The following is a 57,671-nucleotide window of genomic DNA, read 5'->3' on the forward strand; positions in this document are numbered from 1 at the left end:
TACTGGCTTGTTGCAGGATCTGCGCCTGAGTCAACTTAGCGGTTTCCGCGGCAAAGTCGGCGTCTTTAATACGCGAGTTGGCTGCTTCTAAGTTTTCCGCGACGTTCGACTGGTTACGGATAGTCGACTGGAAGCGGTTTTGCACGGCACCCAGCTCGGCACGCTTTTTATCAACCACGGCAATCAGTGAGTCCATACCCGCCAATACCGCTTGCGCATTGTCCTGTGTCGATACCGAGATAGTACTCGCGACATAACGACCAGCGAATGTTAACGCACCCGAAGCCGTGCCCGCCAAGCCGCTCAAGGTATTACCGGTCACACCTGAGGCGACGCTAGCGATGCCTGATAAGGTAAAACCGCCATCGGTCGCTACCGAGTTAGTGGTCGCACCAACTGTCGCCATACTAAAGCTGATGGTTTGGTTAGCGTCAGCACCGACCTGGAAGCTGGCTTCATAAGTACCATCTAACAAGTTCTGACCACCGAAAGTGGTGTCAGAGGCGATGCGGTTAACTTCTTCCATCATCACGCGGATTTCTTCTTGGATCGCTAAGCGGTCTTCATCGGTGTTAGAACCGTTAGCCGCTTGTTGTGCCAAGGTACGAACACGTTGGAAAGTATTGGTGATTTCGTCTAACGCACCCTCAGCGGTTTGCGCCAAAGAAATACCGTCGTTAGCGTTACGGTTACCTTGGTTCAAACCCATCACCTGAGAAGAAACCCGGTTAGAAATTTGCAGGCCAGCAGCATCATCAGCCGCGCTGTTAATGCGGAAACCTGATGATAAACGTTGAAACGCCTGATCTAATTTGTTGCCTGAGCCCATTAATTGACGCTGTGCATTTAATGAACTGACGTTGGTGTTTACGTATAAAGCCATGTTGCTGACCTCCAAACAAGTAATCGTAGCTTGAGACTTGAGCAAACCCAGCTCAAGCGCTGACATCGTTAATGTCTCTTGATTACGTTATCGGATAGCGAAGCGGAAGCTTTAGACGTTTTTTAAACTTTTTTGAGGGCTTTTCCGTCGCCCTAGGAGAGTTTTACAGAAAGCCCGTCAACGCAATGCTGACGGGCATTTAACCGCACATAAATCGCTTATAAATAGTCGAATAGTGACAAGCTAGTAACGCGAGTAAAGGTCGCTTGAATACTTTGCAGGCTAGTTTCGGTTTGGATCAGGCGTGAAATACCCTCCGCCATGTCCAAGCCAGCAACGCTTTCGATGGTTTCCTTATCGGCAATATCCTGTTCGCCTAAGGCATCCTTAACCGACTGCGCTAGGTTCATTCGCGAACCAATTTTTGAGCGGTTACCGTCAATACTATCCATGGCATTCTCGGCATGTACGTCAAAGTCGACGTTAGCCTGCTGACGCTCGGTTAGCGTTGAGGTTTGCGACAACATTTGCTGCGATAAATTACGCAAACTGGTTAAAATGTTGCCTTTAGGCTGTTGGAACGAAAACTCCACCGTACTACCAACGGCATTATCGAGGGTGATAGCAGCACCATTAAAGTCTATAGCTTCACCATCGGTATAATTACCCGTTTGAATAACGGTACCGTTTTGGCTAATTTCATAGGTATCCGGTGCTCCCGCTATCACGCTGATTTCGAAGTCATTGCTGCCGTCATTCGCGGCACGATAATTACTCGCGTAAAAACTATCGAAGGCTTGCTGGTCGGTGATTTCCACCCGGGTAACGTCGGCGGTACCGGCACTGACTTGTGGTGGGGTAATATTGGCCCGCCGTTCGGCGCTTTCAAAAATCGCTGCACCGCTACTCGATACCTGCAAACTCAGGCTATTAGAAACCTGTAACTCACGATGGCCAGAGTCGCCGTTGTAGCTGTAGGAACCAAATGGAAACTCGGCACTTGCAGGCTCTAACCCAACCGGCTTTTGGTCCCCCTGAAAGCCCGAGAACAAATAATTACCAAATTCATCTTTGGTATTCATCAGGTCCAGGATTTCCTGCTCAATACCGGCCAGTTCGGTGCCGACGGCCACCCGATCTTCATACGCTAAAGCGCCGTTACCCGCTTGTACCGACAGCGTTTGAGCACGTTGTAACGCTTTAGTAATGCCATCTAACACCGACTCTTGTCGCGATAAGCTGTTGGCAACCTTATCGGTATTTTCCATGTACTGTGCATTCAGTGCGACGCGCTCGTTCAGCCGCAACACCGTAGCGGCACCGGCAGGATCATCACCCGGTGTTAAAATGCGGGTTTGTTCCTGCAACATATTTTCATCACGCACTAGCTTCGCTTGCGTATTCAATAAGCGCTGCAAGTTGTTGTTAAAAATCTGATTGGTACTGACTCGCATAACTAACGTGCCGCCTGTAATAAGGTGTCAAAAATGGTTCGCGCCGATGCGATAATTTGCGCCGACGCCGCATAAGCTTGCTGATACTGTAGCAAGTTCGCCGCTTCTTCGTCACGGCTCACGCCCGATACCGATTCGCGCCAATTGGTTGACTGCTGCAACAGATTGCCAGAGGCCTCGGCGTTAACCCGCGCCCGAGAAGTTTTTTGCCCAACGAGGCTAACTAAATCTGAATAGGCTGCGGTAAAGCTTTTACCGTTACCATCACCGGCGGCAACAGTACCGCTGCGACGCACGGTGGGGTCGGTCTGTAACTGCGCGAGAGCCAGCCCGTTTTTGTTATCAGAAAAGCCATTAGTATTATAGCCAATAGTAAATTCGTCACCGGCATTGGGCCGCCCGCCGATGTTAAAGTCGTAGCCTGGATCGGTAGCAATCACACCCGGCACTGCTTGCGAAACGATATTATCCAAATCGTCAGTGACGAAGGTACCTAAATCGGTGCCATCTTGCTGATAGACGCGGATAGTGTATTCGCCAGTAGTGTCATCATAAGCATCAATCACAAAACGTCCCGGCGCATTAGCGTCGAAACCATCCGCAGTCGGGTTGATAGCGCTAGTAGCCGGATCGGTATTGGTCATCAGCAAGCCATCGATGACACCACCACCGGTGTTATTACTATTGGCTTCACCGCGAACCGGCGAGGCATAGGCTAAATCCTCAGGACGGATGTCTAACAAAGTGATTTTAGCCGTCGCTTCTTTAGCTGGACGCAACACAAAGCTATCGCCGTCGGCATAGTTAGCCGCCGCATCGCTCAAATCTAGCGTGACGCCAAAATCATCACCAAAATCTACCGCGCCATCAGGCAAGGTGGTGGTTTGCGTGGCGCTAGCGATAGGGTTACCCGCTGCATCTTTGCGAGCATAGCTACCATCAGCATTGAGCAGATAAATATTAACGTTGTACTCGTTTGGATTACCGGTAGCCTCAAGCTCAACGCGTAGGTCCTGCTCCACCACATTTGCTGCCTGACCATCGTTAATCGAATAGTTGAGTGTGCCGGTACCATTATTACTTTCGTAGTCGTAACCGCTAAACTCAAACGCACTAAAATCAAAAATATCACCACCGATTTCGCCGTCTAAATCCATGCCCAAACGATTTTGTTGGTTCATGCTATCGGCCATCGCAATCATGATCTGGCCAAGTTTGGCTTGTGATGGTTCAAGCACTTCATCGCGAAACGCCAATAAACCACCCAACTTGCCGCCTAAACGGCCATTGTCCGGTGACATCACCAATTCTCTACCGCCCGGCGCGGTGAGCTTTAATTTTAACTGGTTGAGTTGGTTAACCGGGTTGCCATCGGTGGAAAACACATTAAACGCACCGCCTTTCATCACTAGCGCTTCGCCAGTTTGGGTATAAACCAACGACTCGCCCGACTCCGATTGCACCACGTTGACACCCATCAATTCGGATAGCTGACGAATCTTTTCTTCGCGTTGGTCTAGTAAAGTCAGCGGCTCTTCACCGGCACCGGTATTAGATTTTGAGGCGATAGCTTTGTTCAGGTCGGCGATACCCTCAATCAAGCTATTGGCTTGTTCAGAGTAAATCTTCAATTGCTCGTTGATCGACTGAGTTTGATCCAGCACTAAACTGGATAACGTCGAGGCTCGGTCAACCACACCGCCAAGTTCCGATAGCACCAGATCACGATTAGATTCTGAAGTCGGGTTATTAATCGATTCCTGCAGCTGGTTAAAAAACGAACTCAAGGCTGTCGATAAGCTATTCGCGTTCTCGCTCAGGAGGCGGTCAATGACATTCGCTTGCTCCAAATAGGTACTGTCATAAGACGCATTGGAGGTATCACGCAAAACCATTTTACGAGCGAATTCGTTAGTGATGCGCACCGTCTCGACACGCCCGACACCACCTTGCAACTGGGTAAAAATGTCGTTGCGCTGGCGGGTGTAGCCCGGCGTATTGATATTGGCAATGTTATTACTGGTAGTCAGCAAGTTCTTGCTCTGCGCAAGCAATCCCGACACACCTACTTGAAATAAATCGCTCGACATACGGTCGCCCTTTATCCTTTACTCACCCTGTTATCGGCAGCCATGCGGCAATATTTAGCCGCTTTTGGTCTGTCGTCCTATAACCCTTTAACGGCACTATCATTAACCCTATCGGTAACCCCATCATTAACCGTGTTTTGCAACCACTGGCTTTGCATTAAGCGCTGCAGCTTATTGGCATACGCCGGGTCGGTCGCGTAGCCGGCTTGTTGCAAAGCCTGCGCAAATTGTTGCGGATCAGCGGCTACCGCTAATGCTTGCTGATAACGCGGTTGCTGCTGCAAAAACTCAGCGTAGTCATGAAAACTGTCGGCAATCGAATCATAAGCGCGGAACGCCGCTTTTTCGCGTTTAGCCACCTGGCCGTCATATTCCAGCGTGCTGATATGTGATTTATCACCTTGCCAACGGGTATCGGCTTTAATGTTAAAGAGGTTATTACTGCTGCCGCCCTTCTCACCGGGAATGATACGCTTGCCCCAGCCCGTCTCCAGTGCCGCTTGAGCCACCATCACCAGTGCTGATAAACCGGTTTTCTCGGCCACTTTTCGCGCATAAGGCATGAGCGTGTCGACAAACTCCTGAGGCGACTCAAAACGCTGAGTTCCTTCAGCGGTATGGGCCTGATTGACGCGCTGACTACCATAATAATAACCAGCCGGCACACCACCCGTATCGCTTACCGGCGGCGTCACCAGCGGCTCGGATTGGGTTGCCGCATGCTGCTCAAATTGCTGTTTAGCTTGCGCGCGAGCTGACACCAAATCGCCGTCGTTACGTAACAATGAAGCCGGCGTAAACCCCTCAGCGCCACCCAATTGCTGAACGATCAAATCGGATAAGCCCAGACTACCGGTACGCGATAACTCAGCACTGAGTTGTTGGTCGTACATATCGCGATACATGCCACCATAACGGCTGTGCAAAGGGTTATCTTGTTCGAATACGGCGTTGGCATCGCGCATACTTTTCAGCAACATGCCCATAAATATCGACTCGAATTGCTGCGCCGCCTCGCGCAATGCCCCTTGTTCATTGCGTAAGCCACGCTGACGCAGGCCATCCAAGCTTTGCGTGTCTAACGCCAACTGTGCCTGTTGCAATTGCTGCCAATTAGCGCCTGCGCGGTCCATGGTTAAATCACCACCAACTCACCGGTGATGGCACCAGCTTGCTTTAATGCTTCAAGAATAGCGATAACATCTGAGGGTGCAGCACCAATTTGATTAATCGCACGCACCAAGTCATTCAAAGTGACGCCCGGGTCAAACACGAAAGCGCGCGCATCGTCTTGTTGGACGTCGACAATCGACTGCGGGGTGACTACGGTTTCACCATCGCCAAACGGGTTCGGCTGACTAACATTGACATTCTCGGCAATGGTCACCTGCATGTTACCGTGGGCAACGGCGGCAGGCCGTAATTCGACATTCTGGCCGATAACCACGGTACCGGAGCGGCTATTAATAATAATTTTAGCGGCGCCGTCGGCCTCCTCGACACGCAGGTTTTCCAGCGTTGATAAATAACTGACGCGTTGGCCGCTATCGCGTGGCGCCATGACCCGTACCGAAGCAGCATCTAAAGCCGTGGCCGTGCCCTGTCCTACCAGTTCGTTAATGGTCCCCGCCAAGCGTTTGGCGGTGGTGAAGTCGGGCTTATGTAGGTTAAAGGTCAAGTAGTCGTTGGCGGTGAACGAGGTTTTCACTTCGCGTTCAACCGTAGCACCGCCTGGAATGCGACCTACTGTCGGAGTATTGACGACGATACGTGAGCCATCGGCCCCCTCAGCACCTAAGCCACCGACCACCAAGCTACCTTGTGCCACGGCATAAATTTCGCCATTAACGCCGCGTAAAAAGGTTTGTAACAAGGTGCCGCCGGTTAAACCATTGGCGCTACCCACCGACGATACGGTGACGTCAATCAATTGTCCGGGTTTAGCGAAGGCCGGTAAATCGGCATGCACGGCCACCGCTGCCACGTTTTTAATTTTCGGACGCTCATTGGCGGGGATATTGATACCAAAGTTGCGCAGCATGGTACGGAAGGTTTGGTCGGTAAACGGCGTTTGTTCACCCGTGCCCGGCAAACCCACCACTAGCCCATAACCGATCAATTGGTTAGAGCGAATGCCAGCAACCGAAGCGATATCTTTGATCCGCGCAGCCAACACTGGCTGCGCGGTAAAGCTACATATCACCCACACCAGAATACTTCGTTGCCAGACTCTCATGCGTTAATCTCCCAAACCATCATAGCCACCTAAAACGGCCACCAACTACTGTTAAAAAAGCGCGTTAACCAGCCCGGCTCTTGCACCTGTGCGAGCGCACCGGTGCCACTGTATTCAATGCGCGCGTTGGCTACCCGAGTCGACGGAATGACGTTATCAGACGAAATATCTTGCGGCCGGATTATGCCCGTTAAACGCAAAAACTCGTCGCCGGTATTCAGCTTCATCCACTTCTCGCCGCGCACAATCAAGTTACCGTTAGGCATCACCCGGATCACCGATACGGTAATGTCACCCACTAACCGATTACTCTGGTCAGCGCCACCATCGCCCTGAAACTGGCGATCTCCGCTTAAGCTTGCCGATAACGGGTTACCGCCAATCGTGATAGGGCGACCAAAGGCCGTCGGTGCCGCTAACTCGGCACTACTACTTTTGCTGGTATTAGTCGCTGCCGATTTAGATGCGGTGGTTTGCTCTTGCAAACGCACGGTAATGATGTCGCCCAAACGCCGTGCCTTAATATCCGAGTATAACTCGTCGGCATACCGCGTCTGGAACAAGGAACCATCGGCAATCACCGGCTCGACCCGCTGTTCCGGCTGTACCGGCGCATAAAACGGGTCATCCGGCATGGGTTGGTGCGGACTACTAGCGCACGCGGTCAACAGCAGACTCAAGGTCAGCAGTGCCAGACGTGAGGTTAATGAAGACAGTTGCCGAGTCATAATCTCACCTATAACTGCTGGCTAATGTAGCCCAGCATTTGGTCGACGCTAGAAATGACTTTCGAGTTCATTTCGTAAGCACGTTGACTCTCAATCAAGTTCACCAGCTCCTCGGTTACATTAACGTTCGAGGTTTCTAACGAACCCTGGATAGTGGTTCCCATACCATCGACACCCGGCACCGCCTCCAGCGGAGCACCGCTGACGGCCGTTTCACGATAAAGATTCTGGCCAATCGGCTCTAGGCCCGATGGATTGATAAAATCAGCGAGGTTGATCTGACCGACCACCACATTATCGGCATTACCGGGTTGTTTAACCGAGACTTCACCCTCTTGCGAAATCGAAATCGCGGTCGCATCTTCCGGCACTACAATCGCGGGTTCAAGCGGGAATCCTGCACCCGGCGTGACCATGCGGCCTTCTTCATCAAGCGTAAATTGGCCGTTTCGGCTATACGATAACGTGCCGTCTGGCATCAAAATCTGGAAAAAACCTTTGCCGTTGATCATGATATCCAGCGAGTTATCGGTGCTCTGCACATTGCCTTGGCTAAAGTTCTTTTGCGTGGCAACCACTTTGGTACCGGCGCCCAACATCAAACCATTGGGTAACTCGGTATCTTGTGAAGACTGACCGCCCGGTTGGTTGATGTTCTGGTACAACAAATCTTCAAAAATCGCCCGGCTCTTTTTAAAGCCAATAGTACTGGCATTCGCCAAGTTATTAGAAATCACCGAAATATCGCGTTGCTGTGCGTCTAGACCGGTTTTACTTATCCATAATGCGGGGTTCATAATCTTTCTCCCAGACTTAAATAGGTTTAACCGACGCGCATCAGCGATTCTGAGCGCTGAGCGTTTTCTTCGGCGGTTTTCATGACTTTAACGTTCATATCAAACTGACGTTGTAAGGCAATTAAATGCGTCATTTCTTCGACGGCATTGACGTTACTCATCTCTAACGCGCCGCTTTCTAGTTGCACATTGGCCGACGCCAATGCTTGATCGCCGGTTTTCAGACTAAACAAACCGTCCTCACCTTTTTCCATATTGCCGTTAGGCGGATTGACGAGTTTGATGCGGTCTACGATTTCAACAGCGTTAGCCGGGGCGCCTTGCGGCCGAATCACGATTGAGCCGTCATTACCTACCTCAACTTTGGCTACCGGTATCGGCAGAAAGATAGGGCCAGCGTCACCGACAACGGGCTGTCCGCTAGAGGTCTGCAACATGCCCTCACTGGACAGTTGTAGGTTGCCATTGCGGGTATAACGCTCGGCACCATTAGCGTCTAAAACGCTGATCCAGCCTTGCCCTTTAATGGCAACATCCAGATCACGTCCGGTGGTACTCAGCGCGCCGCTGGCAAAATTTTGACCAGGTCGCTCGGTTAACGAGAACACCCGCGTCGGTAAACCGTCACCAAAAGCCTGCATTGACCGTGCTTGCTGCAAGTCAGCTTTAAAGCCTGTGGTTTTGGCATTGGCCAGGTTGTTCGCCCGCAGCGCCACGCCAGTCATGTTTTCTTTGGCGCCGCTCATGGCGACATACAACATTTTGTCCATACCGATCCTCCAGCCAGAATTTTGTCGGTGAAACGTCTATAGCAGAGTTATACAAGATATGTGCCAAACCACTCGATTTGGGTGCAGAAGACGATTAAATCTGAACCAACAAAAAGCCCGCCGAAGCGGGCTTGAATCATCACAGTAAAAGCGGCAAGCGCTTGCCGTTTAGCGGATCTGTAAGACAGTCTGCTGCAGCGTACTGTTCACTTCTAACGAGCGTGAATTAGCTTGGAAATTACGCTGTGCCGAAATCAAATCAACCAACTCTTGGGTCAAGTTGACGTTCGCATTTTCTAGCGCCGACGCTTCAATCGCACCGTAAGTACCGGTGTTAGGTTCACCAGCCAACGGTTCACCCGATGAAATGCTTTGTCGCCAAGCAGTATTACCCACTTGTGTTAAGCCCTGCTCGTTTGCAAAACGTACCAACGCCACCTGACCTAGATATTGCACATCACCGTTCGAATAGGTCGCAGCCACTAAACCCGACGAGTCAATCTCAACGTTGGTTAAACGCCCTACCGTGGTACCGTCCTGATCCAACGACTCTTGTGTGAAATCGTCAGCAAACTGTGACGGCACTTGCGTACCCGTTTGATCTTGGAAGTTCAGATTAATGGTCTGAGTATTGTCGGCACCGTTAGTTAAATAGGGGTCGCCGTTCGGGTCGGTACCGCTGAGGTCTAATTGCACCGGCGGGAACGATACATCAGGTGGGGTAATGTTAGGCGTACCATCGGCATTAAAGGTAATGCGAGTACTCGTTGCACCAGCCGCTGAGGTAGCACCCGCTTGCGCACCGCCAGTCAGGTCCATGTCGATTTCTTTACCGTCAAAAGTACCGTAGATATCCCAAGTATTTGGACCACGTTTAACGTAATAAGTGGTCACCACATGCGATTCACCTAACGAATCATAAACCGTTGCCGAGGTCGAATTACTGTATGAAGATGCGGTCGCCGGATCAAAGTTAGACGCTGGCGGTGTCGCACCATCGTCTGGAATTGAGGTCAAGCGGGCATCGACGTTAAAGGTGGTGTAGATATTACTAGTGGCTTGCGGCGCACCGGCAGTATCTGGGATTCGAATCGGCTGCGTAGTGGCCAAACTGGTTGACGAGGTATTACCACTATTGCGATCGACTTGATAGCCCTGCAAATAATTACCCTGATTATCGGTGATAAAGCTGTCTTTGTTCAGCTTAAAAGCACCAGCACGGGTATAACTGAAGTCACGCGAACCTAAGTTATCGCTGGTAACAAAAAAGCCGTTACCGCTAATCGCCATATCCAACGAGTTGTTGGTAAAGCTTAGGGTACCTTGACTAAACTGCTGGGCAACCTGCGACGTTAACACACCATCACCCACTTTAGTTTTGCCGGAGTTAAAAATACTGGTTGCATAGACGTCGGCAAATTCTGCGCGCGACTCTTTAAAACCCGTAGTTTTTACGTTGGCAATATTGTTAGCTGTCACGTCTAAGTCTTTCTGTGAAGCCGCTAAACCGCTCAAAGCAATATTAAATGACATAAGTCACCTCATTTATTCAGGCTACCCGACAAACGGGTAACTGCGTCATTAACTAATTTCGGAAATATCGCTTAACGCGACACCGCCTAACCCTTTCAGATTCAAAATGATGCCTTGCTGACTACCCATGCTGACACTGGCCACTTTAGCGCCCATTTGAATCGGTAATTCTTCGTTACTGTCACCAATGCGAGCGTTAGCGGAAATGGTGTATTTGCCTTCCGGCAATAATTCGCCGCTTTCATCTTTGCCGTCCCAGGTGAAGTCTTTTACACCTTTTGGTAAATCACCAAGCTGAATGGTGCGTACCACGGCACCCTTCTCGTCTTTAATGGTTAATTTAGCGTTGCTAGCATCTAACGGTGCAGCAATCATGCCAGATGCTTGTGCACCCTCTTCCAAATAAACGTCACCAGACGGGATCATGACATTACGTCCAACCAGGGTAGATGCCTGCAAAGCTTGGTTAGACGCCATACTCTGCGCAAACTCGTCAAACTTTTGCGACATGTTGGTGATGCCTTCGGCCATACTAAAGCTGGTCATCTGTGCGATCATTTGATCGTTATCAACCGGCTTAGTGGGGTCTTGCATATTCAACTGCTGTGTTAACAACTGGAAAAAATCTTCCTGTTCTAACTGTTGTTGACCGGTCGCATCTTTAGGTTGGGTGCGAGTTTCTTCGTCCCAACGATACTTATCCAGTATCGAGTTGTTATTAACCGTAGTCACCGTTTAGTCTCCCGCTTAACTGCCCTGGCCCATGCGAATTAAACGCATGACCATGGACTTGGCTGTGTCGGCTACTTGCACATTGGATTGATAAGAACGTGATGCCGAAATCATGTCTGCCATTTCTTCCATGACGTTAACGTTAGGCCGATAAATATAGCCCTCGGCGTCCGCCATCGGGTGATTAGGCGCGTATTCAACTTGCAATGGCTTTTGGTCCTCGACCACTCCCATTACGCGTACGCCTGCGCTTTGTCCCAGCTGGCTTTGGCTACCATTATATTTAGCGTTGGCCTGCTCTAATGCCGTCGCAAATACCGGATGCCGGGCACGATAAGTTTCATCGACGCTACTACTCACCGAATTGGCGTTCGCCAAATTACTGGCGGTGGTGTTCAAACGAACCGACTGGGCGCTCATGGCCGAGCCACTCACGTCAAAAATCTTAAATAAACTCATAGTTAACCTCCGGACGATCCCAGTGCTTTTTTGACGCCACTGATGCGACCATCAAGAAAATTCATGGTCATTTGGTATTCCAGTGCATTTTGCATATACAAGTTTTGTTCCAACTGCGCATCGACGGTATTACCATCACCGGTATCGGGTTGCGTGGGAACGCGAAACTGTTCGCTGCCTTGCGGTTTTATTTCGACGGCAAAATGCTTTTCGTGGGTGCGGCTCAGGTGATAGCTTTGCTGACCTCGCTGCGCCTGTTGTAAGGCTTGCTGAAAGTCTAAGCCTTTCGCTTTAAAGCCGGGGGTATCGGCATTCGCTAAGTTGTTGGCAATCATTTCTGCACGCTGAGTGCGCACCCCAAGGGTGTATTGATGAATGCCCAACAACTTATCCATGGTGATTGCCATAAATTTGTCTCCACAATGCAATTGCAGAGAAATCATGCAAAACCAATGCCAAGGTTGGTCAATAAACTAGCAAATGATGAAAGGAATCATTATTTCTTGCGATAGATAATGCCAGGACTGCAACGGATCATCTCGAAGTCTTCGCTTAAACCAGAAATTGACTCTGATGCACCAAGAAATAAATAACCACGTGGGTTCAGTACTTGCCGGAACTGGGCCAAAATTTTCCGCTTTACGTCAGGGGCAAAGTAAATCAGTACGTTACGGCAAAAAACAATATCGAATTTACCCAATAACGCGTAGCTATCTAGCAGGTTCAAATGGCGAAATTGTACCAGCCGCTTAACGTCGGTCTTGATGGCCATGTGGCCGTTATCGCGAGCCTCAAAAAAGCGTTGCCGACGTTCTTGTGATAAGCCTCGTCCCAACGACAAGTTGTCGTATTCAGCAACGCGGCATTGCTCTAATACTTTATTAGAAATATCGGTACCAACGATTTGAATACCGCCAGGTAAGTGCCCCGGATTCTTCAGCTTGTACTCCAAATAAGTCATCGCTATCGAGTAAGGCTCTTGCCCACTGGAGCTGGCTGCTGACCATATTTTTAACGGCGTACGCTGGTCTTTAAACTCGGGAAACATCCGTTGCGTCAATAATTCGAACGGGTAGCTATCTCGAAACCATAGGGTCTCGTTAGTCGTCATGGCGTCAATCACGGCCGAACGCAGGGCGCGCTCAGAGAACTCCATTGACCGCTTGACCAACTCCGACAGTGATTTGATGTCAAACTTCGCCATCAGTGGCGTCAGTCGACTTTTCACCAGATACAGTTTACTCTCACCCAGCACAATACCGCACTGGCGTTCCAAAAACTCTCGGAAAGTATGATATTCCGCTGGGGCTAACTCTCGTTCAGTCACAGTAATGCTGCTACGTCCTGTTTAAGCAATATCGTTCAGCCATTTTTTCACGGCTGACGCTAGTTCGTCCGGATGAAATTTAGCAATAAAGTCATCGGCACCGACTTTTTTAACCATTGCCTGATTAAAAACACCGCTTAACGAGGTGTGTAAGATCACGTGTAGTTTACTCAAACGTGGGTCGGCTTTCACCTCTGCCGTTAAGGTATAGCCATCCATCACCGGCATTTCAACGTCTGATACCATGACTGGCACGAGACTATGCACCGACCCATCCAATTCGTCAGCTTTCTGACGCAACCAGTCTAATGCCTCTTTGCCATTTTTCATCAATTCCATTTTGATGCCTAACGGCTCTAATGCACGCTTGATCTGATTACGAGCAACCGCCGAGTCGTCGGCGATCAATAAGGTAATCGCTTCTTTATCGATAGTCACCGGTTGATTAGCAACTTCTTCGCTGATATCGGTACTCAGCGGCGTGATGTCGGCTAAAATGCGTTCGACATCGATAATTTCAACCAACTCTTTCTCAATTTCGGTAACCGCTGTCAAATAACTGTCACGCCCCGTGCCTTTTGGCGGCGGCATGATGTTTTCCCAGTTAATATTGATAATGCGCTCGACGCCGTGTACCAGAAAGCCCTGCACCGTACGGTTGTACTCAGCGATAATAATGAAGCGATTGTTAATATCGTCAATCGGCGGACCACCAATTGCCATACTTAAATCGATGACCGAAATAGGTTGGCCACGAATATGTGCAACACCACGCACCACACGATTGCGCTTCGGCATCGCCGTTAACCGCGGGCACTGCAACACTTCGCGCACTTTAAAGACGTTAATGCCGAACCGTTGGCGACCGCTGAGGCGAAACATCAACAGCTCTAGGCGGTTTTGTCCAACCAGCTGTGTGCGTTGATTAACCGAATCCAGAACACCTGGCATAACTGACTCCCGCGCTTGCATCACTTGACGGCACACTCTTTGCATCATTCCGCATTAAACGGTTAAGACAGCGCTGAAAGCGTGTTCAAGTGTCGATGAATTGACACAATTTCTATTGTTATAACGCTTTTTTCGGCATTAGCCCAGCGAACATTAGCATTATTTAGGTGAATATTATGACAGTAAAATCGATGGCTCAAATGCTTATTTGTTTAATAAGTCTGAATTTTCTTGCGCCAGCGCAGGCAAACGCGCAAGCCGATGCCCCCTCGATGAAGAATGCTGATGGCAATTTCCGTTATGACCATAAGGCTTTGCAGCAAATCGCCGAACAATTTATTCGGCAACAAGTCAGCGCCCCAGAAAATGGCGAAGTGCGCATTGAAGCTAGTGCCCTAGACCCACGTTTAGTGCCTAAAGTCTGCCAACAATCCGCCGATATTAGTCTGGCTAATAATGCGCGTTTAGACCGTTACACCACGGTAGAAATTCGCTGTGAGCTGCCGACACAGTGGCGTGCCTATGTGCCAGTGCGTATTTTTATGATGGCGCCGGTGGTGGTCGCAGCTCAGCCGCTGACGCCCGGCACGCTGTTAAACGCCAGTGATTTGAGTATCGCAATGGTCGATACGCAAGCCATACGAGCGGGCTTGTATCACGACATTGAATCGTTGGTCGGTGCGCGCGTCAAACGCCGTATTAGTGCACAAGAGCCAATTAAAGCGTCGTCGACCTGTCTTGTTTGCGAGGGCGAACGCGTTACAATAGTGGCTGGACAAAAAGGTATGCGCATTACCGCGACGGGCATCGCGTTAGCGGATGGCCTACAAGGCGAGTCGGTGGTCGTTAGAAACCAGCGTTCGAACCGTGAGGTACACGCAACCGTTGCCGGACTGAACGAAGTCACGGTAGAATAACTGATTACAAATCAATCGATTGCTTACTTTTTCAGCATTTTTAGCGTTTTTTCACAAAAACCGCTAAAGTTTTATAGCCTATGGGCCGATAGAAAGCTGCAATACCTTTATTTTGGCGGGAAATAAACATGAGTATCAATGTGAATAATAACGGCGTGAAGAACACCGCCGTGGACAGTAAGCAAAGCGACACACAGTTACGTGCACGCTCGGAAAATACAGCACAAGCGCAAGCCAGCAATCCAGCGCCGGCTAAAGATGCCGTTTCGATCACACCGCAGGCACAACAATTGAACCAGTTACAACGTAAAGCGGCGAACAGCAGCGGCGTCGACCAAGAGAAAGTCAATAGCATCAAAGCGGCCATCGAAAATGGCTCGTATAAAGTGGATGTTGAGCGTTTAGCGGCCAAATTAGCGCAATTTGAAAGCGACTTTTTTGGTACTGAGGACGCTTAATGAGCGAAACAGCGCCAAAACTTAGCGTCTTACTGCAGCAATTAGCGCAGCAGTTAGTCGATCTTGACGCTGTGCAACAACAAGAATTACAGGCTATCGCCAATCGCTCACACCGCCATGTAGCCGAATTGGCCGCCGCCAAACAGCAACTGCTGGACGCAATTCAAAGCACCGACCAGCAGTTAGCCGCTCACCCCGATAAGCAGCAATTAAACGACGATACAGAATTGCGTCAACAACGCCAGCATATCGAACAGTTACTGCAAGACTGCCAACAACGCAACGATGTTAATGAGCGCATGGTCGCCTCGACCTTGAACGACATCGAGCAATTACGCCAAGCGATCTTAACTTCGGTAAAAAGTGACCAAGTGACCTATAACCAAAAAGGCAAAATTCGCTAAAGATTTTGCTGTTAACGCCGTTAATAAATTAACTCAGTTTTTGGCGTTACAGGTGACTTCGCATGAGCAAATCACGTTTTTTCAATCATTCCGTCGGTAAGTGCGTCAGCAGCCTACTGCTGGCATTTTCGTTGAGCGCTTGCAGCGTGGTTTACGACCAACAATATGTGGAGTGGGAAACGGTTAAGCCGAAACAGTTCCCAGTGCTGTCTGCGGTCGGCTATGCACCGATTGCGAAGCAGCCTGGAGCCAGTAACGAAGAGCAAATGCTGGCCGCCATGCGCGCGTCAAAACTCGCGGCCTATCGCGAACTTGCCGAACAAGTGTATGGACAACGCATTAGCGGCAACAGTGCCGTAGCCGATTGGGCTTTGCAAAGCGACAGTTACCAAACCTCGGTCGATGGTGTTATCCGCGGTGCTGAAGTAGTACGCACCTATAGCGCTGGCGAATTTTATGCCACCGAATTACGGCTCGACTTCGAGCGCGTACATAACCTCTATCAAAGCATTAACCGCCCGCAACGCGTGAAAAATGTGGTGTACTATTAAGTAGTGTACGACTCAGTGGAGTACGACTACTAATAGGTAACCCAGAGTAGTGGGTTTCAGCATACCGCGAAACACTGGCTCGATTCTGCAGTGGGCAGCACATCAACCGCGTCCGTATGGCGCGGTTTTTGCATTGTTTATCGCCAGTAAACCCATTAGCCTCAACAACGACGGCTTTCTGACGACTTAAGCAACTGGGATGATGCCATGCGAGTAGTGACTCTAGCGTTTTTTATTAGCTTAGCGGCCATCGGCCTGCCAGCTCAAGCACGTTGGATAGAGGCTCAGGGGCAGGCTCCGATCATTAACGGTAACGTCAGTGACGCGCGCGCCAAAGCGATAGAAAACGCCATTCAGCAAAGCTTAATGGCCGCTGGTGGTGAGGTATCCAGTGTGCAACAGATTGTCGATGGCGTACTGCAAAATACGCAAGTGCAATGGCGCGGCCAAGGCAATGTCGATCAGGTCGATATTGTTAGCGAAGAAGTCCGCGATAACCGCATTTATATCACTGTACGGGCCGATATATGGCAACGCGATAAGCAATGTCAGGCGAGTGAATATCGTAAGAGCGTAACCGTTGCGCCATTCGAACTGGCGCGCCGCGAGCAAGCTAATTACGGCGATATCTATGCCATCGGCGAAGTTGCAGCAGAGCGCTTTGCGCGGGATTTGTCCTCGGGTAATAGTCACTTATTGGTGAAGCATACCTTGCAACGACCGGTGGGGTTAGACGAAGCATTACAACAGCTGAGTCTGCAACAACTGGGAGAAATCGCCCGTCGAGTCGGCGAACATAACGATAGCCAATACGTCATCACCGCTATTTTTGACGACTTATCGGTTGCGAGCGAACGTGGTTGGCTATCCACTTGGAGTAATCCGCAACGTCACTTCGCCCTCACCTTCTACTTACTGGATGCCTACAGCGGCGAAACCATCACGCGAGCCCGTATTAGCGAAAATGCCGAGTGGACCTATGCCCGTAACGCGAAAGTTGACGTTGCTGCCGATCAGTTTTGGCGCGAGCCATTCGGTGCGGTGCTGGCGCAGAACATGCAGGACGTGGTACAGGGTTTTGACGCTAAGCTGCGCTGCCAGGAAACCCGTGGCCGCATTGTGCAAGTCGATGCGCAAACTATTCAAATCAATATTGGTCGCGTTAACGGCGTGAAAACCGGCGATCAATTAAAAGTGGTGCAAGAGGCCAACTTTATCGATCAGCAAGGCCACTATCGTCAAAAGTGGCACGTCAGTGACTATACTGCCGTGGTGCAGCAAGTTAACGATACAACTGCGGTAGCCACCATCGGTAATGCCGGTTTCTTGGGCAACGTGCAAATCGACGATTGGGTCGTGCCGGTCATCAAACGCTAACTCAACGCGTAAAAATCCACCAAACAGTCTTAAAGACTTAACGCTTTAATCGTTAAGTTATGACAACGCCCGCATTTTTTACTATTATCGACTGCCCTCAGCCCCCGTAGCTCAGCTGGATAGAGCAGCCCCCTCCTAAGGGGCAGGTCGCAGGTTCGACTCCTGCCGGGGGCGCCAGTATTGAAACGCCAAACGGATAAGCGGGCAAGTTAGCGTGTTATAGAAAACGCTCGAAAATATTTCGAAGAAAATCGGAATGTAAGCCCTGCGCGATGATGCCAGTTGCCCAAGTATAAGCACGTTGCATCGGATAGCCACGGAATATCCAGCGCTTTCTGACATGATTGAAACGTTTTAAATAGGTTTCTTTACTGGGTGGCAACGACTGTTCTGAAAGTTTGCTCCAGGCTTTATAGACCCCAGAAATATCAGAGCGACGCATAAAGCGCTGCAGCCACTTAGGAAAACGTGCATAACTCATCGACGACTGGAAATCTATTATGTACGGCTTACCATCGGCACTACATAGAATGTTACCTAAATTACGTAGATCTAAATGCACAACGCCGCGGCGATGCATAGCACTGACCATTCGTTCTAACTCAGAAAAAAAAGCTTTAGGTAATGACGCTTGCTGGTTCACCAGGGTTCGTAACGACTCGCCATCAATATAATCATAAGCTAGCGCTACCGGCGACAAACGGCAAAAGCGCGCCGCCACACCAGACACCCCAGCTAGACGACTTAAACCTTTATACTCTTGATTAACCGATAAACGAGCAAAACTGCGGCGAACCCACCACGGACTATGCTGAAAGTCTTTGATAATGAGATCGAACTGCTCATCGTGATAACGAAACACAATAGCATTAGCAAAACGACCTTTATGAACCACCGTCAGGTTCTCTGCACTGAACTGGTGCTGAGGAAACTGACTATTGAGTTGCTGCAATAATGTGGTTGTCGCCATGATAAACCAATGCCTGCCAATAAGTGCCTAGGCAACTATATTAGCAAACTTGGCTTCCTGTCGGCAATCACCGCACCTATTTTAAGTTATGAATAGCGCGGAATAATAGCTCTACAAACTGTTGTTGCTCGGTCTCGGTAAAGCCCGTCAGCGCTTGCTGATAAATCTGATTAACCATAGGTAAGATTTCTGGGTGAAGCTGTCGCCCTTTTGCGGTCAGATAAAGCAGAGTTGAGCGTCTATCTTGCACCGACTGCTGCTTGGTAACTAAGCCTTTGTCTTCAAGTCGAGAAAGTAATCGACTCATTGCTCCGCGATCATAAACCATGTGGTCACACAGTTCGGCCAAGGTTTTCACCTTGCCTCGCGCTAGCAGCACCACCACAATATACTGTGCAGCGGTTAAATCCATTGGTGCTAAAGCCGCATCAAGATGGCTTACCAAGCTCGAACGCAAATATGAAACTAAACGCCCTAAGTCTTGAACGGCATCGAGATCTTCAATACGACATTGCTGAAGTGTGGCAGCTTCTTTCATAATTCCTCATACATCAACTAACTCATTCAATTGTGTAGGTTTCACTGTAGCGTCGGTAAAAGCTTAACAATAGCATTACACAATAAAATTTTGATAAAGCACAGCTAGCCAGACTAAGCAAAGAATAAGAATAGTGATAAAAACGCCAGCAGAGGCTAGATCTTTTGCCAAACCGGAGAGCTGGTGGAGCTCTAAACCAATGCGGTCAATCGCTGCCTCAATCGCCGTGTTAGTGATTTCGGCAAACATAACAAGCAAAGTCGCACAAATAATAGCAAGCTGTTCATACAAGCTAAACCCCAGCAATGACACGATTACGACCGTAACAACGAGCAGCAACAACTCTTGTCTAAACGCCGATTCGTGCGATATCAGCCAACGTAACGCGCGAAACGAGTGGCCCATGGCACGCGCTAGGCGGATAAATCCTTTCGGTTTATTTAAGTTATCAAACTGCATGCTAGTCTCCGTGACATCAAGTACGTCATTAAGGCGCTGTTAAGCTTGCTGACAGACGCCTAAAAAATCTTGTTCAGGTTGGTAGGTACGGCTTTTCACACCAGTCATACCCAGCAACGTATCATACAAATTATCGTGTGATAGTGGCCGTGCTAGCTGTTTATCAATGCACTCACTATAGGCGCTATTCGTTAATTGTTTACTCCAATAGATCAAGGGCACATGAGTTTGTTGTGACGGCGCCAACTGATAAGGAAAGCCGTGTAGATATAAACCATTTTCACCCAACGATTCGCCATGATCAGAAAGGTAGAGCAGATTAACTTGCTGACGTTCGCTTTGCTGTAACAGTTCGATGATTTTACTCAGCACGTAATCGGTATAGACCAAGGTATTGTCGTAACTGTTCAGCAGTTGTTGTGCGGAACAGTTTTGAATGTCGCTACGCGGACAGTCAGGCATAAATTGCTGTTGCGCCTGCGGATAACGCCGATAATAAGTGGGTCCGTGGGAGCCGATTAAATGCAGTACAATTAACTGCGGTTGGTTAGCATCGGCACGACTTAACTGTTCACTTAGCGGTTTAAGCAGCACTTCGTCAAAACAAAACTCTCCGTCACATAGCGCTTGTTTTGCATCGGTATCGATGGTCATTTGCGCGACACGCTCACAAACACCTTTGCAGCTGCTATTGTTATCAAGCCACAGCACTTCGACGCCGGCTCGATGAATAATGTCTAAAACATTTTCTTGGCTCTGGGCAACGCGCGCGTTGTAGTCATCGTGCTTGAGTCGCGAGAACATGCACGGCACCGAGACAGCCGTGGCCGTACCGCAAGCACTCACCTGACTAAAATATTTAACCCCCAAAACACTGGTATAAGGATTAGTTACGCGACCATAACCACCCAAGGAGAAGTTCTCGGCACGAGCCGTTTCGCCCACTACTAAGACGGTCAAACGGTTATTGTTCGGATTGATTAACTGCGGCTGTCTATCCAATAACTTAAATGGCAGGGGAGGATAGAAGTATTGATCGCGCAGTTGCTTAAAGGCCGAAATATAAAACGAAAAAGGCGTAATATAGCGAGTTAACTCACGGTGATTACGCCCAGTTGCCGCATAGTTTTGATAAAAACTAGCGGCAATGGCAACGATAACGACCGCCATTCCAACGTTAATCACCACGAACTGCTTTACTCGCCGACGTAGCGGTTCTTTATGCTTATCACGAATCAACCACCAACCAGGCAAGACGCCGAATAACAACACGAACACAACTAACGATAGGCTAAAGTACGATGACGCCTCACCACTATTAGTTTCAAAAATATTTTGCAGCATGTTTTTATCAAACATAACGCCGTAATTGACACTGGCATACAGCAGAACACTGGACAGTACGACACTGACGAAAATCACCGGACGGATAAATATAACTAACGACAACCAACTCAATAACAACGCACTGAAAGCAAATAATAGTAACGGAACAGTTAACAGAAAAAGCACACTTTTTGCGCCTTGAACATCCACGACGGAATAGACTTTCATCAAAAAGAACGCGTTGCTAACCAGCGTTAAATATAAGGTCGCAAACAGTAATCGTTGTGAGTATGTTTGTGGTGTTTTAATCTTGCTCAACAAGCGAAAAAATAAGTGCTTCATAACGCCTCGACAAATAACAAAGTCGAGGCCAGATTACTATTCAAGTCTTAGGATCAGCTTAAGTTAAACTGAAAATTATCATTTATTGCGCAACTAAGTGATAACGCTGTTGTTGATAAGCTAAAACGCTAAATAACGCATGCGCTAAGGCTTTCTGTGCTAACTGTTGGCGCACCTCTGTGATGGCGCTATCGGCAGATAACGGGGTTTGGACGCGTGCCGTTTTATCATACTGCCAATAGCTGACCTTATCGCCGGGTTGCAAAATCGCGACCCGGTCATTTTCGATATAGGCATAATTATCGTAATACTGCATCATGGCTCGCTCATTCGGATACTGTTTGGTTAGATCGCGGCCAACCATCGGCGTGGCGGCCTCTATGCCCATCAGCGATAACAATGTTACCGGCAGATCAATTTGGCTACTCAGCCGTGCATCACGTCGCGGAGCAATATCGGCATTGAGTATCAGCGCCGGAATATGAAATGACTTGATTGGCACCGGCTCAGATCCGTAAACGCGAACGTCGTGGTCGGCTACCACCAGGAAAATAGTGTTTTTCCAATAATCGCTCTGTTGTGCAGTGCTGATAAATTTACCTAGCGCAAAGTCGGCATAACTGATCGCTAAATCTCGGGCCGCATTATCGGTCTGATAGCCATCAGGCAGGCGCACTTTATCGACAGGAATATCAAATGGATCGTGGTTACTAGAAGTAAAAATCAACGAAAAAAACGGTTGCTGACGTTGCGCCAGTTGATTTAGCTCCTGATCAGCTTGCATAAATAAGTCTTCATCGCTAGCCCCCCAAGACGCAACAAACTGCGGTGATTTAATGTCGTTAGCGTCAACAATATCGTGAAAACCGTTGCCTAAAAAAAAGCTCTTCATATTGTCAAAATGGCTCTCACCACCGTAAATAAATTGCGTGCTATAACCCTCACGCTGCAGTAACTCCGCTAGCGTAAAAAACTGCTTTTGTGACTTAGACAACTTGACGACCGAACGCGATGGCGATGGCAAATAACCGCTAATCACCGCCTCAATACCTCTTACCGAACGGGTGCCAGTGGCATATAAATTGTCAAACCCCCAACCTTGCTGATAGAGCGCATCTAACGCCGGTGTAATACTGTCATGTTCAGCCTGCGGATTGAGTGCGCCAACAAAGCGAGCGCCTAAACTTTCTTCGAGCACAATCACTAAGTTCTTTTTCGGGCCGCGATAATAAGGCGGGTTACTCGCCAACGTGGGCACATCATCATTGATAAATTGCTCACGAAAAGCTTGCTCACGTACCGTCGCGATGACTTGCGCCTCAGGCAAATCGCCATAAAGCGCTTTTGCGCTACGCTCGTTAGTCATATTCTTAATGGCAAAGGCAACGCTATAAGGCGAATTCAGCGCCAGCGAGTTGACTAGCGCATCGTCAGAAAAATACACTAGCGCCGGGTTTAACGGCCGATGCTCTAAGGTCCCCCGAGCCAATCCGGCTAAGCCGATCAGCAAAACCAGCGCGACCGCCGTAGCAGTGGTACGCGACCCGACAGGCGCAACACTCGAGCGAGGCCAAAAACGTAGCAACAAGCAAAAACAAATAACGCTTAACAACAGGCTCGATAAGGTCGTCAGTAAGTGTCCCGAGAGTAACATTGAGGTCACTTCCCGTGGATAAGTTAAGTACTCAATGAACAAACGGTTGGGGCGTACGTCATATTGTTGAATGAAAGCCGGTGTCGCTAGCTCCATCAGCACCGCCAGCGTGACCACTAGCACCGCGTACGCTTTCACTAGATATGCGACTAATCGTGCACAGCGTTGTGGTAGCAATCCTTGTAATAGCATCAGCAGTAACAGTGGCAGACTTAAATAAGCGCAGGTACTCAGATCGATACGGACACCGCCGGCTACGATGCTGGCAAAATCATTAGCCGCTATACGCGGCATTAACCAGCCCATCAGCGCCAGCCGACTGACAAGGAAAACGCCGAATAGCGTAAGAAAAAATAAACCTAATGGACGGTAAAAGCGAAAGACTAAAAGACGCATAACCCCAGATCCGTCAAAAAAATTTTTTCAACGCTAGCGTCTGAAACTTAAGGTTAACTTAGGGAAAACTGAATAACGGCGTAATGTCATCTATATTCAGTCAATCTAAAGCAAATCTTAAGTTTCATTAGGTAGGCTATGCTGGATGTAAAAGTAATGGCTGTTAAAGGATTCGAAAATTAACTCATGAATGTGTTGCTAATAGAAGACTCGGCATCATTACGTCGTAGTTTGTCGGTGGGATTGAATAACCTAGGCTTCACCGTCGACGATACGGGTGACGGCTCACAAGGATTGAGCATGGCGCTGATGGGTGATTATGACGTTATCGTGCTTGATTTAATGTTACCGAATCTAGACGGACTCACCTTATTAAAAACATTACGCCGAGAAAACAAGGATACGAGAGTATTAATTTTATCGGCGAAATCTCAGCCAGAAGAACGCGTGCAAGGTCTGTTATCTGGCGCAGATGACTATATGAGTAAACCATTTTCTTTTGATGAACTGCATGCGCGTTTACTCTGTTTAAGCCGTCGCGGTACGTTAAAGTTAACTAGCGATGTAGTTTATTACGATAATTTCGCCCTAGACTTGCAACTCAAAACGTTCAACGCCAACAATCGTCAGATAGAACTAACCCCTAACGAATATAAAATCATCGAGTGCCTATTTACACACCAAAATAAAGTGATTACGCCGGAAAAACTCAGTACCTATATTAGCGGCAACTACGACAGCATATCGAAAAATGCTATCGAAGCGCACTTATCGGCTGCCCGAAAAAAAGTCAAAAAGCTGGGCTTCGAGCTGCCGATTAAAACTAAACGCGGTTTTGGTTACTGGATTGAGAGCCGTACATGAAGTCGATTCAAGGACGCTTAGTTCGCATACTGTCATATACCATTACGGCGGTTGTCGTCTTTATTTTGTTAACCGTTGATATTGCCGTCGACTCGTGGATAGACAGTCAATTCAATCGAGCCATGAAAAGTAAAGCGCGTATGCTGATGACACTAGTGGAAGACAATTCTGATGGTGTAAAGCTAGATTTTTCAGACAAATTCATGCCCGAGTTTGAGGGAAAAACCGAACCGGAATATTTCCAATTTTGGCTTAACGGTGAGCTCTATAAGCGGTCGGACAGTTTAGACTTATTCTCGGTCAAACAGCTGCCCTACCAAGACGTTGAATTGGATCAGTTTGTCATCCTAGAACACAAATTACCCGGCGGTCAGGATGGCCGCATTTTGTATACCAAGTTTGTGCCTGAGCGCGGCTCGGCATTAAACTCATCCCATCAGCACGCCGAGCAAACGTTAGTGGTCGCCTACGCTACCTCCGCCGAAGGACTGAACTTTATCCTTTGGCTGATCGATATTGCGTCGATCGTAACGGTCATTTCAGTGATTGTATTTATCCGTATTTTTGTGCGTAAGTCGGTCAGTTCGGGTTTATCGCCACTTAACCGTCTGAATGAACAGATTCAACGCCTGAGTCTGGCCAACAATAGTGCTCCGGTCACGCTAGATGAGCCGATAGCCGAGTTATTGCCCATCAAAGACAGTTTGAATCGTTTTATCGAAGAAAACCGACGACTTTATCAACGCGAAAAACGCTTAACCTCAGACATTTCGCATGAATTGAAAACGCCCATCACCGAGTTAATTAATTTGGCTGAAGTGGTCCTGCGTTTTCCCGACAAAAACACCTTAGCTGATGATCTAGCCCCCGAGGTCTTACGCATCAGTAATCGCTTGCGCCACATTGTGGCGAATGTCATGCTGCTACATAAATATGATAACGTTGCACTGCCACAAGATGACTCTGTAGCACTCGCGCAACTGCTATCTCAACTCGTCACTAACACACAGCATGCGACGCGTTTTGAGCTGCAACTCGACGACTCACAGCAAGTTCGTCGAACAAACCAATTTGCGTTAGAAACGATACTGACTAACTTACTAAACAATGCGTTAGTACACGGTAACGATAGCCGCCCGATTGTGATCAAAACCACCACCAATGTTGCTGGGAAAGCCGAAATCAGCGTTAGCAACGTCATCGACGAACCGTTGAGTGCGGTAGAATTGGCGCAGTTATTCGAGCCGCTTTGGCAAAAAGATGCTGCTCGTACCTCAAGTGAAAACTATGGCTTAGGATTAGCCATCGCCATGACCTTTGCTAACGCTATCGACGCGCAACTCAGCGTTACTCAGTCCCATCAGCATATACACTTCCGTTTGAGCTTATAGTCCGTGTGTCAGCGCGAAAGCGACAATATCCACCCACACTTTGCCCGAGGTTTTCATGATGAATAATACGCTGATCGTTGTCAGCGGCGGCCCGGGTGCCGGTAAAACCACCCTGATCGAGGCTTTGGCAGCTAGCGGTTATGCAACCCAGCCAGAAATAGCACGTGCGCTGATAGAGCAACAACTGCAGCAAGAGGGTGACGCCCTGCCCTGGCGCAACCGCTTGGCTTTTCGCGACGCGATGCTGACTCAAGAGATTGCTCGCTATCAACAGCTCGACGGGCAAGCACTTTGTTTTATCGATCGCAGTGTTATCGACGTCGCAGCTTATAGCGCTTTAGTCAACTTACCCAACAGCCAGCAACTTATCCATGCCTGCCAGCATTACCGCTACAACCCAACCGCTTTTCTACTGCCACCGTGGCGAGCCATCTATCAACAAGATCACGCCCGTAAACAAGATTTTGCTGAGGCCGAACGCACCTATCTACAGCTACAACAAAGCTATGCCGAGTATGGCTACCGCACCATCGCGGTGCCACCGGCACCGGTGGCGCGGCGCGTCGAATTTGTGTTAAGTCAGCTCAACCAACTGACAGCTAGTTAAAGCGATTCAAACCAAGGCTGAACATTTAAAAAGCTAGTGAGTTGCTGGTCGAATGCGCCAACGACGAGCTAATAAGACTTAGCCCCCTAACCATCAAGCATCACTTAACAGTGACTATGTAAACGCTAACTAGGCAAGCCCAGAACGGTCGTCTACCATAGGCAGTTGATAATGATTCCTATTTAAGTGGCTAGCCTAGGCTGCTAGCCCGTGACCAGCGAGGTAGTTATGTTCAAGCCGTCTGTCCGTTGTTTAGCTTGGTTGTTCGTTGCCGTCACCAGCGTCACGCTGGCAGCTTGTGATAACACCGCTCCTCCAGCAGCCAACGAGAGCGGCCGCACATTACAGCATGCGCAAGGACAGACCGTGTTACCCGAGCAGCCACAACGGGTCGCGGTGATGGATATGGCCGCATTAGACACGCTGACATTGCTAGACTTTGACATTGCGGCGGTACCGCAAAGCGGTGTCCCCTATCCCGATTTTATGCAGGGCTACAGCGAGCCGCGCTACACTGACGCGGGCACATTATTTGAACCCAACTTTGAACAGCTCAGCGCGCTCGATGCAGACGTCATTATCGTCGGTGGCCGTTCGCGAGAAGCTTATGCAGCACTGGCTGAATTGGCGCCCACAGTCGATTTATCGATTGATTTTGCTAATGTCTTCGACAGTCTGAAACGACAAACTCAACAGCTCGGCGAAGTTTTTCAACAACAACAAGCCGCCAGCGACTTGATCAGCCGCTTTGAGCAACGTGTTGCCGCAGTAAAAGCGCAAGTCCCCGAGCAACAAACAGCGTTGGTGGTGATGGTTGTCGGTGGTCGATTAGTCGCTTATGGGCCCGGTTCACGTTTTGGTTTTGTGTTTGACGCCCTAGGTTTTAATCCGGCAACCGCACTAGAAAGCCAGGGTTTACACGGCAACCCAATGTCGCCAGAGCTGATCCTGAACGCCAATCCCGATTGGTTGTTCGTCATCAGCCGCGATGTGGCTATTGGTGAGTCCGGTGCGAAAAGTGCTAAGCAGGTTTTAGACAACCAGCTGGTCGCGCAAAGCGAGGCCTGGCAAAAACAGCAAGTGCTGTATTTAAATTCAGGCGAAGTTTACTTGGCCGGTGGTATGCAAACCTACCTCAATGTGCTGGATGACATCGAACAAGCATTGCAACAATAGCTCCCGTTAACCAGCGATTACGTTGTTCGCGATGACCCGATCACGGCGTTTGGCCTATGCCGCCTTGGCCTTGCTATTACCGCTGTTAGTGCTGCTCAGTTTAGCCGCTGGCGGCCAGTGGCTAAATCCGCTTGGCTACTGGCAGCATGACGCCAGCGCCCAGCAGGTATTGCTGATCAGTCGTCTGCCGCGCACCCTTAGCCTACTTATCGCAGGCGCCGCAATGAGCATCGCTGGCGTGCTCATGCAGCTGCTGACGCAAAACCGTTATGTTGAACCAGCCACCGCTGGCACCATCGCATCAGCTAGCTTAGGCCTGCTGCTAACAGCGTTATTCTGGCCCAGTTCACCGCTATTGTTAAAGATGCTGATTGCCAGCTTATTTGCACTGCTTGGCAGCGCATTGTTTATTGCCATTATTCAACGCCTAAAATTGTTGTCGCCGTTATTGGTGCCAGTCATCGGCTTGATGTTGAGTGCAGTCATTGGTGCTTTGACTACCTTTATTGCGGTGCGTTTTGAATTGCTACAGGCGTTAAACGCATGGCTTAACGGCGATTTTTCCAGTGTCTTGCAGGGGCGTTATGAACTGCTCTGGTTAACCGCCGCTATCGCCTTGGTGATCTTCGTTGTCGCAGAGCGCTTTGCCGTTGCCGGTATGGGTTACGACGTTGCCACCAACTTAGGTTTAAACTATCACGCCACGCAAACGTTGGGCTTAGCGTTAGTCTCGGTCACCACCGCGGTGGTCGTTGTCGTCGTTGGCGCGCTGCCGTTTTTAGGCTTGATCGTACCTAACTTGATCAGCTTGGCCTATGGCGACCAGCTGCGCGCCAATCTGCCACTGATAGCGCTAACCGGGGCCGCCCTAACCATGGCTTGTGACATTCTTGGACGAGTCCTTATCGCGCCCTTCGAAATACCGGTTGGCACGTTACTGGGCGTTATCGGCGCCTTATTATTTTTGTGGGTGTTACGACAAACCCGAGAGGTCGCTCGCTGATGTCAACGCCTACGCAGCCGTTACCGCATCGTTGGAATCGACAGCTACTACTTTTACTGGCGCTATTGTTGCTCGGCGCCGCAGCTTTTATGAGTTGGCAACTACAAGGTAATTTAAGCTACGCGCTAAGCCGTCGCGGCTGGATGCTACTGACCATGCTACTGGTAGGTTGCGCCGCCGGACTATCGACGGTCATTTTTCAAACCATCAGTGCCAACCGCATATTAACGCCCACGGTGATGGGCTTTGATGCACTTTATGTGTTAATACAAACGCTCATCATGTTTACCGTTGGCGCCAACCATAGTCTAAGTCAGTCGCCGCTCATGCGCTTTAGCATCAGCGGCTCGCTGATGTGTTTGTTTGCCTGGTTGCTGTATCGGCGTCTGCTCGGCGGGCGTCAAGATTTACACCGATTATTATTAGTCGGGCTGGTGTTTGGCATGCTCTTCGCTAGCCTTTCGCAACTGCTACAACGAGTTATCGACCCCGGCGAATTTGATGTTTTGCAAAGTCGTTTGTTTGCACGGATAACGCTACCGGATAGTCGCTTGATAATACTCAGCAGCATGTTAATCGGCACCATTTCTATCTACTTATGGCGCCAACGTCACTGTTTAGATGCGCTAGCCCTTGGCCGTGAAGCAGCCATTAACCTTGGTATCAATTATCAACAGCAAGTCAGTCGAATGCTTATTGCGGTGTCGGTGCTGGTTGCCATCTCGACCGCACTCATTGGTCCGCTAACCTTTTTAGGATTTGTTGCGGCAACCTTGTCCTATCAATTAATGGCAAAACAAACGCACGCCCATTTACTTTTATCAGCCGCATTGATTGCTTGCTTAATGCTGGTGATTGGACAGTGGCTACTGACATACGGGCTGAATATGGCTGGCGTGTTGACGGTGGTGATTGAACTGCTCGGTGGCGGGCTATTTTTACTGACCTTATGGCGACGAGGACGGTTATGATTGAAGTACAACAATTACATAAACGCTACGCTGACGATGCGGTGCTGACAGATATCAACTTACGTATCGACAGCACCGGTGTGGTCGCCATTATAGGTCCTAACGGTGCCGGTAAATCGACGCTGTTAACGATCATGAGCCGCTTGCAGCAGCCTAGTCATGGTCGTGTGCGGTTAGATGGCGAAGACATCCATCAAATGCCGACTCGCCAGTTAGCACAACGATTAGCTATCTTGCGGCAAGAGAATCACTTTGTCAGTCGTTTGACTGTGCGCGAGTTAGTCAGTTTTGGACGCTATCCGCACAGTCAGGGCAAACTGCGACAGCGCGATTGGCAAAGCATTGAGCAAGCGCTTAGCTTTTTAGATTTATTACCGCTACAGCACCGTTACTTAGATCAATTATCCGGTGGCCAGCGGCAACGCGCTTACGTTGCCATGGTGTTATGCCAAGAAACTGACTACGTGCTGTTGGATGAACCTTTAAATAACTTAGACATTCATCACGCAGTATCAATGATGAAATTGATTCGCCGTGCCGCCGACGAACTCAAGCGCACCATCATCATCGTGATCCATGATATTAACTTTGCCGCCGCTTATGCCGACCAGATCATTGCCCTAAAAGATGGCCAAATTGCCTGTCAGGGCACGCCAACAGAGATCATGCGAACCTCGGTATTGTCACCCATTTTTAACCTGCCGATCACCATAGCGCCTTATGAAAAGCATCCATTGGCAGTATTTTATCGTTAATACACAACTACCTAACTAAACATCCGCAAAGCGCTGAAAGACTGTGAATTCGCTTCGCTCTGGTCTATTATCAACAACATAATGAACCCGTCAGCTGAGCGCATGCCATCATCACCGCATAACCAAACAGCAACCATCGATAGCCATAAACTCAGCGGCGACTGGCGTAATGTGATTAATGGCTTACCGACAGCCGTGTTGCTATTTGATCAGCAAGGCCGATTAGTACATGCCAACGACAGCGCCTCGACACTACCGTTATACAACGCATTGCAACAACCGTTGACATCCACTAGCGCGCTACAACAGTTACAACGACAATTACACAGTAACGACGGGCAGCCGTTTTCGTTACAGCCGACAGACGCTTCTCCTGTCAACCATCGACAACTATACAGTCAGCGCCAGCAAGGCCAGCGCGACTACTACAGCCTGCACGCACAGCGCGTCGTCGCCAATGCGGGGCAACCGCCACTGCTGATGGTGTCGCTACAGGATATTACCGAACAAATCAGCAACGATCAGCTGCGCCGTGAAGAACGCGAGCGCTTATCCTTTATTATCGAAGGCACCCGAGCCGGCACTTGGGAATGGGATATGCGCAATAACACCATGCAACTGAACGATCGCTGGGCGAATATGTTAGGTTACCAATTGGCCGAATTGTTGCCGTTAACAGCGCAAACCTGGGAGCGGTTTATCCATCCCGATGACTTGGTCATGTCGAATCAGCTCATTGAACAGTTAATCGCTGGGGAAATCGAATTTTACGACTGCGAAGTGCGCCTTAAACATCGCGCTGGACACTGGATCTGGGTACAAGATCGTGGCCAAATTAGTCGTCGTGACAGCAATGGTACGCCGCTGTCGATGAGTGGCACACACATTGAAGTGACCGAACGCAAGCTTGCTCAACAACGTTTGCAAGGCTTGGCCAAATCCATTCCTGGCGTGATTTATCAATATCGACGTCGAGCCGACGGCAGTACCCACTTTCCCTTTGTCAGTGAAGGCGTTCGCGATATTTATCAATTAACGCCGGCACAAATCGCCGAAGACGCCAGTCATGTGATCAGCCGTATCCATCCTGATGACTTGCAATTAGTGGCCGATACTATTGAACAATCTGCGCAAACACTCCAGCGCTGGAGTTGCGAATACCGCACTCAAATCGATGGCGAAATAGAATGGTTGTCAGGCGTAGCCAACCCCTCTCGCGAAGACGATGGCAGCATCGTTTGGCACGGGATCATTACCAACATCAGCGAGCGCAAGCTGTTGGAGCAACAATTTTGGTTAAACCGCGAACGCTTACAAATGGCGCAGGACGTGGCGCAGCTCGGTTATTGGGATATGCGCTTAGACACCGGGGTCATTTACTGGTCGGATATTTTGTTTGATATTTATCAACGCCCGCGCGATTTAACGCCGCCCTCGATGGATGATTATTTACGGTATTTGCATCCAGCCGATTTAAACGACTTTCTGGCCTATCGCAAAACCGTCAACGACCTGCATTGGCACGATATTGAACATCGCGTGTGCTTACCCAATGGCGAAATACGCTGGTTAGCGCAGCGCTCAAAATATGCGCGCAATAGCCAAGGCGAGCGTATCATCATGGGCACTACGCAAGACATTACCGACCGTAAACATCTGGAAGAGCGGTTGCGCGAACAGGTCAACCAAGATGCTCTCACCGGCCTTTTTAACCGCCGTTATTTTATGCTGCAACTGCAACAATTATTGAGCAGTAGTCGGGATCAACAACAGTCCTTTGCGTTACTGATGCTAGACCTTGATCACTTTAAACAAATCAATGACAACTATGGTCATTTGGCCGGTGACCAAGTATTGCAGCATTTCGCTATGTTACTACAACAGCTCGTTTCAGTTGAGACAAATGCCAACAGCAACGCCACCATAGCTCGCTTAGGTGGCGAAGAGTTCGCGATCCTGGTCAACCAGCTCAGCAGCCAGCAGGCGGCCGCATTAGCTGAGCGAATCGTTAGCGAATTAGGCGCTCAGCCGGTGAGCGTTGACGACAATCAACACATCGCCGTCACCACCAGTATCGGTGTCTGCCTTAATCACCGCGATATAGATAGCGCCAGCGATATGCTTAGCCGTGCCGATAAAGCGCTATACACCGCCAAACACAATGGTCGTAACCGTTACGAAATGTATCGTTAACGCATAAACCCATTAGTAGCCGATCAGCACCGCAACAATGAGTGCCAACGCACACACCACTAACAGCTTCAACATCAGCGGCGCGATAAAACGAAACCATTTGCCGTAGGGTATACCTGCAATCCCCAGAATCCCCATCAATACCGGATTAGTCGGTACAATCATATTCATAAAGCCGTCACCCATCTGGAACGCCAGCACCGAAACTTGGCGGCTTACTCCCACTAAATCACCAATGGGGACCATGATCGGCATGGTCGCAAAAGCTTGCCCACTGCCCGATGGAATAAAGAAGTTAAGCGTCGACTGGATCAATAACATCCCCACCGCCGCGACTTCGGCGCCGACATGCTGCAGCGGCGTCGCCAAATAGAAAATAATGGTATGTAACACCTGCCCGTCTTCTAATAACAAGGCAATGCCTCGGGCAAAGCCGACCAACAGCGCGGTAGCCGTCAACTGCGCGGCACCCTCAATAAAGCTATTGCCAATATCATCGCCCGCCATACGGGCAATGACAGCCGTGACAATACCCAATCCTAAAAACAGGGCGCTGAGTTCGACTAAATACCAGTCGTAAACTTTGATTCCGTAAACCAATATCGCCAGCGTTGCAGCAAACGCCAATAGCACCAACTTGTGCGTCCAAGTCAACGCAGGGAACTGCGATTGTGGCTCACTATCGTCAGCATTGGCAGGCATTAACGATTGGCTCGGGTCTGCTTGAACCTTGCGCGCATATCGCCAAACATGATGAAAACCCACGGCAAATACCGGCACCAATAACAGCAAGCGGTACCACATGCCCGAGGTTGGCGGCACTTCGGCAATACTCTGCGCGATCAAAACGGTAAACGGATTCACCACCGATAAACCATAACCGACACCATAACCCACCACTAGAATCCCCATGGCAACAATGGCATCCAGCTTCAGTGCACGGCATAGCGCAACCAAAAGACCGACGAAAACCACGTATTCGGCCGCCATACCGATTAAGCTAGAAAACACACCAAAGACAAACATACCGCCAAAAATCAGACCGTTAATGCGCCCAGCGAAAGTACGCAGTAACGCACCAATAGCGGCATCTAGGGTGCCCGTTTTACGAATAATCCCCAGCACCCCGCCAATCAAAAAGACGAAGAAAATCACCGCCTGAGCCTCGGCCAGCGCGCGAGGGATAACGGTCAATACCGACCACGGCGGTAACTTATCGACGTTATCTAGAGTCTGATAGGTGCCAGGCACAACCACCTGTTGTCCAGCCGCGTTTATGCTGCGTTGATATTCACCCGCCGGGATCACCCAAGTCAGTATTAGCGCCATAACGATCATGGCAAACATTAAGATCAAGGTGTGCGGAACACGTATGCGGAAAGTCTGTTTCATCATCAATCCCATCAAAGCACTGTTGTTATTATTAGCGAGTTTTTAACTGCACTTTTAATTAAGTATTAAGCTAATTGAGCGTAACCATCTATGTTACCCGAATTTCACCATAGAGCGTCATTTTTACGCCGCCTAACGTGTTTTATTTGACCCTAATAAGCTTCACTTCCTATAGTCGCTAAACCACCATAACAATAATTCGGGGAGTCCCTCAGTATGAAAGCATTTAGCTTCACCCTGTCAGTCGGCGCGATGTTACTGGCGACAGCAAGCGCGCAAGCCGCTAGCGACAACATTGACTATCAAGATCAGGCACAATTGCATGACATCGCCGCGGCAGTTTCAGCCGATCATATTGAGCGAGATATTCGTAAATTGGTCGGTTTTGGTACCCGTCATACCTTATCTGAAACCGAATCTGATACTCGTGGCATTGGCGCGGCACGGCGTTGGATAAAGGCCGAGTTTGAACAAATTTCAGCGGACTGTGGCGGTTGTTTAGAGGTATTTTATGTCAGCGACACCATCAGCGGTGAACCGCGTATTCCGAATGCCACCGAGGTGGTCAGTGTGGTGGCCATTCAGCGTGGACAAACCGATCCTGAGCGTTACGTGTTAATGTCGGGCGATATCGATTCGCGTGTTAGCGACGTTATGGATTTCACCTCGGACGCTCCGGGCGCCAACGATAATGCGTCGGGCGTTGCCGGTACCTTGGAAGCTGCCCGTGTCCTCAGCCAATATAAATTCAACGGCTCGATTGTCTATGCCGCGCTAGCCGGTGAGGAGCAAGGCTTATTCGGCGGCAAAATTTTAGCGGCTAAAGCACAGCAAGATAACTGGCGCTTAAAGGCGGTGCTGAACAACGATATGATCGGTAACATTGAGGGTATCAACGGTGTTATCGATAACACCACAGTACGCGTTTTTGCCGAGGGTACACGCGTCACCGAAACCGCCGACGAAGCTAGAAAGCGTCGTTTTACTGGCGGCGAGGTGGACTCTCCATCGCGTAATTTGGCTCGTTATATCGACTGGATGGCCGATCGTTATGTTGCTAATTTAGACGCCATGGTGATTTACCGCTTAGATCGCTTCGGTCGTGGTGGCCATCACCGCCCATTCAATGATTTGGGTTATCCGGGCGTGCGCATCATGGAAACCAACGAGAACTATAACCGCCAACATCAAGACTTACGCACCGAAAACGGTATCAACTACGGCGATACCATCGATGGCGTGAATTTTGATTACGCCGCTAAGTTAACCGCCCTTAACGCGGTTACGCTAGCATCCATGGCGTGGGCCCCTAACCCACCGGCAAACGTTGATATCAAAGGCGCAGTTTCGGCTGATACCACACTGTCTTGGGATATTGGCAATGGCAACAGCGACGATGTCGCCGGTTATAAAGTCTACTGGCGGGCTACCGATGCGCCGAACTGGCAGCACAGCCGTTTTGTCGGTAACGTCAATCAATACACGCTGAAAAATATCGTCATTGACAACTACTTTTTTGGTGTCGCCAGCGTCAGTAAAGAGGGTTTTGAGAGTCCCGTTGTCTATCCCGGAGCGGCGGGTTCTTTTGGCCAATAATAACGGCGTTATAGCTGCCGCTGCAGCACTGATCCAAACGCGTTAAAAAGCTGTAAATTCTAAGCTAAGCAATTGAGCCAGCACGTTAACTTTGCTAGCGTGCTGGTTCTATAATGAGATTTATCTGGATCTGTTTTGCTTGGCTAAGGATGCCCACATGCAAAGTGCTGCACGCTCGTCGTTAGGTGTTTTTCGTAGACCGTTAGTCACGGTTACCTGCTACTCGCTACTCTCAATTAGCTTACTACTGGTCAGTGCTTGCCAGCCCTCACCACCAGATACCGTGAAAGTGCGTCTGCAAGACCAGCAATCGTACCGTTATTTGGTCAGCGCTGAACAACGTTGGGAGGATGGTCACTATCCCGCTTATGATGGTGATCTACGTGCCTGGCAACGCATTAGCGTGAGCCGCGATGGCGAGCAGCAATGGCAGCTAACTGGCCAATTAGACAGCTATGATGTGCATGGGCCAGATATTGACGGCTTCAATAACCGCCAGCTAGCGCCAAGCGATGACGCTGAGGCGCCTGCTGATGACGTTAGCCGCCTACTGCAGCAACCATTTCAACTGCAACTTGATAAGCAACAGCGGTCATTTCAGGGCGAGCATTTGCAACAGCTAAAAAATACCCCGCGTAGCGACGATGACTATTTTATTCAGGCATTGTTCAGTCAGGACGCGGTGCCGTTGGTCAATACCGAGATACCAGCCGACGTTGGCGCGACCTTTTCGTTTCAGCACCCGCAGTATGGCAAGTTGAGTGGTGAGGTGACGCAGGTTACTGATGACAGTGTTAGCTATAAACTGCAAAACGCCGATGATGCCTCGGTACGAGTTTACAGCATCGCCAGAGTCGATCGTGAGCAAGGCTGGGTATTATCAGAGGCGACCATTAGCGACTGGCAATCAGAAGCCGACGGTCGTCGCTATCAACGCATTGTCTCCCGTCAACGGGAAGACCAAGTACAGCCGTTATCGATGGGATTGTTTGACTTCCCTAAAAGTGAATATTTGCAGCACATCAATCCAAATCCAGCGGATACGCCAAGCCAGAGCGCTGAGCAAGTGCTCAGTTATCCTATCGGGACAGCCTACATTAAGAACAACCGCCTCAATTTAGTGTTTAATCATCAGCTGGTCGCACGTCTCGGAAGTGGCCACATTGAGCTGAGCGATATTCGCGTATTAGACAAACAAGAACAACCCATCGAGCTTGAGTTACTCTCTGATTTTAGCTACGAGGTCGGCTCATATAGCGACGAACAGCGCTATCTGCGGAGTTTTATTTATCACGATATTGGCCAGTGGTCGGCAGCCGCACCGGAGCGTGATCTTACTAGCGTGACCGCCAACGCCGAGTTTTTCCCTTATCACCATATAGAAGAAACGCTCGTTTTGCCGGAGCAGGATGAGCAGTCTTCAATTAGCCTCGGTAAAGCAAGGCTCACCGTGAGCGGTACCAGCAAGCCTCATATATTTGATCTCAGCATTGAGGAAACCCCCGATAATTTGGTTTATCGCTTTTTCCCCGGCGCCGACAATCTTCACATGATGATGCAACGCGCTCCGAACTATCCGGACTGGATACCCGATTTAGCCACCCAAGTGATGTCCAGTTTAAGCGCTGGCCACGGTGTCAGCCACTACCGTTTGCGCTTTGATGGCAAGGTACCGAAAAAACTAACGGCAGTGGCTCAACAGCGTAGTGAGCAAGCCACCTTAAGCAAAGCACTAACCTTCTACCCCGATGACGATGAACATCAACGGCAATTACCGCCGCGCGAGTTCGCCACGTTAACGGCTGATAGCCGCAGCGATAGCACCGATATTAATGTCGCTAATGCGGTTAAGCAGGTCAAATTACAAGGGCAGCAACAACATCGGCTTTATACCCGTTTATCCAGCGCGTTGGCCAGTGTCTGCGAACTGCGCGTAGTCAACGATGCCAGCATTAACGGGCAACCGTTACAATGGCAACCCGCGCCGCCAGAAAAGAGTTACAGCAGCTATCGCCGACAACGCACACCACAACGTTCAGCGAACCAAGATCTATGGCAACTGCGCACCGCCGATGGCGAGCAACAATACTTTTATGGTGTGGAGGTCACTACCGAGCTACGTTGTGACGGTGAGCCCAACTGGCAGTCGTTAGCCATTCAGGACACGCAACGGCCTTGGCTGATCGACTTACGTCAGTTACCGGAGCAATCGTGGCAGGCCGAGCAACCTGTTGAAGCTTTGCTAGCGCGCTACCGCTTTTTCGACGATGCTGACCGATTGCTTGCACTGCAGCCGCGCGACCAAGATTTTGATAAAGATTTAGCCGACGCGGTGTTGGCCGATTATTTAATTGACGAGCATTACCTAAAAGTCGCCGGCCCTGTCAGTCGTATCGAACATCTGCAAATTACGGGGGAAAGCTATCAGCAGCAATGGCAAACGACATTTAGCGATATTGAAGAGGTGATTAATGCAGACAGCAACTAAGTTAGCACTCACCTTAACCCTTCTCTCAGCACTCCACTGTGCAGCGGCCGCGCCGCAAAGCGCGCCAGCCAGTGGCGCTGCCGAAACCACTGAAAACAACCCGGCTAACGATGCCGCATTGCAGGCGTTTGAAAAACAACTGACCATGCAGCTGTCGCAGCCGGTTGCTAAATTGTTTGACCCGCCCAGCGAACAGTCGGCCAGCGATAAACGTTGGTTCAACGGTAAGTTCTTTGAAGTCGAAACCGCCGAGGACGCCCAATATAAGGTGTTACTCGGTCAACAGACTGAGCAAGGCATAGAGGCTGCGTTATTTTATAAAGGCGGCGAGAACCCTCGCACATTAACGTACAGCAAACCAACCGATAATGGCGACAGCTTAATATTTGCTGGTCCCTACCAGATGTTTGATTACGACCCCTACCAAGGGGAAGGCAGCCGTTACCTGCAAGAAGTGGGGCAATGGGACGATAACGGTGACTATCATGGATTGCGGCAGATCTATAATTCAGAGGGGCATTTATGGCGTGCGGTGCAATACCAACACGGCCAGCAACAAGGCTTCGAGGTACTTTATTATGATAATGGCCAACTCAAACGCTATATGCGTTGGCAAGATGGTAAACCCGTAGATGCCGAGGTGATCACTTATTCACGTGACGGCAAAGTGGCTGAGCGTACGCATTACAAGGACGGCAAAAAGCACGGCCAGCACCTTGAATATTTTGACGACGGTCAAATCAAAAGCGAGATGACTTATCGCCATGGCGATTGGTTTGGTGAGCGCAAAACCTATTACAAGACCGGCGAACTATCGATGACCGCCACCTACAACAAGGACGGTATCGACGGCGATTTGGTCCGCTTCAATAAAGCTGGCGATGAAATTTTACGTGAATCCTATCGCGATGGTAAACGGCACGGCTCAAGTGAGCGTTTTTATGACAGTGGCCAGCAACAAGAAGACTTACACTATAGTAACGGCGAGCCGACTGGAGAATGGCGTTATTGGTACGAGAGTGGTCAACTGCGGATACATCGCTTTTACGATGAACAGGGTCGCTTAATTGAAGAAAAGCATTTTCGTGAAGACGGCACCCTCGACCAACAAATCTCATTCTATCAACACCCAGATTATGGTCGGGTAAAGTTAACCGAAGATTTTGACCGCAATGAACGTAAAACCCGTGAAGTGCATTTTAATCGTGCTGAACGCTGGGTATTACGTAAGCAGTTTGACGAACAAGGCAAACTCAGCCTGCGCGATGAGAGCCTAAAAGGCCAGCGCAGTGGTGAAGCGGTTAGCGCCAGCTGGGGCGGTCAAACACGCTACCAGCATTATCAGAATGGCAAACTTAATGGTGACTACCGGGTCGAAAATGAGGCGGGAGAGATTGTTGAGGAGGGTCAGTATAAAGCTGGCGAATCGGTAGGCAAGTGGCGCACTTTAGACCATGACGGTGGCTGGATCACACGGCACTACGACGATCAAGGCAAACTACATGGCGAGACTCGTAAAGTCGATGCCGACGGCGAGCTCTTATATGTCGAGCATTATCAGCACGGGCAGCTGCATGGCGACTATCGTTATGTGGATAACGGTGATGGTTTTCGTGACGGTCAATATGAAGCCGGTGAACGAGTCGGCAAATGGCGTCTACAAGATAGTCAGTATTCACCGATTTGGAGCGGTACTTACGAACACGGAAAGCGTGTCGGCGAATGGCTGGCGACTTCTGCAGCGGGCTATGTGGTTGAGCGCGAGCACTATAATCAACAAGGCCGCTTAGATGGACGTCGTCTCGTGTTTGCCGAAGACGGCGCATTGAAAGAAGTCGAGCATTATCAGAATGGCCAGCGTAGCGGCATTCAGCTGTATTATCGCGACGGTCAGTTAAACTCTCGATACCAATACGATGATCAGGGTCAACTCGTTGATAAACAGCTAGATTTAGACAAGTAACGGGCGTTAACAGATGGCCTGGTTAAGCCATGACTCGATTGTCATTTAGCGCAGCGCAACATTCAGGTTATAATAGCGGCATCAATGTCGATTTTGTTGCCATTGCGAGCACCAAGATCATCATAGCCAAGTAAGAGTTATCTGTATTATGTCACGTAGTAAAAAGCAGGAAAGTATCGTTTTAGAAACGCCCACTGGCAGCGACAATGTGTTGCTGCATTCTTGCTGCGCGCCCTGCTCCGGCGAGGTCATGGAGCGTATCGCCGAAGCTGGCATCAAGTTCACTATTTTCTTTTATAACCCTAATATTCATCCCGAACGGGAATATTTGATCCGCAAAGAGGAAAACATTCGTTTTGCCGAAAAGTTAGGCGTGCCGTTTGTCGATGCCGATTACGACGCAAAGAATTGGTTTGATCGGGTGAAAGGCATGGAGTGGGAACCCGAACGAGGTAAACGCTGCACCGAGTGCTTTGATATGCGCTTTGAGCGCACAGCGCTCTACGCCCACGAAAATGGTTTTGATACTTTTACTAGCTGTTTAGGTATTTCGCGCTGGAAGAACATGGAGCAAATCAACGATTGTGGTATTCGCGCTGCCGAGCGCTACCCCGACGTGCATTACTGGACCTTTAACTGGCGTAAGAACGGCGGCGCAGCACGCATGGTAGAAATTGCCAAGCGTGAGCGTTTTTATCAACAGGAATACTGTGGCTGCGTTTACTCGCTGCGTGACACCAACAAATGGCGCTTACAAAATGACCGTGAGCGTATTGAAATTGGTGTTAAGTACTACGAGCCTTAGCCTTTTTGCCATGAGCAAACGCGCGGTCTACCGTGCCGCGCGTAATATCGGTTTTAATTCACTACTTTGTACTTGCCGTAATACTTGCTTAGGAATAAATACCTGAGCCGCGCTGATCACCTGTTTGTCGGTAATATTGACCAGCCGAGCATTCACCATCATGCCCTGTTCGTGTTGCGCGGTCGTTGCCACCAACACATGGCTGATCGGTACAATTTCTTGCAGCTCCAAATAATCGCGTGACAACGCAAAATCACCTTTAGCGGTGACTCGAATAAAGTCAGTGGTCTTATAATCCAACACTTTAAACTGTGCGCCATGCATCGCGTATATCAGGTCTTCACTAAATAGTTTGCTAATGGTATCAGCTTGTTGCAGCTGCCCATCTACCGCGACTAAGCTGGTGATACCAACCGCCTTAGGATCCACCGGTTGCCGCATATGTAGGCGCAGGTCCTGAGCTAACCGATTGGCAAAGCTTGATAATGATGGCGTTTCTGGCGGCGCTTGACTTGCGAGCTCCTGACGCCCGCTATCCGTTGCCGCTGACGGCACGTTATTGGCGTCTTGAGTCACACAGGCAGCTAATAATAAACTGGCGGTCGAGAGAATGACTAGTACATAACTTTTCATCGTGATGTGCCCTCACTTGATTCACGCTGTAAGCGGCCATTAACAACCTCAACTTGACGCTGGTGCCAATAAAAACGTTTGCTAATAAAGTCGCTGGCACTGGCCAGCACTTGCTGAGTACGACGGTCAAGCACTCTAACTTGCACCAAAACGCCATGCTCACGAGGTGCCAAAGTACCGACCACAACCCGGTCAACTTGCGGGTACTGCGGTAACTGCTCAATGTCACGACTTAACACCGTTTCACCATGCGCTGACACTGCGATGAAGTCGCGAGCCCGAAAGTCAACCAACGCAACATGGCGCTGGTTTAACTCGGTATACAACGCTTCGCTGAGCTGCTGCCCCAGACTGGCGGTAGCATCTCCCTGGTGAGGTAGTTGTAAACTATCGGCCATGACAAAACTGGCAATCCCGGTCAGTTGGCTATCCGTGGAGGCCTCGTCCGAAGACGATGTTATCGTGGTTAAGCCGGATTGTAATTGCGCCGCTAAACGTTCAGCGGCCATTTGCAGTGGCTCCACATGAGCCGCCCAGACGTTGCTCGTTACAATCAATTGGGTCAGTAAAAATAGCATAGACAAGATAAAGCGACGCATGAAAAAGCCCGATGATCAAATGTCAGATACCTAGCTATCGGCATTGCACCGGGCATCTTTAATACTATCGGACATACTCCTACCCAACGTCCCTATCCGGAATATCAGCAAGTTTATGATGATTGCGAAAGCGGATGCCATAAAAGGGGCCCGCAGGCCCCTAACATTTCCGAGTGCGAACGGTTCTAGGGAGTACCAAATTCGCCATATCGCCGCCAACCTGTGCAAGCGACGTTATCGACTTTAAAGGATCTCGGGACAGCCGATGAGAAAAAGTGACCAACGCTAACAAGGTTAGGACAAACACCTCATTTTGTGGTCAAACCTTGCATCTACGCTACGCTTGCGCTTCCAACCCCAGTTGCGAAAAAAGACTCTTTCGATAAGCATTACCGATCTTAATTTCGGTACCATCGCTAAGCTCAAGTAAGGTATAGCGACCGAGTTCGCTAGAAATTTCCGTGACGTATTTAATATTGACGATAGCCGAACGATGTACACGAATAAACCGCTGTGGATTCAACTGTGCTTCGAGTGAACTCATCGAGTCGCGGTGTAGCAACATCGCCTCTTTCGTGTGTAACTCAACATAGTTCGCCGCACCTTTTATCCACATAATATCGTCAGTCGGTACTAAACGAATTTTTCCTACAGATTTAACCGGCAGTAGTTGTTGGTAATTTTTTGATAATGACACGTTTTGCTGACTCCATTCTAACCACGCAGAAGCGTCCTGCAACACATCTACCCAAACTTCCGCATCCACCGAGCTAGGCAATAGCAACGCTTTTCCAGGGCCCACATAACAGCTTTGCTGCCTGTCGAACTCGCCAGCAATATAAAACAGTTGGGTGGGCAAGCGCTCTATTAGCGAAAACACATAGCTAATATCATGAGCAACCACAGCTGTATCAATGACGCAGCAGTGTGGTCTCAATTGTTGCGATTTTTCGACAAAGCTGTCGAGATTGTCTTCTCGAGCTAACAAACACCATGTCGTTTGACATCTTAATGCCGCACGGAAACTGGCGAACATTTCATTTTTCGGTGAAAGCAGCAACGCACCGTAAAAACCCGCCAAACAGCACCTCGGCTTACCGTAATATTTACTTAACGATCCTATCCGATGACTGTACTAGCGGGTGTTTTTGTGACAAACCCAACAAGTCGTTATTCAAATGAGGTGAACCAATAGTCATATGAAAACTTTTTAGTCATAAACCGTTCGTTTTCCGGTTTAAAAAAATGATAAGCATTAATTGTTCGGCTTGGGTAATGCACAAAAAAAGCCCCGAACCAAGGCTCGGGGCTTTACACTCAGCAGCGCTGTCGTGTTTGTTGCTAGATAAGAGACACTGACTTAAAAATTATAAGTCAGATTAGCAAATAAACGACGCCCTAAGTTGTCGTACTGAGAGTATAACGTTGAGTTCCCCACGGCACGAACATAAGATGGAGACACTTGAGGTGGCTCTTTATCAAACACGTTAGCAACACCCAGCGTCATATTCAAACCTGAACCAAAGTCATAATTACCCGACAATGTATGGTAGAACACACGCGGAGTATCAGCGACAAAGGTCACCGGTTCGCCACGATAAGTGGTCTCGTTGGTATCACCATAATACTCATAATCGTTGGTTTTACCGACATAACGAGTGGTCCAAGTCAGACTCCAATCCTCACGACTCCAAGTCGCCGACAGATTGCCAACATGTTTGGGATAGCCAATCTCATCAATATATTGGTCGACTTCGCTATCGGCAAAGAGCTGATAGGTATGGTCGATTTGCGCTGTGTGCTCTAACGAGACTCGTAAGGTACCGAAGTCAAAATCATCCTGATAAGTGATATTAAAATCGACACCGCGAGTCGCCTCTGTCGCAACGTTGACATAACCACCGTTGACCTGGTCAATACCATAGTCACCATTGGTACCATCACGGCGAGTAAACAGATTACAAAGCGGATCATTCGGGAAGTCGTCCGAACGATAACAAGCGTTAACGATAGACGCGCCACCTAAATTTCTGACCTGATTACTAATATCAACATCATAATAATCAACCGATATAGCCAAAGTGTCTTCTGGACTGGTCCAAACAAAGCCTAGGCCTTCGGCAACCGAGGTTTCGGCTTGCAGATTACCCTCGCCACCACTCGTTACTAATAATGCACTGCTACTGCTAGTACCCGCTTGACCATAACTGGCAGGAATGCCGTCGGCAGCACAGTTATCAGCAATAGTCTGCGAAATGTTACCGGCGTCGAACTCATCACTCCAGTTGTAACACGGGTCGACCGATAGCTGACCACCAAAGCCTGTTTGCCCAGCCAAGTACAGCTCGTACAGTGCAGGTGAACGGAACGAAGTACCCCGTGACGCACGAATGCGGAAGTCGTCTGTAACCTCCCAGTTTAAGCCTACTTTAAAGGTGGTATCGCTACCGTAGGTGGATACATCAGTCCAACGGAACGACCCGGTAAAATCAATGCGCTCGGCTAAGAATGCACCGGCCAATACCGGCACTTTCACTTCACCAAAGATTGCCCGGGTATTCTGTGAACCAGCGGTACGCCCAGCGCTGGATAATCCCCATGAGTTACCAGTGCGACTATGCAGGCCTGGCGTATCATCCAATTCGTCACGCTGGAAAGAGACACCTACTGCAGTACTGACCATACCCGCTGGTAATGCGAATAGGTCGCCGGTGATATAAGCTTCCAAGGTTTGTTGTTTATAGATAGTCTCACCGGTTTCCGAGCCGAATAAAAAGTCACGAACGTCGGCTGACGGATTGCCATAGAGGAGTTCTGGTGAGCCAATGGGTACATCGACACAGGTTTTTCCAGAAATTTCGGTCACTTCACCGCTACAGGTCGTACCATTAGCTAAGTGTTCCTGAGCCATGATCCAAGAATCGGCATAAATGACTTTATTTTTGTACTCACCCTTATTGTAACTGTGTTGGTAAGACACGTCCCAATGCCAGAAGCCGATATCGCCCTCAAGCCCGAGTACCCCGCGAGTATAATCGACCGACGTATCGCTACCGTAATGGTCTGTTAAATGAACGGGTTGTAAAACGGCGTCACCGCTCCAACCATCAAAAAGGTTGGCATCGACGTAACCACCTAAGTCAGCCGTCCAAAATTGACGATAACCATGGGTTTCGGTATCACGACCACTGTACAAAAACTCGGCATAGCCAGTAATACGGTCATTAAAAGTATAGTCACCTTGCACAAAGAGTGACGCGACGCGCGTTTCGGGCACCATCGACTCTAGATCGCGGAATGGATGGTTTAGGTTATATAAACCGTCTGTCTCTTTGTTATAGCCGACAGGATACCAACCTTCTGGGGTACGTAAGTCGCCGGGTGCTGTTGCAGTATCATTGATACTGTCATAGCCATTAGCGCCCAAGAAACCGTCATAATCGTATGCACCACGGACACCCGTTGGCATATTGCCAGCCCCAGTTGCCCCCATAAACATACCATAAGAGGTATCGGCACAATGATAATCACCAGTACGCGGATCGATAGGGTCAGCACGCGAGCCATCTTCATTGTAAAGAAGTCGCTCGCTACACCCGAAATAATCTCGATCACCACGCTGCAGCTCTTGCTGGACGTTATAATCCGCTACCACACGAATAGAACCACGGTCGAAGCTTTCACCAATCGAAATATTGACTCGTTGCTTCTCACCACCCGACTCAAATGGCTGACTCAGATCAACGGTCACCGATTTATCATCACCTTTTTTAGTGATGATATTGATAACACCGGCAACCGCATCAGAGCCATATAGCGACGATGCCCCATCCTTCAAGACCTCTACTCGCTGAATGGCTGAAATCGGTAGCGCGTTCATGTCAAAAGCAGAAACCTGCCCCCGAGTACCGGCCGGTCCAGCTCGTCGCCCATTAAGCAAAACTAACGTACGGTTTGCACCTAAACCACGCATTGATACCGTTTCGGCACCCGCACCACCCGAGGTGACATAACCCACCGATAACGCCGAAGTAATTTGACTAGAGCCCGCCGCGACGGTACTGGTACGTAGTAACTCACCTAGCGTGGTAATACCCTGCGCTTCCGCTTCTTCGATAGAAATCAGATCGATGGGCGTAGCGCTAGCAAAACTGTCGGTTCGAATACGTGAACCTGTCACTTGAATTCGTTCCGGCTGTTCTGTGTTGGTTGTCGTTTCCGCTGCCGTTTGCTCAACGTTGTCGCGTTCTACTGATTGCGCATAAAGTGTCGGGCTGGCGATCATTGCCGAGCTAACACCAGCAAGCAGTATTTGTTTAATTGAGCGGGCTAAAATAGATTTCTCCGCCATGAAATGTCTCCCTTTGCATTCGCAAGGTGCGTAGCCGTAGCTACACACATATCGTTGTTGTTGTGATTGCAACGGACGCGCAGCACTACAAGCGCGGACCTTCGCAAAGGGCACGATAAGGAGTTTTATAGGTCAGGCGGAAAGAATTGTTACTAACAAAGCATTAACGTTTATAAACCGCACATAACATTTGAGGAAGCTCTGTAGGGCTGACGTCGGTTGGCACCGAGAAGCCGACAGAGCTGCAGATCCTTAAGCTTCTTTTGGACGCACTAAACAATTGGCAGCCACCATGACGCGGTGACGTTGCCCCCAATAAGTCATGACTTCATGCTCTAGATAACCGGGTATCACCACAAAACGGCCAGCTTCAGGTGTCAAAATTAGCGCATCATTGGAATACGCACCGGCTGATTTTTCACAGACAAAATCGGCGATAGTGGCGCCAACTCGATTGGGATTATAAATCTTCAAACAACCATTGCGAGGTTTATCCGGCAACACCTCACCCGGGTCAACATAGTAGATAATCGCCCAACTGTACTCACCATGGCTATGAATACCTTTACTGCTACCGTAGCCACTTAAGTGAAACCAACTTTCGTAGTTGTAGCGCAATTGCTGCATCTGTTCATCGTTCAAACCACAAAAACTGCGCGTGGCGTTTTGCGCAACTTGATGGATGATATTACGCAATTCGGTAATACCGGGCAGTTGGGTTTGGCTAAATAAGTCAAATTCACTGACAAACACATTATCCGAGTCGGTATGAAAAACCTCACGCCGATAGCCCTGTTTTTGTAGCTCTGCAAAAGATGACAGTAAGGTTTTATTCAACGTTTGATGGTTGTCGACTCTGCCAGTCAGCATCGGCGGCATAAAGCGATGAATGGGTTTAATTTCGCTAAACATAAACAACATCCTTAGCACGGTGTATGGTTAAAAAAAAGGCACCCCGAAGGATGCCTTTTCTCTGATCCAATATCTTAGAACTTGATATTGTAACGAGCGTAGATGAAACGACCCGAGTTGTTATACAGAGACTGATCGTAGAACGGCCAGCCACCTGAAGCCAAGGTTGAGATGGGTGGATCTTCGTCGAACAAGTTACGAATACCAACTTTGATGCTTTGCGCGTTGGTTAACTGGTAACCATAGTAGGCATCAACCTGAGTATACGAATCGACATCGATCGGATCTTGTTGGAAGTCACAAGAGCCTGATACGCGGCCACCTGGGAAGTCTTGAGTCTCACCCACGTAACGTACGTAGACACCCGCTGAGTGGTCAGCCAATTTCCAGTCTGCACTGAAGTTAGCTTTCCAATCTGGCTCAGAAGTGGTACCGATATCATCACACAGAGGCTGGATACTTGAAGACTGACGCAAATGCTCTAACTGAGTTTCTGCACGCAGGCCCCAACGGATCTCGCCAGCACCGCCCAACAGCGTCAGATAGTTCATATCTAAGCTGATACCTTTCGCAGATTCTTCGTTCAAGTTCTGCAAGTTGGTCAGTACGTATGCGTCATCACCTACACCGAACAGACGACCGTTGATGCGGTTAACCAGTTCAGGGTATTGGTCTTCGTTGTTGATGATTTCTTGGATGGTCAATGAACCAACCATGTTCTCAACTTCTAATGACCAGTAGTCAACTGTGATATCAAAGTTCTCGAATGGAGACGCTACGATACCGACGTTCCAGTTTTTCGATTCTTCTGGTTGTAACTCAGCGTTACCACCACTACGGCTGTTCAGCTGACGCTGAGGGCAGTCTTCTGCGGCAATACCGTTAGCTTCACAGTAGGTATAGTCGATTGCAGCGGTTACACCGAACGATTGACCCAAGAACAAGTCGTGCAGGTCAGGTGCTTTGAAGCCTGTACCGTATGATGCACGCAGCATGTAGTCTTGGTTAATACGCCAAGTTGCACCTAACTGATAAGTGGTTTTGGCAGCATCGTTACCGGTCCAAGCGATATCATCGCGACGTACCGCACCTTTCAGTTCAAAACCTTCGAACAATGGCGCAGAAAGCTCGGCGTAGTAGGCTAAGTTGTTACGGTTACCTTTACCGTTTGAACCCGCACCACCGATAACTTGGCCGTCAACTGACGCTGGATCTGAGCGGTCTTCGAACGCTTCACGACGCCAGTCAGCACCGACTGCAAAACCTAACGCGCCGCCAGGCAGCATCACGTCAGTCAAACCACCGAAAGTCACACCAGCAAAGCTTTGTACTGATTCACCGGTACGGTGAACAGCGGCTTGCAAGCTTTCTAAAACAGCTTGGCCTTCAGCAGTGTCGAAGTTATTAAATACGAATGGGTTGATATCGCCGCTAGCGATAGCATTAACCACACCATCAGATAATAACTGGCCTGCAGCACCGATCTGACGGTTAGTCAGTTTAGTGTGGCCGACGTGGAAATCCCAATCGTAGTTACCAACAAAACCGTTAAAGCCAACAATGCTTGAGAAGGTTTCGTTGATGTTGTCTTTTTGACGGTTAGGGAAGTCGATGTAACGACGGCCCATGCCGAAAGAAGCAGTACCCGCTTCTACACCCGCTTGATAAGCAGCGTAATCAGCAGCGCTCAGGTTTTCTTGTAAGAAATCGTCAGCAAACGGGCTGCCCGATACGTCTAAGAAACCAGGTGCTGGCGCGTTTGAAGTTTTGGTGTAAGCGCGTGAATAACGGAATTCACCGTACGCAGTTACATCATTGCTTAAACGATGGTTGATAGTGGTGTAGATAGACTGACGGTCACTAGCTGGTTGTAATTGATACAATTCAGCGAAGTCGTATGCACAATAAGTTGCATCCGGGTCAGTTGGGCTGCTGTCGTCAATGATGTTGTCGGTAGGACAATCAGCATCAGCAAACTCTGAGTAGAATTCACCGGCACCGGTGTACTGACCATCATTGTCGTTATCGACAGTCACTTCGTACCAACCTGGCAAACCGTATGGAGAACGGCCATCGCCATTTGGATAGCCACGTAACCACGCAGTGCTACCTAAGTCACGGTCGGTTGCTTTAACTGGTTTACGTTCCCAGTAATCAAACGCGAATAAGATGCTAGTGTCGCCAGACGTTGCGCCAGCAACGATCTGTGCACTGATTTCATCACCGTCATGCTCAGACATGTTAGTACCGTACTGAACGTTGAAGTCAACGCCCTGCATGTCTTTTTTGGTGATGATGTTGATTACGCCAGCGATTGCGTCAGAACCGTAGATGGCTGATGCACCGTCGGCTAAGTATTCGATACGCTCAACTGCTGCCATTGGGATCTGGTTTAAGTCGACGAAGTCAGACGCGATAGCGTTAACTGGCAGACGACGACCGTTCAACAGAACCAAGGTATAAGCAGAACCAAAACCTTTACCGTCAACAGAACCTGAACCCGCTACCTGACTCAAGGTTGCGCTTTCAGTGTTACCGCCTGGGCCTGAAGCAGTGGTGTAACGTAAGAATTCAGCAACGCTGGTGACACCAGTGTTTACGATGTCTTCAGCATCGAATACTGAAACCGGTGAAGAGGTTTCCAGATCAGCACGTTTGATGCGTGAACCAGTAACCTGAATTTTTTCAACGCCGTCAGCGCCGCTGTCCTGCGCAAAAGCGGCAGGTGCAGCGAACATCATTGATGCGCCTAAACCTGCTAACACGCTATTGCTAATAGAACGCGCCAGGATTGATTTTTTCATGTATTTGTCTCCCTAGAGTTGTCACTTTCAGCTACCTGATCATGACTTTTTCTTATTGCTGAACACGCCTCGGAATATGTGTTGAGCGCTTCAGTAAGAATCAAAGTATACAAAAAGGAACACTAAATCAACATTTTTATCAACAAACAAACATCTTTCCTACAATGACAGCTTTTTCAAAACAGCCATGTTCAACTATTAACCCCCTCGCTTGACCCGCTGAAATGACTAACGCACCTAGCTATCACTCTGGCCAGTCACTATAACCATTTGAAAAAATTAACTATTAGTAGACACTAAGCGGTGATCAACAAAGCCCTGGAAGAGTGACAAGCAACAGCCTAGCAATGCGCGCTAAACCGCACAGTCGCAACCCAGATGTTAGAAAAACGATTAAATTAGTGTGTAAGACGGTAAAAACTTAACAAAAAAAGCAGTGAAAAAATTGCGAAGGAGTGAGAAACCCCTGTTCCAGCAGGGGTTCCTCGGAACCAAGAATGCGTGATTATGGGAGAACTCACATCTTGGTAGATGACAATATACCCAAAACACCACGACTTGTTAACAAATATCACAAAAAATCAAACTTACCGCAACGCGGTTGAACGACACTTAACGCGCATGCTTCAGTAGTTCACGCGCGCTGACGCGTTGTTGTCGACTATAAGCATAGGCTTGCGCTAAGAGCAGTTCGCCACAGGCAATAGCATCGGTTAGTGCATGGTGGCCAGTGTATCTTGGTAAATGATAATGAGCGCGACAAGCCGCCAACGTTAAACTATCGCGAGTCAGTACTTGCTGTTGCTGACGCAAGCGCCGTGCTTCGAAGTTGAGCGTGTCAAATATGGCAAGCGGCTTCAGTTTTACTTGATAACGCCGACTGAGCTGTTGCAAAAACCGCCAATCCAGTTGCGCGTTATGACAAACTAAAATGGCATCATTTAGCGCGCGACTAAGCATACGCAGTGTTTGTATCGGGTCTGAGCTTTGCATAAAGTCAGCTTGGGTCAGGCCGTGGATAACCGGGCTCTGCCCCAATCCGGTTTGCCCATCGTTCGCCAGTGATTGCCCGGCCGCAGTGCTATTGTCAGGAGCAGTCACTGTTTTATCAACCACGGTATGATTAACTAACACCTGATTAAATAAATGATACTGAGCTGAGCCGTAATCCATGATCGGTGGCTGAATGTTAACCCAGGCAACCGCTAATACTTCATGTTGCTTAACCTGCAATCCGGTTGTTTCCAAATCCAGCGCAACAAACCGACAGCATTGCCAAGGTTGCGCTAAACTGGCTCGTTGTTCGAGCCAATTCGCAAAGCGCTGCATAAATCGATTAATACGCTCAGCCATAGCCATCCTTAGTAAGTCGCTTCGCCAGTTTGTCATCATGCCAGAAAAGCAGCAGTGACAAGCTACGACTATAGCCTAATAAATGACTCTCTATAAAAAACCCCGATTACCTTACGGTAACCGGGGGACAGACCTGTAGGGAGGGTCAGGTCTCCAACGTACGCGGTTGTTTAAAAACGAGCTTCGAAACCCAAGCGTACATAACGTGGCGTCTGCCAAGAATACGCCGCTTTATAATACTGGTTACGAACCCCTTCTGAGCTTTCATAGTGCTCATTGACGGCCGTCGCTTCTTGCGTATTAAAGATATTGAAAACATCTAATGACGCTTTCATATCGACACCCGATACGCTGAAGTTATAAGCCACCGATGCATCAACATTGAATGTCCATGGGGTACGACCGGCAGTACCTCGCGGTACTTGCGTATAGGTACAAGTATCAGTCGCATCATCGCAGTCGGCAATATAGAACGTATCGCCATAGCTACCATAGATGTTGGGGTCATCACTTGGATAGCCTTGACCGAATGCTGAGATTGGACGCCCACTCGATAACGAACCATTAAAGCCAACGGTCCAATTATCGTTAATATCGTAGCTACCAAACACTTTAAAGACGTGACGACGGTCATTCGGCTGGTAACCATAAGCACCATCCATCAACGCCGGGAAATCAAAGTCTTGCGTCACGCCAGGGTCGGCTTGATCGATATCAGACTTAACCGCACCCTCGAAGTTACCGGTGCTGCGTGACCAGGTATACAAGAAGTTTAAACGGAAGTTCTCGATACGATATTTCAGTTCGGTTTGTACTGCTAAATACTCGTTGTTCGCTTTGGGTAATTGAATGGTGGTGTCATTCGGATGCATGGTTAATGAACCTTCATCACGCACACCGTCGTTTAATGGAAGTTTGCTCTCATCAAACTCACTGCCATTCCAATAGTAACCATCTTTATACCAGCTCGAATCTTCGCCTGGATTTAGCAAGATACAGTAAGGGTAGGCATAACGGCCACAGTAATCATCGAGCGCACTGGTCACTTCACGATAAGTACCGCGCACCGACAATGCTAGGTCTTCATTGATAGACTGTTCAAAACCTAAGATGAACTCTTCCCGCGCAAAGGGATCTGCTTCTTGCGCTTGAAAGGTATCTTTTGGCGGCGGTGTCGCGATCGAGTTAGTTACCGTCGAATCTTCAACGCTGCCAGCGATGGGAGAAAAGCCAATCGGCTCACCAGTGGTTGGATCTATGCTATCAAAGGTGTAATAAGTCGTGGTATCACTAATACCTGACCCAGAGCGATAAATGGTGTTATTAGCGATAGGCAGGTAATACTCACCCCAAGTCGCATAGATCTTGGTATCACCGGTTCCAAACACATCCCAGCTAATGCCTAAACGCGGCGCGATATCGGTGTTAAATGAGTACAATAAGTTGCCATTAGTCGCCGTACCTTCAAACTTATCTTTGCGAATACCGATGTTTAACAGCACACGATCGGTAATTTGCCAAGCGTCTTCAATATAAAACGCGCTCAGTTCAGATGAGAATGAGCCACCGCCTTCGAAAATACGATCTTCAACATAATCTAACGGAGCACCGGTGGTATTTGTATAAACATCACCTTGAATTGTCGCTCCAGTTCCTAATGTTTTATAGGTCCAGTTATGACCTCCAGCAGGAGCCGTAATATTAACCGATTCTCGCTCTTGGTAATCGTAACCTGCTCGCAGCGTATGGTCGCCAATGTAGTACTCTAAATCTAAGCGATATTGAGTATTCTCGTCAGAGTTTTCTCCGTATGAACCACCAGGACCGCAACCTTGCGCTAAATCATCAACTTCTCGCGCATCACTGACCGACGGACAATCTAAATCAGAGGGCTGCGAACCATACTGTGTTTCAATGCGACCCGCTAACGCGCTGACGGTCAAGCTGTCGCTCCAATATCCCGTATAGCTCAAGCTATGCGCGGTGCCGCCACGTTCGATTAGACTTTGACCAACGTAATCACCGATGCTACTGGTATTGGCATCAAAACGATAAATATCTCGAGAGGTGGTGCGCTCGTCAGAGTAACCGAAGTAGCTGAGGCGATGTTCAGGACTAATATCCCAATCAATTTTCGCGCCCCAGAATAAGTTATCGCCGCCATCCGCTTTTTCTTCGCGATAAACGGAATCAGCTAAAAACTGCGCGTCGGTGCCCGACGACACTTCCGCATAATGTTTTTCAACAGAACGAGGGTTGACCAACGCATAAATAAACAACTTATCTTTAATAATGGGTCCAGAGGCAGTCAGACTTACGCTATATTCTTCAGAGTCGCTAACGCTGTTGTCTCGGAAGACATTACCAACACCGTCATTACCCCGCGAGATCTCACCGTCTTCGCGTAAACCGGAAGGTTCAAAATAAGACACTGCGGAGAATTCCCAAGCGTTGGTACCACTTTTGGTCACCGCATTAATCACACCACCGGTGGCGCGACCGTACTTGGGTGACATACCGCCAGTTTTTACTTGAAATTCTTTATAAAACTCAAAAGGAACCGAGCCACAGCCTAAGCCTTGGCGTGTATCGGTAACTTCTAGGCCATTGATATAACATGAATTTTCGGCGATCGATGCACCGCCGAAAGATGCTGCGTCACCAAAACCATCGTCGCCCCGAACCGTGCCCGGCGCCAATAACGCCACCGACGTTAAGTCACGTCCCACGGGCAGTTTGTCTAACTCAACTTCACCAACAACCAGACCTGAGTCGGTGGTGGTTACGTCGACATTGGAAACACGTGCACCAGTCACCTGAATAGTTTCCATGGCGCTTTGCTGTTCAACACGGATAGTAGGCGTAGCGTTGCTACCTAAGGACACCCGTACCGATTGCGTAGCGACAACTTCACTACCGCGCTTGACGCGCAACTCATAAACCCCGGTGGGCATCGCGGGAAAACGAAAACGGCCATCATTGACACTAATTTCGCGTGAGAATCCGGTTTCAGCGTTATAAGCCTCAACCGTCAGTCCTTGCGTATCCTGCGCAACGACTTGACCAAGAATATTAGAGGGTTGTTGTGCAAAAGCCGGTGTAGCAACCGACAACGAGGCAGCGACTGCAAGAGACGCTAACGTCACCTTGAAGCTTGTATTTGTCATAGTTTGTCCCTGGAATTGTTGTTTTTATCCCGATGTTACGGAATTGTTTAAACTAGTAGACAAAGTACAAGCTGTAAAGCTTACCCAACTAATTAGCCGAGAAACAATAAAATATCACTTTAATTACAACAATTTAATTAACAAAAAAATTAAGTAAAGATAGCGTAAAGAAAATAAAAAGACATAAATAATAAAACAAAAATAATATATATTAAGTTATATTTAATATCGAAAAAATCAATATCCCTGTCGACCAAATTTCAACCCGGCCGCCTGTTGAGCTTCTTTTATGATCCTAAATGCCGATTTCAGTTGGCGTCTGGATAAGGTACTTAATTGGTCGGGATCAAGCGCATTCTGCGGTTTATCCGAGCCAAACACCCGTAATTGGTGATTTAAACGTAGTTGCGTTAGAAATTGCCATGCTTCTTGCAGCGACTGGTTATCGCTATCACTCAGTACCGAACGCCCTTTCAGTTGCGCTAAACGACGTGGCGTAGCGGCATCAAGTAAGCCCTCTTGCAGCGCGTATAAGCGCACAATATCGTTAATTAAAGCGATGCCGTAGCGTTTAATGTCAATGGTATCGGCGCCCTTATCCGACTGCGTGCGGAGCCGATTAAATAGCCCCAAGGGCACGGCAATGCGATTGACTAACAAGGCTAAATTAGCCAAGAATACTTCACGTTTACCAATTTTCGCGACACCTTCACGGTATTGTGCATACAATCGTTTATTGCCAACCACCATCCGGCTATCAAAGAAAATCTGACAATACATCAGCGCTTTCGGTGTCGGGCTGTCAGACCAACCATCAAAGCGCTGTAACCATTCACTCAAGGTGCCCCGACAGTCGGCGTTACTGGCCATGATGTTACCCGGACATAACGGAATACCGCAGGCATGTAAGCCTTCACAGACATATTCGCCAAGCTGTGCAAACCATGCCCGCTGTCCGTCAGTTAAGCCGTCAGCTAACAATAGACCGTTGTCTTGATCAGAGCTCAGTGTTTGATCTTCGCGCCCCTGCGAGCCAAATGCTAACCATGCATAAGCAGCGGGCGCAACGCCATGCTCACGCTCATATAAGGTGATCAGTTGCCGAGTCATGGCATCGGTTAACGAAGCCATCAACCGTCCTAACACCGAGGTATCTTTAACACGGCCGGCAAACGTTTGTAAGTAAGCTGGAATTTGCTGCGCTTCAGTGACCAATTGCTCGCGTGTTTGCGCCTTATATAAAGCACTGATCAAGAATACCGGCTCGCTGCGTTGCTGACGCATTAAATCGGTCGTGGTGACCATACCCAACGGCGTATCGTCGTCTGCCAATACCGGCAAATGGTGCACATTATGCTGTGTCATCAGGGTTAATGCGTCTAATAACGAACGCCTTGCATAGACCGCTTCGGGTGCCTGCGTCATTACCGCCGAGACCGCCACCTCATAGGGTAAGCCAGCGGCGACTACGCGATTACGAATATCTCGGTCAGTTAAGATGCCAACCAACTGGCCTTTATCAACCACTAGTACCGACGATACGCCTTCTACCGACATCAACTTAGCCGCCTCTTGTATCGGCGTGGTGCTAGTTAAACTGATGGCTTCGTGCTGCAATACGCTAGCCACAGTACGGTCACTCCAATCACCGTCACCCTGCTGCTGGCGTTCGGTTAATAAACGCTGTCCATGAGCGCGAATGAAATATTGCTCAAACGCTTTACTATGGCTTCGTAGCTCGTCAAAAGTAGTCTGTGATAAGGCGTAAACAATACCGTCCTGAATACATTCTAAATGGTTGATAATGGCGCGACCGGTTAACAACGAGGGAAAGCCAAATAAGTCTCCCGCCTCCAATCGCTCCAATAAACGCTGCTGCTGGTCGCGCAAATCAAAAATGCCAGAGCGTACAACAAAGAGTGCTGGGTGCAGTTGCTTGAGTAACTCATTGCAATTGTCGGCGTTCATATAAACCGCCTGAATTTGGCGCACCGCCCAACGTCGGTGCTGCTCGTTTAATTCGTCAAAGGGCGGACAGTCAGCAAAAAAGCTATCGACATCGGAAAATTCAGGAGTCATGGTTACAATCCCTCAGTAAACGCTATTACCAGTTTAGTCAAAATCCTGATGGCTAAGAAAAAAGCCCGCTATGAAAGCGGGCTTATCAACTAACAGACTGAATCAGTTATCAGTGGTCATGCGCCACGCCAGCGCCCTTAGGATAACGAATCGATTCTACCAACTCTTGAATATCCTCCGGTGCATCGCCGGTCATTTTGTGAACCGCAAAGGCCACCACAAAGTTCAGAATCATACCCAAAGTACCAATACCCTCAGGAGAAACACCGAGTATCCAATGATCCGGTGTATTCAATTCAGGGCTGATAAACTTGAAGTAAACGATATAAGCGAAGGTGAAGGTAATACCCACCACCATACCGGCTATCGCTCCGGCGCGGTTCATGCGTTTGTGGAAAATCCCCAAAATGATCGCCGGGAAGAAGCTAGCCGCGGCTAAACCGAACGCGAATGCCACCACCTGTGCCACAAATCCGGGCGGATTAACGCCAAAGTATCCCGATAGCACAATGGCCACCGCAGCCGCTAAACGGGCGTAGAACAGCTCTTGTTTATCAGATATATTTGGCATTAATGTGCGTTTTAACAGGTCATGCGATACCGACGTAGAAATAACCAACAATAACCCGGCTGAAGTCGACAGTGCCGCGGCAATACCACCGGCCGCCACCAATGCCACTACCCATGCCGGTAAGCTGGCGATTTCAGGATTCGCTAACACCATAATGTCACGGTCAATGGTCATTTCGTTGCGGTCATCGCCCGAATAGAACATTTTGCCGTCGCCATTCTTATCTTCCCACTTGATCAGGCCGGTTTTCTCCCAGTTTTTCACCCAGTCAGGTGCTTGGCTATATTCAACACCGGTCATTTCTGGACCATTGATGGTGTTAAACAAGTTCACCTTAGAAAACGCGGCAATCGCAGGCGCGGTCAGATAAACAACCGAAATGAACAGTAACGCCCAACCGGCAGAACGGCGCGCATCACGGACTTTCGGTACGGTGAAAAAGCGCACGATAACGTGTGGCAAGCCCGCAGTACCGACCATCAACGCACAGGTGATGAAAAATACATCAATTTTGCTGCGTGCGCCCTCGGTGTAAGCGGCAAAACCCAGTTCTTGTGAGAGCCCATCCAGACGTTCTAATAAGAATTGTCCGGAGCCATCGGTCACTGTCGCACCAAAACCGGTTTGCGGTAAAAAGTGGTCAGTC

46 protein-coding genes, 1 tRNA gene and 1 pseudogene (1 of these 48 running past the window's edge) are annotated in these 57,671 nt (G+C 49.0%); 18 read left to right on the top strand and 30 right to left on the bottom strand.

Features of this window, described 5'->3' with window-relative positions; translation table 11 throughout:
* From A10D4_RS09650 to A10D4_RS09715, 14 genes are all read right to left on the bottom strand, one after another.
* On the bottom strand, window positions 1–883 hold an 883-nt coding region (locus tag A10D4_RS09650), incomplete at its 3' end, for a flagellin N-terminal helical domain-containing protein (protein ID WP_040502850.1).
* Between the two features lie 218 nt (window positions 884–1,101).
* A complete protein-coding gene (gene flgL / locus A10D4_RS09655) occupies window positions 1,102–2,337 on the bottom strand; it encodes a flagellar hook-associated protein FlgL (protein ID WP_008489245.1) in 1,236 nt (411 codons plus the stop codon).
* A gap of 2 nt (window positions 2,338–2,339) precedes the next feature.
* A complete protein-coding gene (gene flgK / locus A10D4_RS09660) occupies window positions 2,340–4,427 on the bottom strand; it encodes a flagellar hook-associated protein FlgK (RefSeq protein WP_008489246.1) in 2,088 nt (695 codons plus the stop codon).
* 77 nt (window positions 4,428–4,504) lie between these two features.
* Entirely contained in the window at window positions 4,505–5,560 is a 1,056-nt protein-coding gene (gene flgJ / locus A10D4_RS09665; protein WP_008489247.1) for a flagellar assembly peptidoglycan hydrolase FlgJ, read from the bottom strand.
* Between the two features lie 2 nt (window positions 5,561–5,562).
* On the bottom strand, window positions 5,563–6,663 hold the full coding sequence (locus A10D4_RS09670; protein WP_008489249.1) for a flagellar basal body P-ring protein FlgI: 1,101 nt from the start codon (window positions 6,661–6,663) through the stop codon (window positions 5,563–5,565).
* 29 nt (window positions 6,664–6,692) lie between these two features.
* Window positions 6,693–7,391, bottom strand: coding sequence for a flagellar basal body L-ring protein FlgH (gene flgH, locus A10D4_RS09675; RefSeq protein WP_008489250.1), 699 nt, complete (start codon window positions 7,389–7,391; stop codon window positions 6,693–6,695).
* An 8-nt stretch (window positions 7,392–7,399) separates the two neighbouring features.
* Complete coding sequence (gene flgG, locus A10D4_RS09680; RefSeq protein ID WP_008489251.1) at window positions 7,400–8,188, bottom strand: flagellar basal-body rod protein FlgG; 789 nt, start codon at window positions 8,186–8,188, stop codon at window positions 7,400–7,402.
* 26 nt (window positions 8,189–8,214) lie between these two features.
* Entirely contained in the window at window positions 8,215–8,958 is a 744-nt protein-coding gene (gene flgF, locus A10D4_RS09685) for a flagellar basal-body rod protein FlgF (RefSeq protein ID WP_008489252.1), read from the bottom strand.
* Between the two features lie 168 nt (window positions 8,959–9,126).
* Window positions 9,127–10,491 (bottom strand): flagellar hook protein FlgE, encoded by a 1,365-nt coding sequence (flgE, locus tag A10D4_RS09690; protein WP_008489253.1) that lies wholly within the window; start codon window positions 10,489–10,491, stop codon window positions 9,127–9,129.
* 48 nt (window positions 10,492–10,539) lie between these two features.
* Window positions 10,540–11,223, bottom strand: coding sequence for a flagellar hook assembly protein FlgD (gene flgD, locus A10D4_RS09695; protein ID WP_008489254.1), 684 nt, complete (start codon window positions 11,221–11,223; stop codon window positions 10,540–10,542).
* Window positions 11,224–11,238: 15 nt separating this feature from the next.
* Window positions 11,239–11,682, bottom strand: a complete 444-nt coding sequence (gene flgC, locus A10D4_RS09700) for a flagellar basal body rod protein FlgC (RefSeq protein ID WP_008489255.1) — start codon at window positions 11,680–11,682, stop codon at window positions 11,239–11,241.
* A 2-nt stretch (window positions 11,683–11,684) separates the two neighbouring features.
* The gene (flgB, locus tag A10D4_RS09705; protein ID WP_008489256.1) at window positions 11,685–12,089 is read right to left on the bottom strand and encodes a flagellar basal body rod protein FlgB; all 405 of its coding nucleotides are present in this window, start codon (window positions 12,087–12,089) and stop codon (window positions 11,685–11,687) included.
* An 89-nt stretch (window positions 12,090–12,178) separates the two neighbouring features.
* Window positions 12,179–13,009 carry a CheR family methyltransferase gene (locus A10D4_RS09710; RefSeq protein WP_008489257.1) on the bottom strand — a complete coding sequence of 277 codons (831 nt, stop codon included), beginning with the start codon at window positions 13,007–13,009 and terminating at the stop codon, window positions 12,179–12,181.
* A 21-nt stretch (window positions 13,010–13,030) separates the two neighbouring features.
* Window positions 13,031–13,960 carry a chemotaxis protein gene (locus A10D4_RS09715; protein ID WP_008489259.1) on the bottom strand — a complete coding sequence of 310 codons (930 nt, stop codon included), beginning with the start codon at window positions 13,958–13,960 and terminating at the stop codon, window positions 13,031–13,033.
* Window positions 13,961–14,136: 176 nt separating this feature from the next.
* Between A10D4_RS09715 and flgA the strand changes: the two genes are divergently transcribed.
* The 6 genes from flgA (at window position 14,137) to A10D4_RS09745 (ending at window position 17,844) form a co-directional block, all read left to right on the top strand.
* Window positions 14,137–14,877, top strand: coding sequence for a flagellar basal body P-ring formation chaperone FlgA (flgA, locus tag A10D4_RS09720; protein WP_008489260.1), 741 nt, complete (start codon window positions 14,137–14,139; stop codon window positions 14,875–14,877).
* A 128-nt stretch (window positions 14,878–15,005) separates the two neighbouring features.
* The gene (gene flgM / locus A10D4_RS09725) at window positions 15,006–15,335 is read left to right on the top strand and encodes a flagellar biosynthesis anti-sigma factor FlgM (RefSeq protein ID WP_008489261.1); all 330 of its coding nucleotides are present in this window, start codon (window positions 15,006–15,008) and stop codon (window positions 15,333–15,335) included.
* Complete coding sequence (gene flgN, locus A10D4_RS09730) at window positions 15,335–15,739, top strand: flagellar export chaperone FlgN (protein ID WP_008489262.1); 405 nt, start codon at window positions 15,335–15,337, stop codon at window positions 15,737–15,739. Before flgM ends, flgN begins: the two co-directional genes overlap by 1 nt.
* A 62-nt stretch (window positions 15,740–15,801) precedes the next feature.
* Window positions 15,802–16,290: an LPP20 family lipoprotein gene (locus A10D4_RS09735; RefSeq protein ID WP_008489263.1), complete on the top strand. Its 489-nt coding sequence runs from the start codon at window positions 15,802–15,804 to the stop codon at window positions 16,288–16,290.
* Between the two features lie 207 nt (window positions 16,291–16,497).
* On the top strand, window positions 16,498–17,667 hold the full coding sequence (locus A10D4_RS09740) for a flagella assembly protein FlgT (RefSeq protein ID WP_008489264.1): 1,170 nt from the start codon (window positions 16,498–16,500) through the stop codon (window positions 17,665–17,667).
* Between the two features lie 100 nt (window positions 17,668–17,767).
* Window positions 17,768–17,844: transfer RNA gene (locus tag A10D4_RS09745), tRNA-Arg, on the top strand.
* 40 nt (window positions 17,845–17,884) lie between these two features.
* Here A10D4_RS09745 and A10D4_RS09750 read toward each other — a convergent pair.
* The 5 genes from A10D4_RS09750 to A10D4_RS09770 all read right to left on the bottom strand — a co-directional run bounded on the left by A10D4_RS09750 (window position 17,885) and on the right by A10D4_RS09770 (window position 23,352).
* Window positions 17,885–18,637, bottom strand: coding sequence for an RIO1 family regulatory kinase/ATPase domain-containing protein (locus A10D4_RS09750; RefSeq protein ID WP_008489265.1), 753 nt, complete (start codon window positions 18,635–18,637; stop codon window positions 17,885–17,887).
* Between the two features lie 76 nt (window positions 18,638–18,713).
* Window positions 18,714–19,175 carry a MarR family winged helix-turn-helix transcriptional regulator gene (locus A10D4_RS09755; RefSeq protein WP_008489266.1) on the bottom strand — a complete coding sequence of 154 codons (462 nt, stop codon included), beginning with the start codon at window positions 19,173–19,175 and terminating at the stop codon, window positions 18,714–18,716.
* A 75-nt stretch (window positions 19,176–19,250) separates the two neighbouring features.
* Window positions 19,251–19,634: a diacylglycerol kinase gene (locus A10D4_RS09760; protein WP_008489268.1), complete on the bottom strand. Its 384-nt coding sequence runs from the start codon at window positions 19,632–19,634 to the stop codon at window positions 19,251–19,253.
* A gap of 39 nt (window positions 19,635–19,673) precedes the next feature.
* Window positions 19,674–21,302 (bottom strand): phosphoethanolamine transferase, encoded by a 1,629-nt coding sequence (locus A10D4_RS09765; protein WP_008489269.1) that lies wholly within the window; start codon window positions 21,300–21,302, stop codon window positions 19,674–19,676.
* A gap of 82 nt (window positions 21,303–21,384) precedes the next feature.
* On the bottom strand, window positions 21,385–23,352 hold the full coding sequence (locus tag A10D4_RS09770) for an LTA synthase family protein (RefSeq protein ID WP_008489270.1): 1,968 nt from the start codon (window positions 23,350–23,352) through the stop codon (window positions 21,385–21,387).
* A gap of 186 nt (window positions 23,353–23,538) precedes the next feature.
* Between A10D4_RS09770 and A10D4_RS09775 the strand changes: the two genes are divergently transcribed.
* The 8 genes from A10D4_RS09775 to A10D4_RS13685 all read left to right on the top strand — a co-directional run bounded on the left by A10D4_RS09775 (window position 23,539) and on the right by A10D4_RS13685 (window position 32,312).
* On the top strand, window positions 23,539–24,216 hold the full coding sequence (locus A10D4_RS09775; protein WP_008489271.1) for a response regulator transcription factor: 678 nt from the start codon (window positions 23,539–23,541) through the stop codon (window positions 24,214–24,216).
* The gene (locus A10D4_RS09780) at window positions 24,213–25,607 is read left to right on the top strand and encodes a sensor histidine kinase (RefSeq protein WP_008489272.1); all 1,395 of its coding nucleotides are present in this window, start codon (window positions 24,213–24,215) and stop codon (window positions 25,605–25,607) included. Before A10D4_RS09775 ends, A10D4_RS09780 begins: the two co-directional genes overlap by 4 nt.
* A 55-nt stretch (window positions 25,608–25,662) precedes the next feature.
* The gene (locus tag A10D4_RS09785) at window positions 25,663–26,214 is read left to right on the top strand and encodes an AAA family ATPase (RefSeq protein WP_051002108.1); all 552 of its coding nucleotides are present in this window, start codon (window positions 25,663–25,665) and stop codon (window positions 26,212–26,214) included.
* Between the two features lie 228 nt (window positions 26,215–26,442).
* The gene (locus A10D4_RS09790; RefSeq protein WP_040502839.1) at window positions 26,443–27,390 is read left to right on the top strand and encodes a siderophore ABC transporter substrate-binding protein; all 948 of its coding nucleotides are present in this window, start codon (window positions 26,443–26,445) and stop codon (window positions 27,388–27,390) included.
* 31 nt (window positions 27,391–27,421) lie between these two features.
* Window positions 27,422–28,393, top strand: a complete 972-nt coding sequence (locus A10D4_RS09795; RefSeq protein ID WP_008489275.1) for an ABC transporter permease — start codon at window positions 27,422–27,424, stop codon at window positions 28,391–28,393.
* Window positions 28,393–29,364, top strand: coding sequence for an iron chelate uptake ABC transporter family permease subunit (locus A10D4_RS09800; protein ID WP_008489278.1), 972 nt, complete (start codon window positions 28,393–28,395; stop codon window positions 29,362–29,364). Before A10D4_RS09795 ends, A10D4_RS09800 begins: the two co-directional genes overlap by 1 nt.
* Entirely contained in the window at window positions 29,361–30,119 is a 759-nt protein-coding gene (locus A10D4_RS09805) for an iron ABC transporter ATP-binding protein (RefSeq protein ID WP_008489279.1), read from the top strand. The genes A10D4_RS09800 and A10D4_RS09805 overlap by 4 nt, the downstream gene beginning before the upstream one ends.
* An 81-nt stretch (window positions 30,120–30,200) precedes the next feature.
* A complete protein-coding gene (locus A10D4_RS13685; RefSeq protein ID WP_051002109.1) occupies window positions 30,201–32,312 on the top strand; it encodes a sensor domain-containing diguanylate cyclase in 2,112 nt (703 codons plus the stop codon).
* Between the two features lie 12 nt (window positions 32,313–32,324).
* Here A10D4_RS13685 and A10D4_RS09815 read toward each other — a convergent pair whose 3' ends face one another.
* Window positions 32,325–33,704, bottom strand: coding sequence for a YfcC family protein (locus tag A10D4_RS09815; protein WP_008489281.1), 1,380 nt, complete (start codon window positions 33,702–33,704; stop codon window positions 32,325–32,327).
* A gap of 216 nt (window positions 33,705–33,920) precedes the next feature.
* On the opposite strand from A10D4_RS09815, the gene A10D4_RS09820 reads away from it, so the two are divergent.
* The 4 genes from A10D4_RS09820 to A10D4_RS09835 all read left to right on the top strand — a co-directional run bounded on the left by A10D4_RS09820 (window position 33,921) and on the right by A10D4_RS09835 (window position 40,556).
* Window positions 33,921–35,300, top strand: coding sequence for a M28 family metallopeptidase (locus A10D4_RS09820; protein ID WP_008489282.1), 1,380 nt, complete (start codon window positions 33,921–33,923; stop codon window positions 35,298–35,300).
* Window positions 35,301–35,457: 157 nt separating this feature from the next.
* The gene (locus A10D4_RS09825) at window positions 35,458–37,788 is read left to right on the top strand and encodes a hypothetical protein (protein ID WP_008489283.1); all 2,331 of its coding nucleotides are present in this window, start codon (window positions 35,458–35,460) and stop codon (window positions 37,786–37,788) included.
* Complete coding sequence (locus A10D4_RS09830; protein WP_008489285.1) at window positions 37,772–39,751, top strand: toxin-antitoxin system YwqK family antitoxin; 1,980 nt, start codon at window positions 37,772–37,774, stop codon at window positions 39,749–39,751. The genes A10D4_RS09825 and A10D4_RS09830 overlap by 17 nt, the downstream gene beginning before the upstream one ends.
* 148 nt (window positions 39,752–39,899) lie before the next feature.
* Entirely contained in the window at window positions 39,900–40,556 is a 657-nt protein-coding gene (locus A10D4_RS09835) for an epoxyqueuosine reductase QueH (protein WP_008489287.1), read from the top strand.
* A 27-nt stretch (window positions 40,557–40,583) separates the two neighbouring features.
* Here the strand turns inward: A10D4_RS09835 and A10D4_RS09840 are convergent, their stop codons facing one another.
* The 10 genes and pseudogenes from A10D4_RS09840 to A10D4_RS09885 all read right to left on the bottom strand — a co-directional run.
* Entirely contained in the window at window positions 40,584–41,189 is a 606-nt protein-coding gene (locus tag A10D4_RS09840) for a FlgO family outer membrane protein (RefSeq protein ID WP_008489288.1), read from the bottom strand.
* Complete coding sequence (locus A10D4_RS09845) at window positions 41,186–41,788, bottom strand: FlgO family outer membrane protein (RefSeq protein ID WP_008489289.1); 603 nt, start codon at window positions 41,786–41,788, stop codon at window positions 41,186–41,188. Before A10D4_RS09845 ends, A10D4_RS09840 begins: the two co-directional genes overlap by 4 nt.
* A gap of 337 nt (window positions 41,789–42,125) precedes the next feature.
* Complete coding sequence (locus tag A10D4_RS13690) at window positions 42,126–42,869, bottom strand: LytR/AlgR family response regulator transcription factor (RefSeq protein WP_008489290.1); 744 nt, start codon at window positions 42,867–42,869, stop codon at window positions 42,126–42,128.
* A 279-nt stretch (window positions 42,870–43,148) separates the two neighbouring features.
* Window positions 43,149–46,139, bottom strand: a complete 2,991-nt coding sequence (locus tag A10D4_RS09855; protein ID WP_008489291.1) for a TonB-dependent receptor plug domain-containing protein — start codon at window positions 46,137–46,139, stop codon at window positions 43,149–43,151.
* A gap of 252 nt (window positions 46,140–46,391) precedes the next feature.
* On the bottom strand, window positions 46,392–47,051 hold the full coding sequence (locus tag A10D4_RS09860) for a putative 2OG-Fe(II) oxygenase (RefSeq protein WP_008489292.1): 660 nt from the start codon (window positions 47,049–47,051) through the stop codon (window positions 46,392–46,394).
* Window positions 47,052–47,125: 74 nt separating this feature from the next.
* Complete coding sequence (locus A10D4_RS09865) at window positions 47,126–49,855, bottom strand: TonB-dependent receptor domain-containing protein (protein ID WP_008489293.1); 2,730 nt, start codon at window positions 49,853–49,855, stop codon at window positions 47,126–47,128.
* A 612-nt stretch (window positions 49,856–50,467) separates the two neighbouring features.
* Window positions 50,468–51,208: a 3'-5' exonuclease gene (locus A10D4_RS09870; protein WP_008489295.1), complete on the bottom strand. Its 741-nt coding sequence runs from the start codon at window positions 51,206–51,208 to the stop codon at window positions 50,468–50,470.
* Window positions 51,209–51,378: 170 nt separating this feature from the next.
* Window positions 51,379–54,375 (bottom strand): TonB-dependent receptor, encoded by a 2,997-nt coding sequence (locus A10D4_RS09875; RefSeq protein ID WP_008489296.1) that lies wholly within the window; start codon window positions 54,373–54,375, stop codon window positions 51,379–51,381.
* Between the two features lie 237 nt (window positions 54,376–54,612).
* On the bottom strand, window positions 54,613–56,454 hold the full coding sequence (locus tag A10D4_RS09880) for a DUF294 nucleotidyltransferase-like domain-containing protein (RefSeq protein ID WP_008489297.1): 1,842 nt from the start codon (window positions 56,452–56,454) through the stop codon (window positions 54,613–54,615).
* Window positions 56,455–56,563: 109 nt separating this feature from the next.
* A pseudogene (locus A10D4_RS09885) lies at window positions 56,564–57,671 on the bottom strand (sodium:solute symporter family protein) (it continues 588 nt past the right edge of the window).

This window comes from Idiomarina xiamenensis 10-D-4 (assembly GCF_000299895.1).
GTDB classification, from domain to species: domain Bacteria; phylum Pseudomonadota; class Gammaproteobacteria; order Enterobacterales; family Alteromonadaceae; genus Idiomarina; species Idiomarina xiamenensis.

What these genes read in the sequence shown, in the direction of transcription:
- flgL (WP_008489245.1), bottom strand. Translation starts at nt 2,337, where the DNA reads ATGCGAGTCAGTACCAATCAGATTTTTAACAACAACTTGCAGCGCTTA.
- flgK (WP_008489246.1), bottom strand. Translation starts at nt 4,427, where the DNA reads ATGTCGAGCGATTTATTTCAAGTAGGTGTGTCGGGATTGCTTGCGCAG.
- flgJ (WP_008489247.1), bottom strand. Translation starts at nt 5,560, where the DNA reads ATGGACCGCGCAGGCGCTAATTGGCAGCAATTGCAACAGGCACAGTTG.
- A10D4_RS09670 (WP_008489249.1), bottom strand. Translation starts at nt 6,663, where the DNA reads ATGAGAGTCTGGCAACGAAGTATTCTGGTGTGGGTGATATGTAGCTTT.
- flgH (WP_008489250.1), bottom strand. Translation starts at nt 7,391, where the DNA reads ATGACTCGGCAACTGTCTTCATTAACCTCACGTCTGGCACTGCTGACC.
- flgG (WP_008489251.1), bottom strand. Translation starts at nt 8,188, where the DNA reads ATGAACCCCGCATTATGGATAAGTAAAACCGGTCTAGACGCACAGCAA.
- flgF (WP_008489252.1), bottom strand. Translation starts at nt 8,958, where the DNA reads ATGGACAAAATGTTGTATGTCGCCATGAGCGGCGCCAAAGAAAACATG.
- flgE (WP_008489253.1), bottom strand. Translation starts at nt 10,491, where the DNA reads ATGTCATTTAATATTGCTTTGAGCGGTTTAGCGGCTTCACAGAAAGAC.
- flgC (WP_008489255.1), bottom strand. Translation starts at nt 11,682, where the DNA reads ATGAGTTTATTTAAGATTTTTGACGTGAGTGGCTCGGCCATGAGCGCC.
- flgB (WP_008489256.1), bottom strand. Translation starts at nt 12,089, where the DNA reads ATGGCAATCACCATGGATAAGTTGTTGGGCATTCATCAATACACCCTT.
- A10D4_RS09715 (WP_008489259.1), bottom strand. Translation starts at nt 13,960, where the DNA reads ATGCCAGGTGTTCTGGATTCGGTTAATCAACGCACACAGCTGGTTGGA.
- flgA (WP_008489260.1), top strand. Translation starts at nt 14,137, where the DNA reads ATGACAGTAAAATCGATGGCTCAAATGCTTATTTGTTTAATAAGTCTG.
- flgM (WP_008489261.1), top strand. Translation starts at nt 15,006, where the DNA reads ATGAGTATCAATGTGAATAATAACGGCGTGAAGAACACCGCCGTGGAC.
- flgN (WP_008489262.1), top strand. Translation starts at nt 15,335, where the DNA reads ATGAGCGAAACAGCGCCAAAACTTAGCGTCTTACTGCAGCAATTAGCG.
- A10D4_RS09735 (WP_008489263.1), top strand. Translation starts at nt 15,802, where the DNA reads ATGAGCAAATCACGTTTTTTCAATCATTCCGTCGGTAAGTGCGTCAGC.
- A10D4_RS09740 (WP_008489264.1), top strand. Translation starts at nt 16,498, where the DNA reads ATGCGAGTAGTGACTCTAGCGTTTTTTATTAGCTTAGCGGCCATCGGC.
- A10D4_RS09750 (WP_008489265.1), bottom strand. Translation starts at nt 18,637, where the DNA reads ATGGCGACAACCACATTATTGCAGCAACTCAATAGTCAGTTTCCTCAG.
- A10D4_RS09755 (WP_008489266.1), bottom strand. Translation starts at nt 19,175, where the DNA reads ATGAAAGAAGCTGCCACACTTCAGCAATGTCGTATTGAAGATCTCGAT.
- A10D4_RS09760 (WP_008489268.1), bottom strand. Translation starts at nt 19,634, where the DNA reads ATGCAGTTTGATAACTTAAATAAACCGAAAGGATTTATCCGCCTAGCG.
- A10D4_RS09765 (WP_008489269.1), bottom strand. Translation starts at nt 21,302, where the DNA reads ATGAAGCACTTATTTTTTCGCTTGTTGAGCAAGATTAAAACACCACAA.
- A10D4_RS09770 (WP_008489270.1), bottom strand. Translation starts at nt 23,352, where the DNA reads ATGCGTCTTTTAGTCTTTCGCTTTTACCGTCCATTAGGTTTATTTTTT.
- A10D4_RS09775 (WP_008489271.1), top strand. Translation starts at nt 23,539, where the DNA reads ATGAATGTGTTGCTAATAGAAGACTCGGCATCATTACGTCGTAGTTTG.
- A10D4_RS09780 (WP_008489272.1), top strand. Translation starts at nt 24,213, where the DNA reads ATGAAGTCGATTCAAGGACGCTTAGTTCGCATACTGTCATATACCATT.
- A10D4_RS09785 (WP_051002108.1), top strand. Translation starts at nt 25,663, where the DNA reads ATGATGAATAATACGCTGATCGTTGTCAGCGGCGGCCCGGGTGCCGGT.
- A10D4_RS09790 (WP_040502839.1), top strand. Translation starts at nt 26,443, where the DNA reads ATGTTCAAGCCGTCTGTCCGTTGTTTAGCTTGGTTGTTCGTTGCCGTC.
- A10D4_RS09795 (WP_008489275.1), top strand. Translation starts at nt 27,422, where the DNA reads ATGACCCGATCACGGCGTTTGGCCTATGCCGCCTTGGCCTTGCTATTA.
- A10D4_RS09800 (WP_008489278.1), top strand. Translation starts at nt 28,393, where the DNA reads ATGTCAACGCCTACGCAGCCGTTACCGCATCGTTGGAATCGACAGCTA.
- A10D4_RS09805 (WP_008489279.1), top strand. Translation starts at nt 29,361, where the DNA reads ATGATTGAAGTACAACAATTACATAAACGCTACGCTGACGATGCGGTG.
- A10D4_RS13685 (WP_051002109.1), top strand. Translation starts at nt 30,201, where the DNA reads ATGAACCCGTCAGCTGAGCGCATGCCATCATCACCGCATAACCAAACA.
- A10D4_RS09815 (WP_008489281.1), bottom strand. Translation starts at nt 33,704, where the DNA reads ATGAAACAGACTTTCCGCATACGTGTTCCGCACACCTTGATCTTAATG.
- A10D4_RS09820 (WP_008489282.1), top strand. Translation starts at nt 33,921, where the DNA reads ATGAAAGCATTTAGCTTCACCCTGTCAGTCGGCGCGATGTTACTGGCG.
- A10D4_RS09825 (WP_008489283.1), top strand. Translation starts at nt 35,458, where the DNA reads ATGCAAAGTGCTGCACGCTCGTCGTTAGGTGTTTTTCGTAGACCGTTA.
- A10D4_RS09830 (WP_008489285.1), top strand. Translation starts at nt 37,772, where the DNA reads ATGCAGACAGCAACTAAGTTAGCACTCACCTTAACCCTTCTCTCAGCA.
- A10D4_RS09835 (WP_008489287.1), top strand. Translation starts at nt 39,900, where the DNA reads ATGTCACGTAGTAAAAAGCAGGAAAGTATCGTTTTAGAAACGCCCACT.
- A10D4_RS09840 (WP_008489288.1), bottom strand. Translation starts at nt 41,189, where the DNA reads ATGAAAAGTTATGTACTAGTCATTCTCTCGACCGCCAGTTTATTATTA.
- A10D4_RS09845 (WP_008489289.1), bottom strand. Translation starts at nt 41,788, where the DNA reads ATGCGTCGCTTTATCTTGTCTATGCTATTTTTACTGACCCAATTGATT.
- A10D4_RS09855 (WP_008489291.1), bottom strand. Translation starts at nt 46,139, where the DNA reads ATGGCGGAGAAATCTATTTTAGCCCGCTCAATTAAACAAATACTGCTT.
- A10D4_RS09860 (WP_008489292.1), bottom strand. Translation starts at nt 47,051, where the DNA reads ATGTTTAGCGAAATTAAACCCATTCATCGCTTTATGCCGCCGATGCTG.
- A10D4_RS09865 (WP_008489293.1), bottom strand. Translation starts at nt 49,855, where the DNA reads ATGAAAAAATCAATCCTGGCGCGTTCTATTAGCAATAGCGTGTTAGCA.
- A10D4_RS09870 (WP_008489295.1), bottom strand. Translation starts at nt 51,208, where the DNA reads ATGGCTGAGCGTATTAATCGATTTATGCAGCGCTTTGCGAATTGGCTC.
- A10D4_RS09875 (WP_008489296.1), bottom strand. Translation starts at nt 54,375, where the DNA reads ATGACAAATACAAGCTTCAAGGTGACGTTAGCGTCTCTTGCAGTCGCT.
- A10D4_RS09880 (WP_008489297.1), bottom strand. Translation starts at nt 56,454, where the DNA reads ATGACTCCTGAATTTTCCGATGTCGATAGCTTTTTTGCTGACTGTCCG.